48 protein-coding genes, 1 tRNA gene and 1 other RNA gene are annotated in these 45339 nt (G+C 66.0%); 29 read left to right on the forward strand and 21 right to left on the reverse strand.

Annotated features, from left to right (window positions below):
* Positions 1-19 precede the first annotated feature (19 nt).
* Positions 20-529, forward strand: coding sequence for an ankyrin repeat domain-containing protein (locus tag HTS88_RS18320; RefSeq protein ID WP_246256458.1), 510 nt, complete (start codon positions 20-22; stop codon positions 527-529).
* An 11-nt stretch (positions 530-540) separates the two neighbouring features.
* Here HTS88_RS18320 and HTS88_RS18325 read toward each other — a convergent pair whose 3' ends face one another.
* Genes HTS88_RS18325 through HTS88_RS18335 form a run of 3 tightly spaced genes read right to left on the reverse strand, consistent with a single transcriptional unit; the run spans position 541 to position 3165 of the window.
* On the reverse strand, positions 541-1731 hold the full coding sequence (locus HTS88_RS18325; RefSeq protein WP_174180910.1) for an acetyl-CoA acetyltransferase: 1191 nt from the start codon (positions 1729-1731) through the stop codon (positions 541-543).
* The gene (locus HTS88_RS18330) at positions 1728-2399 is read right to left on the reverse strand and encodes a CoA transferase subunit B (protein ID WP_174180912.1); all 672 of its coding nucleotides are present in this window, start codon (positions 2397-2399) and stop codon (positions 1728-1730) included. Before HTS88_RS18330 ends, HTS88_RS18325 begins: the two co-directional genes overlap by 4 nt.
* A 34-nt stretch (positions 2400-2433) precedes the next feature.
* On the reverse strand, positions 2434-3165 hold the full coding sequence (locus HTS88_RS18335) for a CoA transferase subunit A (protein ID WP_174180914.1): 732 nt from the start codon (positions 3163-3165) through the stop codon (positions 2434-2436).
* A gap of 176 nt (positions 3166-3341) precedes the next feature.
* Between HTS88_RS18335 and HTS88_RS18340 the strand changes: the two genes are divergently transcribed.
* Entirely contained in the window at positions 3342-4139 is a 798-nt protein-coding gene (locus HTS88_RS18340; RefSeq protein ID WP_174180916.1) for an IclR family transcriptional regulator, read from the forward strand.
* Between the two features lie 3 nt (positions 4140-4142).
* Here the strand turns inward: HTS88_RS18340 and nadE are convergent, their stop codons facing one another.
* Positions 4143-4997: an ammonia-dependent NAD(+) synthetase gene (gene nadE / locus HTS88_RS18345; RefSeq protein ID WP_174180925.1), complete on the reverse strand. Its 855-nt coding sequence runs from the start codon at positions 4995-4997 to the stop codon at positions 4143-4145.
* A 74-nt stretch (positions 4998-5071) separates the two neighbouring features.
* On the opposite strand from nadE, the gene pyrE reads away from it, so the two are divergent.
* From pyrE to HTS88_RS18365, 4 genes are all read left to right on the forward strand, one after another.
* Positions 5072-5656, forward strand: coding sequence for an orotate phosphoribosyltransferase (gene pyrE / locus HTS88_RS18350; RefSeq protein WP_174180927.1), 585 nt, complete (start codon positions 5072-5074; stop codon positions 5654-5656).
* Between the two features lie 128 nt (positions 5657-5784).
* Entirely contained in the window at positions 5785-6552 is a 768-nt protein-coding gene (locus HTS88_RS18355; RefSeq protein ID WP_174180929.1) for a GAF and ANTAR domain-containing protein, read from the forward strand.
* 111 nt (positions 6553-6663) lie between these two features.
* On the forward strand, positions 6664-7284 hold the full coding sequence (locus HTS88_RS18360; protein WP_174180931.1) for a hypothetical protein: 621 nt from the start codon (positions 6664-6666) through the stop codon (positions 7282-7284).
* Positions 7285-7367: 83 nt separating this feature from the next.
* Complete coding sequence (locus HTS88_RS18365; protein WP_174180933.1) at positions 7368-8408, forward strand: alpha/beta fold hydrolase; 1041 nt, start codon at positions 7368-7370, stop codon at positions 8406-8408.
* An 8-nt stretch (positions 8409-8416) separates the two neighbouring features.
* Here HTS88_RS18365 and HTS88_RS18370 read toward each other — a convergent pair whose 3' ends face one another.
* Positions 8417-9247 carry an HAD-IIA family hydrolase gene (locus HTS88_RS18370; protein ID WP_229666440.1) on the reverse strand — a complete coding sequence of 277 codons (831 nt, stop codon included), beginning with the start codon at positions 9245-9247 and terminating at the stop codon, positions 8417-8419.
* A 70-nt stretch (positions 9248-9317) separates the two neighbouring features.
* On the opposite strand from HTS88_RS18370, the gene HTS88_RS18375 reads away from it, so the two are divergent.
* The 3 genes from HTS88_RS18375 (at position 9318) to HTS88_RS18385 (ending at position 11549) form a co-directional block, all read left to right on the forward strand.
* Positions 9318-10037: a TrmH family RNA methyltransferase gene (locus tag HTS88_RS18375; RefSeq protein ID WP_217432724.1), complete on the forward strand. Its 720-nt coding sequence runs from the start codon at positions 9318-9320 to the stop codon at positions 10035-10037.
* Positions 10038-10106: 69 nt separating this feature from the next.
* Entirely contained in the window at positions 10107-11126 is a 1020-nt protein-coding gene (gene fbaA, locus HTS88_RS18380; RefSeq protein WP_028272257.1) for a class II fructose-bisphosphate aldolase, read from the forward strand.
* Positions 11127-11549, forward strand: coding sequence for a DUF3151 domain-containing protein (locus tag HTS88_RS18385; protein WP_104188186.1), 423 nt, complete (start codon positions 11127-11129; stop codon positions 11547-11549).
* 127 nt (positions 11550-11676) lie between these two features.
* Here the strand turns inward: HTS88_RS18385 and HTS88_RS18390 are convergent, their stop codons facing one another.
* Positions 11677-12318, reverse strand: a complete 642-nt coding sequence (locus HTS88_RS18390) for a uracil-DNA glycosylase family protein (RefSeq protein ID WP_174180939.1) — start codon at positions 12316-12318, stop codon at positions 11677-11679.
* A gap of 327 nt (positions 12319-12645) precedes the next feature.
* Here HTS88_RS18390 and HTS88_RS18395 point away from each other — a divergent pair, with 327 nt between their 5' ends.
* From HTS88_RS18395 to HTS88_RS18420, 6 genes are all read left to right on the forward strand, one after another.
* Positions 12646-13707, forward strand: a complete 1062-nt coding sequence (locus tag HTS88_RS18395) for a M14 family zinc carboxypeptidase (protein ID WP_174180941.1) — start codon at positions 12646-12648, stop codon at positions 13705-13707.
* Between the two features lie 257 nt (positions 13708-13964).
* Complete coding sequence (locus HTS88_RS18400) at positions 13965-15254, forward strand: adenylosuccinate synthase (RefSeq protein WP_174180943.1); 1290 nt, start codon at positions 13965-13967, stop codon at positions 15252-15254.
* Between the two features lie 197 nt (positions 15255-15451).
* Positions 15452-15817, forward strand: coding sequence for a YegP family protein (locus HTS88_RS18405; protein ID WP_174180945.1), 366 nt, complete (start codon positions 15452-15454; stop codon positions 15815-15817).
* A 286-nt stretch (positions 15818-16103) separates the two neighbouring features.
* Positions 16104-16652 (forward strand): RNA polymerase sigma factor, encoded by a 549-nt coding sequence (locus HTS88_RS18410; protein ID WP_174180947.1) that lies wholly within the window; start codon positions 16104-16106, stop codon positions 16650-16652.
* Entirely contained in the window at positions 16649-17506 is an 858-nt protein-coding gene (locus HTS88_RS18415; RefSeq protein WP_174180949.1) for a hypothetical protein, read from the forward strand. The genes HTS88_RS18410 and HTS88_RS18415 overlap by 4 nt, the downstream gene beginning before the upstream one ends.
* A gap of 79 nt (positions 17507-17585) precedes the next feature.
* Complete coding sequence (locus HTS88_RS18420) at positions 17586-18011, forward strand: CoA-binding protein (RefSeq protein ID WP_174180950.1); 426 nt, start codon at positions 17586-17588, stop codon at positions 18009-18011.
* 13 nt (positions 18012-18024) lie between these two features.
* Here HTS88_RS18420 and HTS88_RS18425 read toward each other — a convergent pair whose 3' ends face one another.
* The gene (locus tag HTS88_RS18425; RefSeq protein WP_174180952.1) at positions 18025-19053 is read right to left on the reverse strand and encodes an isopenicillin N synthase family dioxygenase; all 1029 of its coding nucleotides are present in this window, start codon (positions 19051-19053) and stop codon (positions 18025-18027) included.
* 45 nt (positions 19054-19098) lie between these two features.
* On the opposite strand from HTS88_RS18425, the gene HTS88_RS18430 reads away from it, so the two are divergent.
* From HTS88_RS18430 to HTS88_RS22250, 6 genes are all read left to right on the forward strand, one after another.
* A complete protein-coding gene (locus tag HTS88_RS18430; protein ID WP_174180954.1) occupies positions 19099-19515 on the forward strand; it encodes an MmcQ/YjbR family DNA-binding protein in 417 nt (138 codons plus the stop codon).
* A complete protein-coding gene (locus HTS88_RS18435) occupies positions 19508-20062 on the forward strand; it encodes a DUF1990 domain-containing protein (protein ID WP_174180956.1) in 555 nt (184 codons plus the stop codon). Before HTS88_RS18430 ends, HTS88_RS18435 begins: the two co-directional genes overlap by 8 nt.
* A complete protein-coding gene (locus tag HTS88_RS18440; protein ID WP_174180958.1) occupies positions 20059-20376 on the forward strand; it encodes an antibiotic biosynthesis monooxygenase in 318 nt (105 codons plus the stop codon). Before HTS88_RS18435 ends, HTS88_RS18440 begins: the two co-directional genes overlap by 4 nt.
* Before the next feature lie 75 nt (positions 20377-20451).
* Positions 20452-20745: a DUF503 domain-containing protein gene (locus HTS88_RS18445; RefSeq protein ID WP_174180960.1), complete on the forward strand. Its 294-nt coding sequence runs from the start codon at positions 20452-20454 to the stop codon at positions 20743-20745.
* Between the two features lie 128 nt (positions 20746-20873).
* A complete protein-coding gene (locus tag HTS88_RS22245; RefSeq protein WP_246256455.1) occupies positions 20874-21329 on the forward strand; it encodes a hypothetical protein in 456 nt (151 codons plus the stop codon).
* Positions 21330-21397: 68 nt separating this feature from the next.
* Entirely contained in the window at positions 21398-21682 is a 285-nt protein-coding gene (locus HTS88_RS22250; protein WP_246256456.1) for a hypothetical protein, read from the forward strand.
* A 130-nt stretch (positions 21683-21812) separates the two neighbouring features.
* Here HTS88_RS22250 and purL read toward each other — a convergent pair whose 3' ends face one another.
* Genes purL through purS form a run of 3 tightly spaced genes read right to left on the reverse strand, consistent with a single transcriptional unit; the run spans position 21813 to position 25160 of the window.
* Entirely contained in the window at positions 21813-24122 is a 2310-nt protein-coding gene (purL, locus tag HTS88_RS18455) for a phosphoribosylformylglycinamidine synthase subunit PurL (protein WP_174180962.1), read from the reverse strand.
* The gene (purQ, locus tag HTS88_RS18460; RefSeq protein ID WP_174180964.1) at positions 24119-24907 is read right to left on the reverse strand and encodes a phosphoribosylformylglycinamidine synthase subunit PurQ; all 789 of its coding nucleotides are present in this window, start codon (positions 24905-24907) and stop codon (positions 24119-24121) included. Before purQ ends, purL begins: the two co-directional genes overlap by 4 nt.
* A 1-nt stretch (position 24908) precedes the next feature.
* Entirely contained in the window at positions 24909-25160 is a 252-nt protein-coding gene (gene purS / locus HTS88_RS18465; RefSeq protein ID WP_015935902.1) for a phosphoribosylformylglycinamidine synthase subunit PurS, read from the reverse strand.
* A 295-nt stretch (positions 25161-25455) separates the two neighbouring features.
* Between purS and HTS88_RS18470 the strand changes: the two genes are divergently transcribed.
* Together HTS88_RS18470 and HTS88_RS18475 are read left to right on the forward strand one after the other, a co-directional pair.
* Positions 25456-25641 (forward strand): hypothetical protein, encoded by a 186-nt coding sequence (locus tag HTS88_RS18470; protein WP_174180966.1) that lies wholly within the window; start codon positions 25456-25458, stop codon positions 25639-25641.
* 288 nt (positions 25642-25929) lie between these two features.
* On the forward strand, positions 25930-29034 hold the full coding sequence (locus tag HTS88_RS18475) for a S8 family serine peptidase (protein WP_174180993.1): 3105 nt from the start codon (positions 25930-25932) through the stop codon (positions 29032-29034).
* Between the two features lie 87 nt (positions 29035-29121).
* Here the strand turns inward: HTS88_RS18475 and HTS88_RS18480 are convergent, their stop codons facing one another.
* From HTS88_RS18480 to HTS88_RS18495, 4 genes are read right to left on the reverse strand one after another with little or no spacing between them, the layout of a single operon-like run.
* Positions 29122-29457, reverse strand: a complete 336-nt coding sequence (locus HTS88_RS18480) for a serine protease inhibitor (RefSeq protein WP_104188222.1) — start codon at positions 29455-29457, stop codon at positions 29122-29124.
* On the reverse strand, positions 29454-30392 hold the full coding sequence (locus HTS88_RS18485) for a 3-methyladenine DNA glycosylase (RefSeq protein WP_174180968.1): 939 nt from the start codon (positions 30390-30392) through the stop codon (positions 29454-29456). The genes HTS88_RS18480 and HTS88_RS18485 overlap by 4 nt, the downstream gene beginning before the upstream one ends.
* Positions 30364-30942 (reverse strand): SSI family serine proteinase inhibitor, encoded by a 579-nt coding sequence (locus HTS88_RS18490; protein ID WP_246256457.1) that lies wholly within the window; start codon positions 30940-30942, stop codon positions 30364-30366. The genes HTS88_RS18485 and HTS88_RS18490 overlap by 29 nt, the downstream gene beginning before the upstream one ends.
* Before the next feature lie 4 nt (positions 30943-30946).
* The gene (locus HTS88_RS18495; protein ID WP_174180970.1) at positions 30947-31435 is read right to left on the reverse strand and encodes a MarR family winged helix-turn-helix transcriptional regulator; all 489 of its coding nucleotides are present in this window, start codon (positions 31433-31435) and stop codon (positions 30947-30949) included.
* Between the two features lie 76 nt (positions 31436-31511).
* On the opposite strand from HTS88_RS18495, the gene HTS88_RS18500 reads away from it, so the two are divergent.
* Both HTS88_RS18500 and HTS88_RS18505 read left to right on the forward strand, forming a co-directional pair.
* Positions 31512-31754 (forward strand): hypothetical protein, encoded by a 243-nt coding sequence (locus tag HTS88_RS18500; protein ID WP_066273642.1) that lies wholly within the window; start codon positions 31512-31514, stop codon positions 31752-31754.
* A 122-nt stretch (positions 31755-31876) separates the two neighbouring features.
* The gene (locus tag HTS88_RS18505) at positions 31877-32092 is read left to right on the forward strand and encodes a hypothetical protein (RefSeq protein ID WP_174180972.1); all 216 of its coding nucleotides are present in this window, start codon (positions 31877-31879) and stop codon (positions 32090-32092) included.
* A 100-nt stretch (positions 32093-32192) separates the two neighbouring features.
* On the opposite strand, the gene HTS88_RS18510 is transcribed toward HTS88_RS18505, so the two are convergent.
* From HTS88_RS18510 to HTS88_RS18530, 5 genes are all read right to left on the reverse strand, one after another.
* Entirely contained in the window at positions 32193-33551 is a 1359-nt protein-coding gene (locus HTS88_RS18510) for an aspartate kinase (RefSeq protein WP_174180974.1), read from the reverse strand.
* Positions 33552-33830: 279 nt separating this feature from the next.
* The gene (gene recR / locus HTS88_RS18515) at positions 33831-34430 is read right to left on the reverse strand and encodes a recombination mediator RecR (RefSeq protein WP_066273645.1); all 600 of its coding nucleotides are present in this window, start codon (positions 34428-34430) and stop codon (positions 33831-33833) included.
* A gap of 78 nt (positions 34431-34508) precedes the next feature.
* Complete coding sequence (locus tag HTS88_RS18520) at positions 34509-38174, reverse strand: DNA polymerase III subunit gamma and tau (protein WP_174180976.1); 3666 nt, start codon at positions 38172-38174, stop codon at positions 34509-34511.
* Between the two features lie 21 nt (positions 38175-38195).
* An RNA gene (gene ffs / locus HTS88_RS18525) (signal recognition particle sRNA small type) lies at positions 38196-38292 on the reverse strand.
* A 7-nt stretch (positions 38293-38299) separates the two neighbouring features.
* Complete coding sequence (locus tag HTS88_RS18530) at positions 38300-38662, reverse strand: YqfO family protein (protein WP_174180979.1); 363 nt, start codon at positions 38660-38662, stop codon at positions 38300-38302.
* A gap of 336 nt (positions 38663-38998) precedes the next feature.
* Here HTS88_RS18530 and HTS88_RS18535 point away from each other — a divergent pair.
* Positions 38999-39083, forward strand: a tRNA-Ser gene (locus HTS88_RS18535).
* Positions 39084-39153: 70 nt separating this feature from the next.
* Here HTS88_RS18535 and HTS88_RS18540 read toward each other — a convergent pair.
* Positions 39154-40074 carry an oxygenase MpaB family protein gene (locus HTS88_RS18540; RefSeq protein WP_174180981.1) on the reverse strand — a complete coding sequence of 307 codons (921 nt, stop codon included), beginning with the start codon at positions 40072-40074 and terminating at the stop codon, positions 39154-39156.
* Positions 40075-40298: 224 nt separating this feature from the next.
* On the opposite strand from HTS88_RS18540, the gene HTS88_RS18545 reads away from it, so the two are divergent.
* The 3 genes from HTS88_RS18545 to HTS88_RS18555 all read left to right on the forward strand — a co-directional run bounded on the left by HTS88_RS18545 (position 40299) and on the right by HTS88_RS18555 (position 43591).
* Complete coding sequence (locus HTS88_RS18545; protein WP_174180983.1) at positions 40299-41909, forward strand: peptidoglycan DD-metalloendopeptidase family protein; 1611 nt, start codon at positions 40299-40301, stop codon at positions 41907-41909.
* Positions 41910-42011: 102 nt separating this feature from the next.
* On the forward strand, positions 42012-42497 hold the full coding sequence (locus HTS88_RS18550) for a glutathione peroxidase (protein ID WP_343045020.1): 486 nt from the start codon (positions 42012-42014) through the stop codon (positions 42495-42497).
* 164 nt (positions 42498-42661) lie between these two features.
* Positions 42662-43591, forward strand: a complete 930-nt coding sequence (locus HTS88_RS18555; RefSeq protein WP_174180987.1) for a phosphodiesterase — start codon at positions 42662-42664, stop codon at positions 43589-43591.
* 51 nt (positions 43592-43642) lie between these two features.
* Here HTS88_RS18555 and HTS88_RS18560 read toward each other — a convergent pair whose 3' ends face one another.
* Complete coding sequence (locus tag HTS88_RS18560; RefSeq protein WP_174180989.1) at positions 43643-45280, reverse strand: stealth family protein; 1638 nt, start codon at positions 45278-45280, stop codon at positions 43643-43645.
* Positions 45281-45339: the final 59 nt, after the last annotated feature.

Raw genomic sequence — 45339 nt, forward strand, 5'->3', positions numbered from 1 at the left:
CCCGGCACCTCCACCGGCACTGTCCGCCACGGAACAGGCGCAGCTTGACCGGGAACTTATTGCCGCCGCCAAGGCAAACAACGCGCCACTGGTTGCCGGGCTGATCGGGCGGGGCGGCAACGTCAACGCCAGGGACGCCATCCAGGACTCCGCGTATCTCTTTGCCGGAGCCGAAGGCTTCAATGAGGTACTCCGGTTGACACTGGCGGCGGGTGCGGATGTTGCCAGCACCAACCGCTACGGCGGGACGGCCCTGATTCCCGCCAGCGAGCACGGCCACGTGGAGACGGTGCAGATCCTGATCGCGGCCGGGGTGCCCGTGAACCACGTCAACAACCTGGGCTGGACGGCAATGCAGGAGGCCATCCTGCTCAACAACGGCGGCCCGCGGCAGCTGGAGGTGGTGCGCCTGCTCCTGGAGGCCGGTGCCGACCCGGACATCCGCGATCCGAAGGGCCGAACCGCCCTCCAGAATTCGGAGCGGCTGGGTTTCGCGGAGATCGCGGCCCTGATCCGGTCCCGCAGCTAAAACTGCCCGGTCTAGACGGCCTCGAGGATGCTCACGTAGTTGGCGATGCCCACTCCGCCCATGTTCTGGACTGCGGCCCGGCGGGGGGTGGCAAGCTGCATGCCGCCGGCGGTTCCGGTGAGCTGCATCGCCGAGATGACGTGCTGTGACACTCCTGTAGCGCCCACCGGGTGGCCCTTGGCCTTCAGCCCGCCCGAGACATTGATGGGCAGCTTGCCGTCCTTGAAGACCCAGCCTTCGTCGATGGCCCGGGCTCCCTGGCCCGGCGCGGTCAGGCCCATGGCCTCGTACATGAGCAGTTCGGCGATGGTGAAGCAGTCGTGCACTTCGGCGAAGTCCAGGTCCGCCAGTTCGACGCCGGCCATCCCCAGCGCGCGCTGCCAGGACACGCGGGTGGCGGCGAAAGCGGTCGGGTCCCGGCGGGCCGCCGGAAAGAAGTCGTTGGCCTGGCCGAACCCGGCGAGGCGGACCGGGGCAGTGGCGCCTCCCGTAGGGGACACGGACAGCACGACGGCGGCGGCGCCGTCGGACACGGGGGAGCAGTCGGTGCGGCGCAGGGGATCGGCAACCATGGGGTTCTTGTCCGACACGGTGCGGCAGAACTCCTCGCCGAGGTCCTTGCGGAGCTGGGCATAGGGGTTGTCCACGCCGTTACGGTGGTTCTTCGCGGCGATGGAGCCCAGGACGTCACCCAGGTTCCCGTCGCCGTACCGCTTCCCGTAGTGCTTGGCCACCTCGGCGAAGAGCCCGGTGAAGCCGGTGGTGGATGCTTTGCCGGCCATGTCGTAGTCCGCACCCAGCAGCCCGGCCCCTACGACGTCGGCCCCGGCATGCGTCATCTTCTCGGCGCCGATCACCAGCACCGTCCTCGCCGTGCCCGCGAGCAGCGATTTCGTGCCCTGCTGGAACGCGGCGGACCCTGAGGCGCAGGCATTCTCCACCCGCGTGGCGGGAACGTTGGCCAGGTCCGGCGAGACCTGCAGCGCCAGCGAGGACGGGAAGGCGAGGGGCATCATGCCGGAGTTGAACTGGCCCACGTAGATTTCATCGATCTGCCCGGGCTCAATACCCGCGCCGGCAATGGCCTCGGTGGCCACCTGGACGATCAGTGACTCCAGGGTCTCGTCCGCCAGCTTGCCGAAGCGGCTGTGCCCCCAGCCGGTGAGCAGGACGTCCTTTCCGAACTGTTCCTGCAGGCTCATGCCGCCACTTCCTTGTTGTCCAGTTCCACGGTGAACCCTGTTCCGGTCTTCTCCCGGATCTCCTCCACGGTGACCCCGGGTGCCAGGCGGGTGAGGGTGAGTTGCCGCCTGCCGTCGTCGTCCTTGACCAGGTCAAACACCGCGAGGTCGCTGATGATCCGGTCCACGCAGTTCAGCCCGGTGAGCGGCAGGGTGCACTCCGTCACGATCTTGGCCGTGCCGTCCTTGGCATTGTGCTCGGTAAGGACCACCACGCGCGGGGTTCCGGCCACCAGGTCCATGGCCCCGCCCATGCCCTTGACCATCTTGCCGGGGATGGTCCAGTTGGCCAGGTCGCCCGCTCCGGACACCTGCATGGCGCCCAGGATGGCAACCTTCACGTGGCCGCCGCGGATCATGCCGAACGAGGTGGCGGAGTCGAAGATGCTGCCGCCCGGGAGTACGGTGACCGTCTGCTTGCCGGCGTTGATCAGGTCCGCGTCCTCCTCGCCCTCGTAAGGGAAGGGGCCCATACCCAGCAGCCCGTTCTCGCTTTGCAGGACCACGCGGACGCCGTCCGGCAGGTTGTTGGCCACCAGCGTTGGGATGCCGATGCCCAGGTTCACGTAGTCGCCGTCGTTCAGTTCCTCGGCCGCAATCGCGGCCATTTCATCCCTGGTCCAGGCCATGGGGTTCTCCTTTGTCGGTAAGTAGGGGGGAGGGTCAGGCCGGCACGGCTTCAGCCGCTGTACGGCGTGAAGCCGGACGCACCGTACGCTGCTCAATGTCCTTGACCCGGTCCCGGGCCTGCACCAGTCGCTGCACATACACGCCGGGGGTGACGATGTGGTTGGGATCCAGGTTGCCCGGTTCCACAATCACTTCGGCTTCGGCGATGGTCAGGAGACCGGCGGTGGCAACGACGGGATTGAAGTTCCGGGCGGTGTAGCGGTAGATAAGGTTTCCGTCCGTGTCTGCGGTGTGCGCATGGACAAGCGCGACGTCGGCGCGGATGGCGCGCTCGCGGACGTACGTTTCGCCGTCGAACACCTCGTGCGGCTTGCCTTCGGCAACGAGGGTGCCCACTCCGGTCCTGGTGTAGAAAGCGGGGATGCCGGCTCCGCCGGCGCGGAGCCGTTCTGCCAGGGTGCCCTGCGGGGTGAACTCCACCTCCAGCCGGCCGGCCAGGTACTGTTCGGCAAACAGTTTGTTCTCCCCAACATAGCTGGCGATGACCTTGCGCACCTGGCCCGCATCGATGAGGATGCCCAGGCCTTTGCCGTCCACGCCCATGTTGTTCGAGACCACCGTCAGGTCCTTCGCTCCGGAGTCCCGGACGGCCTCTATCAGATCCGCGGGGATCCCGCTGAGGCCGAACCCGCCCACAGCGAGTGTCATGCCGTCCCGCAGGACGTCCTCCAAGGCAGTAGCGGCAGTGGACTGAAGCTTTGTCATGACTCTCCTCATCGAGCATCCGGCCTTATCCACTTTGTGGACAAGGAGTCTGGAAGTGGACACTATGAGGGATTGAACGGGGTGTCAAGACGCATCAAATGACCCAAATAGGGGCCCTTTCACACTGTGGACGGTACGATAGGGCCCATCCATATTGTGGACATTAAAGGGGAAAAATGAACTCTATGCCAGTGCAGGGAGCCCAGGTGGTGAGCCGGATTGCAGCGTTGTTACGGCTCGTGGGCCGGAGCGCGGAAGGCATGGCGCTCGCCGGCCTGGTCAAGGAATCCGGCCTCACCCGGCCCACCGTGCACCGCCTCCTCTCCTCGCTAGCCTCGGAGGGGCTCCTGGACCACGACGCCGTCTCCGGCAACTGGGTGCTGGGTCCGGAGATCCTTTTGATGGGATCGGTGGCATCAGCGCGGTTTCCCCTCGAGGACATCGCCCGGCCCAGCCTCCGCCGGCTTGCCGAAGCCACCGGCGAGAGCGCCTTCTTTTCCATCCGCCGCGGCTCCGAAACCGTGTGCCTGCTGCGGGAGGAGGGCAGTTTCCCGGTGCGGTCCTTCGTCCTGCACGAGGGGGTGCGCTTCCCGCTCGGCATTGCCTCGGCGGGCGCGGCGATCATGGCCTTCCTACCGGAAGCCGAGCAGGAAGAGCTGCTCGCCCGCTGGGCGGAGCATGCCGGTTCCCTCGCCGTCTCCCACACTGTGGAGCGGGTCCGGGCCAACCTTGCCCAGGCCCGGCTGGCGGGCTACTCGGTTAATCCGGGCCTCGTCCTGGAAGGGAGCTGGGGAATGGGCGCAGCGGTGTTCGATACCTCCGGCAGGCCCGCCTGGGCGCTCTCGCTGACAGGCATCGAGCCGCGCTTCAAGCCCGAGCGGCAGGCGGAACTGGGCAGCCTCCTGATGGCCGAGGCGCACCGCATCACCCAGCAGCTGGGCGGAGCGGGGGAGAAGCGGCGCCCGGCCCGCTGAACCCTACAGCCCGGCGCGGGGCTCCGTGGAACCCTGGTGCTTCCACCAGGTATCAAAGATGGTGACCGGAACAGTGCGCTTGTGCCGCGTGCGCAGGTACTTTTCCTCGATGGACGCAGCCGCGGATTCAGGCACGTCCCGGCCTTCGAGGTAGTCGTCGATCTGGTCGTAGCTCAGGCCGAGTTCGTCCTCGTCGGTGCGGCCCGGCCTGTCGTCCAGCAGGTCCGCCGTGGGCACCTTTTCCCAGACCCGGGCGGGGGCGCCGAGCTCGGCCAGCAGGGCACGGTTCTGCCGCTTGTTAAGGCCGAACAGGGGAAGGATGTCCGCGCCGCCGTCGCCGTACTTGGTGAAGAAGCCTGTCACGGACTCTGCGCCGTGGTCCGTGCCGATGACCAGGTAGTTATGCTCTCCCGCCAGGGCATACTGGGCGATCATGCGGGTGCGTGCCTTGGTGTTCCCCTTGTGGAAGTCGGAGATTTCCGAGCCCACGGTCTTCTCGAACTCATCCTCGAACCCGTCCACGGCAGCCGAGATGTTGAACGTCCACTGGGTCTTGGGCTGGATGAAATCCAGGGCGGCCTGGGCATCCTCCTCGTCGTGCTGGACGCCATATGGCAGCCGTACCGCCACGAAGTTTGCCTCCACCCCTTCGGCCTCGAGCTCTTCCACCGCCAGCTGGGCCAGCTTCCCGGCCAAGGATGAGTCAAGTCCGCCGGAAATGCCCAGGACGAAGCCCCTGGTGTGGGTGGCCTTAAGGTAGTCCTTCAGGAATGTGACGCGTTTGCGCACCTCCCCGGCGGGGTCGATCCGGGGCTGGACGCCCATTTCCTCAATGATCTTTGCCTGGAGTTCGCGCATATGGTCCAGACTAGCCAGCAGCGGCGACGGGCCTCAAGCATCCACACCGGCTTGCCCGCACTAAACTGGAGACCATGACTTCCCCCAGTGACACTGCAGTGGATACTGCAGCCGCCCGCGCCCGACTGCTGGAACTGATCAAGGAACTCGCCGTGGTCCGCGGCAAGGTAATCCTGTCCAGCGGAGCCGAGGCTGACTACTACATCGACCTCCGCCGGATCACGCTGCACCACGAGGCCTCCAGGCTGGTGGGCCGCGTGATGCTTGCCCTGGCGGACGACGCCGGCATCGACTTTGAGTGCGCCGGCGGGCTCACCATGGGCGCGGACCCGGTTGGTACCGCGGTGATGCATGCCGCCGTGGACGCCGGGCGGACTGTCGATGCGTTTGTGGTCCGCAAGGCCCAGAAGTCCTACGGCATGGGCCGCCAGGTGGAGGGCCCGTCCGTGGAGGGCCGCAACGTCCTGGTGCTGGAGGACACGTCCACCACAGGCGGCTCCGCGCTGACGGCGGTGGAAGGCGTCCGGAAGGCCGGAGGCAACGTGGTGGCCGTGGCCGTCATTGTGGACCGGGACACCGGAGCCAAGGAAAAGATCGAGGCCGAGGCCGGCGTGCCCTACCTGTTCGCGTTCGGCAAGGACGAGCTCGGCCTGTCCTGAGCCGCGTTCGTCACCACGGTGCTTAGGTCCGACGGGCCGGCTGCGGCGGCCGCCGGCCCGTTGGACCGCAACGCGGGGCTGTTCTATCATTTGCGATAACCCCTCTTCCCGTACGGAGAACGTGCACCATGCTCCCCCCTGAACAGCCCCTGAGCACCACCGACCAGGTCCAGAACCTCATTTTGGAAAGTGCCGACTTCGAGGACTTCCTCAACGAACTGGCGCGTTTTTCCGCCCACCAGATGGCCGGCGACGGCGACGACGCACTGTGCGGCATCACGCTCCTTCGCGACCGGAAGGCCGCCACCATCGGCTGGAGCAGCGATTCGGCCAGGGAAGTGGATGAGATCCAGTACTCCCTCGCTCAGGGCCCCTGCCTCACGGCGGCCAAGGAGGAACGCGAAGTCAACGTTCCGGACCTGTTTGAAGAGAACCGCTGGGGCCCCGACTACGCTGCAGCCGTTGCCTCCCACGGGCTGCGCTCCGTGCTGTCCCTCCCTTTCAACCTCCACGGGGAGGCGAAGGCGGCGCTCAACCTGTACTCGGACGCCCCGCACAAATTCGATGAACGTGCCGTTAAGAGGGCGCGCGAGTTCACCCGCGAGATCTCCCAGGCGCTCCGCCTGGCTGTGCGGTTCTCCCTTCACACCGACAGCGCCGCCAACCTCCGCGCCACCCTGGAGTCCCGGACCATCATCGACCTCGCCATTGGCATCGTGATGGCCCAGAACAGGTGCAGCCAGGAAGCCGCAGTGGCCATCCTCACCGAAGCCTCCAGCAACACCAACACCAAACTCAGGGACATTGCCAAGTCCCTGGTTGACTCGGTGGGAGGCGTTGGAAGCCGCACCCACTTCCAGGAGCCCGGAAAGCGGCAGGCCGACCAAAGCGCATAGCCGGCAACCAGCCCACTTCCTTGTTACTGACGGGTTGTGCCGGGCTTCTGCGGGGGGTTACGCTTACCGAGGTTGAGCCGTCGGCCATAGACACCCTCTTTTGGAGTACCTATGGACCGCGCATTAAATGCATTCGTTAACCTTGATGTCCCCGCCGACGTCGTCCGTATCGATATCAGGGGCAGCCTGAACCAAAGCTCCCGCCCTGAACTCGTGCACATCATCCGTCGCGTCCGCCGGATGGGAATCCGCTCCCACGTCCGCGTTGACCTCTCCGCGGCCGAGAAGGTTGAGTCCTCCGCCCTTGCCGGCCTCCGGAGCGACCTGAACGCCATCGATAGCGATACGCTGCCGGGGATATACGGCAGCGGGGTTTCATTGGCTTTTTCCCCGGGCCCGGAAGAATGGGCCGCCCAGCCGGACCCGCAGCAGCCGCTGGCACTCATCGACATCCTCACCGACATAACGGAGGACGGAGAGGACTTCGCCGACGGGTATCCACTGGTGCCCACCGGCCGCCTGGAAGAGTTGTGCGGCCGGCCGCTGGAGGAGTACTCGGATGCGGAACTGCTGACTGCCAGCGACTGGATTTTCGCCCTGTTGGACACTCCCGGAGCCTTTGCCGGGCCGGACCTGCTGGGCCGGTATAACGACATCGGCCTGGAGTTCCGGCGGCGCCGGCAGGAGGACTCGGTTCCCCTGACTGCCTCGGAGGGCCAGGCGGCCAGTTGAGGGGTGCCGGCTGACCGGGCGTCACTCAATGGTTACACCCGGATTCTTGCGGCAGCGTCTTCGGGTATGCCTACGGTAGAGGCGTGCCGTATGAGGGGGAGGTAAGTCCGCAGGGCCGGCCCGGGATCCCTGGGGCCAGGCTGCTGGCAGAAGGTGCTGCCCTTAAACAGTTCTCACGGCGCGGATTCCTGGCGGGCACGGGTGCTGCCGGACTGCTCGCGGCAGACATGCTGCTGACCCGGCAGGTGCAGGCACAGCGCCGCACGGACCGGATCCTCACTGTTGCTGACGACTTCGCCGACACCTACTACCCGGACGCCAGCTGGTTCCTGTTCCCCGGATACAAGACCAGCTGGGAGGAATCGCAGTGGATCCTCAACTCGCTCCGCGGGGCCCTGAACAAGCGGGCACAGCTGGCTGCGGTGGGTTACTCCAACCAGGGCCTGGATATTGACGACATCGTCATTGCCGTCATCGAGCATGTCCGGGCGCGGAAACTCACGAAGCTGTTCTTCTACGGCCACAGTTTCGGCGGGATGGTGGCCACCCAGGTTGCTGCACGGCTCCTGGAAATCCACGGTGTGGAGGTTCAGTTCATCGTGCTGGACTCAAGTCCCTACAGCAAGCACGATGTCCTGGACCAGAGCTGGTTCGACGGCGTGGTGTTCCTGTACGAGCGGGGCTTCCGGTTCCCGTCGACCCTTCGTGGAGGGTATGAGCTTGGGGAGCGGGTCATCCACAAGGACGAGCGGAGCTGGCGGCAGATCCTGGACCAGACCCTCGAACAGCTGTCCCCGATTGCCCCCTCAAGCCTGCTGATCCAGTCCGAATCGGCCTACATCTACCACTTCGACGGCAGCAGGTTCGCCGGCAAGCTGGGCAGTGCCAAGATGGCGTACATCGGCAACCCCCGGGACCGCACAGTCCGCTACCAGACAGCGGTGGAGGCCTGGGCCGTGGCGTTCAAGGCGAACATGGTCTCGAGCAGCCTTCATACCGAAGGCGCCAGGCCGGCCCACGCAAGCCCCGGATGGAACCCCAACGTGTACCGGCCGGTCCTTGAACAGCTGCTGGACGAGCACTTCCCGCTGCCCCGCGGCGGATCCCGGGTGACAGTCTTCTAGCGCCCCTGCTAGATCTGGTTCTTCAGGTCGGCCACGGAGTTCAGGACCTGGTTGGGCCGGAACGGGTATGAACCGATGTCGTCGCGCTGGGTGATGCCGGTCAGGACCAGGACGGTGTGCAGGCCGGCTTCCATGCCCGCGATGATGTCCGTGTCCATCCGGTCCCCGATCATCGCCGTGGTTTCAGAGTGGGCATCGATCTGGTTCATGGCCGAGCGGAACATCATCGGGTTGGGCTTGCCCACAATGTAAGGCTCGCGTCCGGTTGCCTTGGTGATCAGCGCCGCGATGGCTCCGGTGGCCGGCATGGGGCCGTCCTTGGACGGCCCGGTGGCGTCCGGGTTGGTGGCAATGAAGCGGGCCCCGGCCAGGATGAGGCGGATGGCCATGGTGATTGCCTCAAAGGAATACGTGCGGGTTTCCCCGAGCACGACGAAGTCCGGGTCCTGGTCGGTGAGGATGAAGCCTGCCTCGTGCAGCGCCGTCGTAAGTCCTGCCTCACCGATGGTGTAGGCGCGGTTCCCTGATCCGGAACCCTCCACCTGGTTCTTCAGGAACTGGGCGGTGGCCAGGGCCGAGGTCCAGATGTTCTCTTCCGGGACCTCCAGGCCGGACGCGCGCAGCCTGGCGGCCAGGTCGCGGGGGGTGAAAATGGAGTTGTTGGTGAGCACCAGGAAGCGCTTGGACGTGTCCACCCAGCGCTGGATGAGCTCGGCGGCGCCGGGCACTGCCTGGTTCTCGTGGACCAGGACACCGTCCATGTCCGTGAGCCAGCACTCGATCTCCTGGCCGCTGCGGTATACCGCCGGGTTTCCTGCTACCTGGTCTGCTTCTGCCACGTCTACCTCCACGGGTGATGAATGCTCCAGTGGTCCAGTCTAGTGTTGAGGGGTGAACCAGACGCCCGGCATGACATCCGAACCGCAGGCAGAACCCGGGGAGACTCCCGCGGAGCCCGGGCCCGCGGAGACGCACGCTGAAAAGGCGGAGGTCGGCGTCGGGCCCTGGGAGGGTGAATTGCCGGAAGGGGACCACTGGGATCCCGATCTCCTTGCCGACGGCGACCGCCGCAACGTGCTGGACAAGTACCGGTACTGGAAGCACGAGGCGATCGTGGCGGAACTGGACTCGCGGCGCCACAACTTCCACGTCGCCATCGAGAACTGGCAGCACGACCTGAACATCGGCACGGTGGTGCGCACCGCCAACGCGTTCCTCGCGAAGGAAGTGCACATCATCGGACGACGGCGGTGGAACCGGCGGGGCGCCATGGTCACCGACCGCTACCAGCACGTCCGCCACCACCCCACGGTGGAGGACTTTGTGGCCTGGGCGCAGGCGGAAGGGCTGGCGATCATCGGGATCGACATCTTCCCCGATTCGGTTCCGCTCGAGACCTACGAACTGCCCCGGGACTGCGTCCTGGTGTTCGGCCAGGAAGGACCCGGGCTGACGCCGGAGGTCCACGAGGCCGCCGAAGCCACCCTGTCCATCGAGCAGTTCGGCTCCACCCGGTCCATCAACGCTGCTTCCGCCGCGGCCATCGCCATGCACGCCTGGGTGCGCCGGCACGTGTTCAACCAGCACGTGGGGCGTAATCCGGAACACTCTTTGGGCGTAAATGACTAGGATGGTGCTAGCCGTAAGCGGTACTCCAGGGTTACCAGCCCACAGACGAACCTCAGCATAGGAGTCAGCATGCCCATTGCAACCCCAGAGATCTACTCCGAGATGATCGACCGCGCAAAGGCGGGCGGCTTCGCATTCCCGGCCGTGAATGTGACGTCCTCGCAGACGCTGAACGCGGCCCTGCGCGGCTTCGCCGAAGCCGAGTCCGACGGCATCGTCCAGGTCTCCACCGGCGGTGCGGCCTACTGGTCCGGCGCCTCCACCAAGGATATGGTTGCCGGTTCCCTGGGCTTCGCGGCGTTCGCCCGCGAAGTCGCCAAGAACTACGGCGTCAACATCGCCCTGCACACGGACCACTGCCCCAAGGACAAGCTGGACGGCTTTGTCCTGCCCCTGCTCGCTGCCTCCGAGGCTGAGGTCAAGGCCGGCCGCAACCCGATCTTCAACTCGCACATGTGGGACGGCTCCGCCGAGACCCTGCAGGAAAACCTGCGCATCGCCCGTGAACTGCTGGAGCGCACCGCTGCCGCCAAGATGATCCTTGAGGTCGAAATCGGCACCGTGGGCGGCGAGGAAGACGGCGTTGAGAACGAGATCAACGAGAAGCTCTACACCACGGTGGAAGACGCCCTGGCCACCATCGAGGCACTGGGCGCCGGCGAGAACGGCCGCTACATCACGGCCCTCACCTTCGGCAACGTCCACGGCGTCTACAAGCCCGGCGGCGTCAAGCTCCGTCCGGAGATCCTGAAGGACATCCAGGCCCAGGTGGGTGCCAAGATCGGCAAGGACAGCCCGTTCGACCTCGTCTTCCACGGCGGCTCCGGCTCTTCGGACCAGGAGATCGCCGACGCAGTCTCCTACGGCACCATCAAGATGAACATCGACACCGACACCCAGTACGCCTACACGCGTCCGGTGGCCGACCACATGTTCAAGAACTACGACGGCGTCCTGAAGGTCGACGGCGAGGTCGGCAACAAGAAGACCTACGACCCGCGCGTCTGGGGCGCCTCCGCCGAAGCCGGCCTGGCAGCCCGCGTGGTGGAAGCCACCAAGCAGCTCGGTTCGGCCGGAAAGACCTTCTAGATGTCGGACGAGTTCCGCCGGAACCTGATGGGCCCGGAACCTACGCTCCTGCCTGCCGAGACCGAGGTCTACGAGCAGCTTGACGCGGGCCAGGAGGCCCTGGACCTCGTGGCCAAGCACCCCACATCCTCGCTGTTGTGGGCCGTGCTGGCCGAGGAGGCCTGGGCGGAAGGGCGCACCATCGATTCCTACGCTTACTCCCGGGTGGGCTACCACCGGGGACTGGACTCGCTGCGCCGCAACGGCTGGCGGGGCGTGGGGCCCATCCCGTGGGAGCACGAGCCCAACCGGGGGTTCCTGCGGGCCCTGTACTCGCTGGGCCGGGCCTCCGCCGCCATCGGCGAGGCGGAGGAGCCTGAGCGGATCGAGAAGTTCCTGAACGACTCCGACCCGTCGGCGAAGGCTGCCATCGAGGCGAAATAGCAAGCACTGAATAAAGTACGACGGCGGCAGGTCACCTTTTGGAGAAAGGGTGACCTGCCGCCGTCGTAAGCGGTGATTCTGGTGGCATGGGCCCACGTCCGCAGGGGGCCGGCGCTGACTTGCGGGGTTAGGGCGCGGATGGGGATTTCTGCAGGCCCGTACGTGCCATGGCGTCGGTGTAGGCCACGCGCATGTCCTCGAGGTACTCCTCCTGGCGGGCGGGCGAACCGGCGAACGCACGGCCGCTGAGGGAACGCACCTTGTAGGTCTTCAGGCCGCGGCGCCACAGCAGCGGAACTTCGGTCTTCAGCAGCAGGTTGGCGAGGCGGTTGGCCTCGGTGCCGTGCGCAACGATCACCGACGCGCGGGGAACCAGCGCCAGGAACTTCAGGAGCGGCTTGAGGCCGGCGGAGATCTGGTCCGGGGTGAACTTTCCGTTGGGCTCTCCCGGGAGGTGCCACGGGTGGACGTTCCACGGCATCACGAATTCGGGACGCAGGCCCAGCTTCCACTGGATGCCGAGCATCCGGGTCACGGCATCGTGGTCCCCGGGGGTGATGAACCCGGACTTGTCAGCCTCGCCGATGTTCGAGTACAGGCTGATGATGCGGCACTCGTCCACATCGTGCATGGGGTCAACGTAGGGCACTACGGTGCCGGGCTTGGCGTCCTGCAGGGAATCGCACAGTTCATTGACGGCCGCGACGTTGGGTTCGTAGCGGCGGCTCAGGAGTTGCTCATGGAAAGATTCGGGTGCCAGGGCTGTCATGTAGTGCTTGATCTCCTGCGGGGATTGTTGTTGCTTCCGCCGGTGAAAATGGGCGCACGACGGCACAGCTCATCAACGGCGGTTAGTTGGGGTGGGCCGATTCCTGGTCGGCCTTTCCCAGTTTAGCAAGCCCCGCGAAACGAAACGCCGGTCCAGGGCAACCAATAAACGCGGTCGGCAGGGTTTCGCAACGTAATAACTGACTGCAGATTCCTGTCACGTCCATTGACAGCATTCGTTCAGGTTGGTTGGCTTTTGTCACAGCCGGCATATGGGGGATCACCGCTGGCTGGACACACCCTATGCACTCGAAAGAGGTACCGCACCGTGAGAAAAACCCTGGCAACCTTCAGGACCCTGGCACTAACCGGAGCGCTGGCTTTGGCGGCAGTGACCGTCCCGGCGCCGGCCCTTGCCGTCGGCGAAGGCCCCAATTACGACGGCAACGGCCAGATCACCACATCGAAGCTTGCCACCTACGACCAGATGGTTGCGTTCCTCAAAGACCAGGACGCCCGCCAGCCCGCCATGGAGCTGGAAGTCATTGGCCAAACGGTCAAGGGCCGGGACATCCACCTGGTCAAGTACATTTCGGACCCCGCCAACCCCACCATCCTCTACCTGACTCAGCAGCACGGCAACGAACAGCTCACCACCGAGGGCGCCCTGGAATTCGTCAAGCACCTGGGCACCGGCAAGTCAGGGGACATCCTTGACGGCGTGAACATCCTCGTTGTTCCCATGCTTAACGCCGACGGTGCGATGGGGGACGTGAATTTCTCCCTGGACGACTACCTGGCCAAGGGCGACCGCAACATGACCCGCTACAACGCCGAGGAAGTGGACCTCAACAGGGACCACGTGGCCAAGGTCCAGCCTGAAACGCAGGCGCTGCACAACAACGTGATGCGCAAGTACCAGGTGGACTACATGATCGACCTCCACCACCAGGGCACGCGCAGTGAACGTGACGGAAAGCTGGTGTCCGGCTCGATCCTGTACCCCACCACGCCCAACGCCGATCCGGCAGTGGTGCAGAAGTCCAAGCAGCTGGGCGCGGTGGTCTTCGACAATGTCGACTCCACCGGCTGGGGCCACCTGGGCAAGTACGTGGGCGGCAGCGCCGAGACCATCAGCCGCAACGGCATCGCCGTGGAGTACGGCATTGCGACGCTGCTCTTCGAGATGCGCGGCATGTCCGACCACTACCTGGACGGCTACGCCCTGGGGCTGCGCAGTAACGGCTACCTGATCAAGCAGACCGTCACCACGCTGACCGCCACCGCCGCCGCCATCGCTGACGGTTCAATCGCCGACGCCGACACCTCCTTCTGGGACAGCCTCGCCACCCAGACCTCCCGCCCGGGTGAGGAAGCCGACGACGAATAGCGGCCCACGCTGACGCTCCGCCGCGGTCCCTTCCTGCAGCAGCCCGCGCTGCGGGAAGGGCCGCGGCGGACCAACGAGTGGACAAAGTCGCCCATCGGCTAAACTTGGGTGGTAAGGGCCCCGGAACTCTTGCGTCGCTGTGCCGCCATCGGACCAGTGACAGCCGGTACATTCGGGGCATTCTCATGAACGGCGCTGCGCAGGACCGCCACAGTGTGGCCGGAACCTGGCAGCCCGAACGAATGGGGGAGGATCCCATGCCAGCAATTGTGATCGTAGGAGCCCAGTGGGGCGACGAAGGAAAAGGCAAGGCCACCGACCTGCTCGGCGGCCGTGTTGACTACGTCGTCAAGCCGAACGGCGGCAACAACGCCGGGCACACCGTCGTCGTAGGCGGTGAAAAGTACGAACTCAAACTGCTGCCGGCAGGCATTCTCAGCCCCAACGCGGTCCCCATCATCGGCAACGGCTGCGTGGTCAACCTCGAGGCCCTCTTCCAGGAAATCGACGGCCTGCAGGCACGCGGCGCCGACACTTCAAAGCTCCGCGTTTCCGCCAACGCCCACCTGGTGGCCCCCTACCACCAGGTCCTGGACAAGGTCACCGAGCGCTTCCTCGGCAGCCGCGCCATCGGCACCACCGGCCGCGGCATCGGTCCGGCCTACATGGACAAAGTGGCCAGGCTGGGCATCCGCGTGCAGGACGTCTTTGACGAATCCATCCTCCGGCAGAAGGTGGAAGGCTCCCTCCGCCAAAAGAACGAACTCCTGGTCAAGGTCTACAACCGCCGCAGCGTCGTGGTGGATGAGATCGTGGAGTACTTCCTGTCCTTCGCCGAACGGCTCCGCCCGCTGGTCATCGACAGCACGCTTGTCCTGAACACCGCCCTGGACGAGGGCAAGGTGGTCCTGATGGAGGGCGGCCAGGCAACGTTCCTGGACGTGGACCACGGCACCTACCCGTTCGTGACCTCTTCCAACCCTACCGCCGGCGGCGCGTCCGTTGGGTCGGGGATCGGGCCTACCCGCATTTCACGCTCCATCGGCATCATCAAGGCCTACACCACCCGCGTTGGTGCCGGGCCGTTCCCCACGGAACTCTTTGACGAGATGGGCATGTACCTCCAGAAGACCGGCGGAGAGTTCGGCGTCAACACCGGACGCCCCCGCCGCTGCGGCTGGTATGACGCCGTCCTGGCCCGCCACGCATCGCGGGTCAACGGCTTCACGGACTACTTCGTCACCAAGCTGGACGTGCTCACCGGCATCGAGCAGATCCCTGTCTGCGTGGCCTACGACGTCGACGGCGTCCGGCACGATGAAATGCCCATGACGCAGACCGAGTTCCACCACGCCGTACCGATTTTCGAGTACTTCGAGGGCTGGACCGAGGACATCACCGGCGCCCGCACCCTCGCGGACCTCCCGGAAAACGCGCGCAACTACGTCCTGGCGCTCGAGAAGCTGTCCGGGACGCGCTTCTCCGCCATCGGCGTGGGCCCAGACCGGGACCAGACCATCGTGGTGAACGACCTCATCAACGACTGACCGGTCCGTGATCGGGTAGAAGCAGGAAATTACGACGGCGGCGGGGCACCTTTGCAAGGGTGTCCCGCCGCTTGCGTCCGCCCGGCGGGAGGGTCCTGCGGCAATTTACACAGGGTTAACGTGGTTGGTCTTGTGAGGCTGCCGGGAAGCCCGCGAGACTCGTTTGTACACCCTGTGACTGCGAGGAAGGACTTGCCATGGCCGGGAAATTCGAGGCATTTGTGGACTCTGATTCGTCTTTCAGGTTCCGGCTCCTGGCCCCTGACGGCGCAGTCATGGCCGTATCCGGCCCGTACCAGGACAAGGCCGCCCTCGCTGCCGGCATCGCCGCCGTCCGGGAGTGCGCCGGTACAGGTCTGGTCACCGATCTTTGTTCCACCCCCGGGGCCGCAACCCGCCAGGCACCCGCCCGCGTCCCTGCTCCGGCGGAGGAACCGGCCACGGCTGCACCACGGACCGAGTGCGACGACCAGCGCGTCCCCGCCGGAGGGCACACCTTTGTTCTCGCCAAGGGCCCGCGGCGGCAGGGCACCCGGCCCCGCTGGACCGCCTCGGTCCGCTGACCCGAAAAAGTTTTCAAAGTTTTTTCGGTGGCGCGTAACCCTTTACGTGCCTGCGGCGATTACCCCTATGTAGCGCCGGCCTGGAACTTGTCCCCCATCACGTTCCAGGCCGGCTCTTTCACTTTCCGACGGCAGGGGCAGCTGCCTTGTCGGACCGGCAGCATACGCGTGGCGGTCCTCGGCGGTGGTTACTCGGCGGTAAAGTGGGGCGGGGAAAAGGCGTTCCGCATGCCGGACGGCCTCTCCGCGCAATCACACCCCATCTTTGACCGAAAGCTCCGCGTCCGTGACTGATGCCCTGACAGACGAGGCCCTGGACGGCCCCGCCGGGACAGCGGTGTTCAGCGTTGTCTACCGGACGTATGCATCACAGGTCCTGGGCTATCTGACGGCCCGGGGAGTCGAGGATCCGGAGGCGGCCATGCAGGAAGTGTTCCTCTCCGTCCTGCCGCGCCTTGGCTCGGTGCACGGGGGAGCCGCCGGGCTGCGCACATTCATCTTTTCGGTGGCCCATGCCCGCATGGTGGACGACTACCGGCGCCAGAGCCGTACTCCCGCCAAGCTCCCGTTCGAACCTGAGCTGGACAGGCGCGAGGATTCGTCGGCGGAAACGGAAGCGCTGGAGCGGATAGCACCGCAGGAGGTCCTTGGCCTGCTGGATGCGCTGCCGCAGGACCAGCGCGAGGTACTGGCCCTCCGCCTCGTGGCTGGACTTACCGTGGAGCAGTCCGCGGAAGCCATGGGCAAGAGCGAGGGCGCCGTCAAACAGCTACAGCGCCGGGCGCTCCTCAAGCTCCGGGAACTTGCGGATGTGAAGGAATACCTTAAGCCATGACACCACAGGCGCCCCACACAGCGGACACTGTGGAGGAACTGCTCCTTGAGGCGGGCTTTGGGCAGGACGCAGGCCTGCGCCGGACCCTCCTGGCAGTCGGTTCCCTGGCGGACCTTCCCGTGCCGGCTCCCACGGGACAGCTGGCTGCCCTGCTGGCCGCCGGTCTCTGCGCACCCGGGACGGACGCGCAAGGCAGCGATACGGCGGAAGGCACCCCGAACGACGAACCCGGGCGGCGCCGCCGGCTGCGCGCGCACCGGCCCACCGTCGTCGGGCTGGCACTGGTGGCGGGCATGGGGATGGGAGTTGGCACCGTGGCAGCCAGCTCCGCCAATCCTGCCCATACCGGCAGCCCCTCAGTCCAGCAGCTGCTTGAGGACTGGTCCCCCTCCTGGACTATCCGGACACCCCAGGCCGCCGCGCCCGGACCGCTCCAGGATGGCAGCAACGACGCTGCGCAGGATAACGGCGGGCCGGCGGGCGGCACCGCCCCTGGCAGTGAACCGCCGGTGGAGACGCAGCCTGCGGAGGAGTCCGGGCAGGCCACAGCTGTCCCTTTGCCCGGCCAGGGCGGGCAGGAACCCGGCGAAGGTCCCGCGGCCGACGGACAGGACGGGACCACGGAACGGAAAGAGGCCGCAGAAGCCGACGCGGCAGCAGCGCCGGAACACACCCGTGGGCCTGATGCCGGGCACCGCAACGGGAGCCATCCGGACAACCCAGGACAACCGCCAGTGGATGCTCCCGGTGTGCCGGGAACAGCCGGACAGGGACCATCAGGCCAGGGAGCCGGCGCAGCCGCCGCAGATAACCCTGTCCCCGGGGCCAAGTGGCGGGACAAGTTCGTCCGCTAGCTTTACTGACGTGAGAGGTTGGGGACGCTGCGCAGCGGGGTGCACGCTTGCCGCCGCTGCCTCCGCGTAGGCTGAACCCATGGGCCACACGAACGATCCTGCAGTCATAGAACGCCTGATGCGCACCAAAGGACGCTGGGCCATTGTCGGCCTGAGCACCAACGAATGGCGGGCCGCGTTCGATACTTCGCTGTTCATCCGCGACCGGCTGGGCATGGAAATCATCCCCGTCAACCTGCCCGGCAACCCTGTCCACGGCGAACCCGGGTACCGCAGCCTCCTGGACATCCCGGCCGCCAAGCTGCCCATCGACGTCGTGGACTGCTTTGTGAATTCCCAGAAAGTTGGTGCCGTCGTGGACCAGGCGATCGCGGTAGGCGCGAAGGCGGTATGGATGCAGCTGGGGGTCGTCGATGAGGCGGCAGCCAAACGGGCCAAGGACGCGGGGCTGGACGTTGTGATGGACAGCTGTCCGGCGCAGCAGGCATGGAAGTTCAATCTCTGACAGGCTTTCAGCCTTAGCTCTTCAGCAGCTCCGGATAGTGCCGCTCCGTGACATCCGGGTGCGCCCGCATCCTGCCTTTCAACATGTTCATTCCAAACGAGGCCAGCAGGGGGTTCGCCGGATCATCCGTGATTCCCCTCGCTGCCGCCTTCAGCTCCGGCGGCAGCGGCACAGGGTGGATTACCGCGTCGAGCCGCGGAGACCAGAAAAACGGAACGGAGTACCGGTCCACCCCCGGCGGCGGTGCCTGTACCCGGTGGATGGTGGCCGCCAGGTAGCCTTCCGTGGCCACCTCAAGCATTTCGCCGAGGTTCACCACCAGCGCCCCCGGGAGGGGTTCCACCGGAACCCATGCTGCCGCACCTGGCGGCAGGACTTCCAGCCCGCCCACGTCGTCCTGGAGCAGCAGCGTGACGAATCCGTAGTCTGCGTGCGATCCCACGCCCTGGTCTCCAGCGGCCTCCACCACGCCGCCCACATAGTGCACCAGCTTGCCCATCCACGCCGGCGACCCCTGGAACGGTTCGTCGAAGTAGTCCTCAGGAAGCTGCAGGGAAACGGCGATCCCCCTGAGCAGCTCCATCCCCACCAATGACATCAGTTCAGCCCAGGCCATGGCCACGGGGCGAAGCTCGGGGAACGATTCATCGGGCCAGAGGTTGGGGCCCTGCAGCAGCCAGAACGGCTGGTCCTCCGGATAGTCCCTAACGGGCTGCCGCTCGGGCGAGTAGTCGATCTGCTCCCGCGCGTCTGCCTTTCCCTGGGTGACCTCGGTGCCCATGCGGGTGTAGCCGCGGAAGTGTGGTGAAAGCCGGTTGTCCAGTTTCAGGCGCTCCTCGAGCGGAAGGCTGAAGAAGCGCCTGATGGTGTCCAGAAGCTGTTCCGGTTGGCCGGGGGCCGCGCCATAGCCCGTGATCTGGAAGAAGCCCACATTGTGGGTGGCGTACCGCAGCTGCTCGATGAAATCCGCGCTGAAGGACCCGTCGGCCTGCCGCGCCGTGCCCAGGTCCAGAACAGGTATCAGCCCCTGATCGCGTGCCATCCTCGCAGACTAGCACCGGACGCGTTGGCTTTATAGGCTTCCTGGATGGACCCCGACGCACTGCGGAAAGTTTGCCTCTCATTCCCGGGCGCCTACGAGGATTACCCCTTCGGGCCGGAGACCGCTGTCTTCAAGGTGCGCGCCTCCAGTGCCGGCGGTTCCCCGACCCAGGGCAAGGTCTTTGCCTTGTCGTCGATGAGCCCGGACGGCTACGTGAACCTCAAGTGCGAGCCGGGCCTCGCGGTACAGCTCCGTGCCGCGCATCCTGAAATCACGGGGGCCTGGCACATGAACAAAACCCACTGGAACGGTGTGCGGCTGGATGGGGCGCTGCCTGACGACATGGTCAGGGACATGGTGGAGGACTCCTACGACCTTGTGGTGGCAGGCCTGAGCCGGAGGCAGCAGGAGCAGCTGGGATGGGCCCGGCTGAGCGGAGCGGCTGGTACGGAACGTGGCTGAGAAAAGGCCGGCCCGGGGCGGGCTCAACTATCCCGGGATCGGCAGCACCCAGCGCGCCACCGCCCCTGCGGGCTACCCGGAGGTCCTGGAGGAAGCCTTCCTGGGTTGCGGGATGGCGGTGTACCAGCGGGTAGCCGCCGGCATCCTGGGCTGGGAACTGCAGCGTCGGGCGGGGCTCCGCTTCCGTGCCGATTCACCCGTGGCGGCACCGGGGGTGCGGGTGGTCAGCGGCTTCGGTGCCGGGCCTTTCCGGCTGAACGCACCATGCCAGGTGGTGTGGGTTAGGAAACCTGCGCAGGAGCGGATTCCGCAGTCAGCCGGATTTGGCTACGGAACGTTGCCCGGGCATCCCGCCCGGGGCGAGGAATCCTTCGAAGTGGAGATCAACGGGCGCGGGGAGGTGTTCCTGCGGATCCGGGCCTTCAGCAAACCAGCCAACTGGTTCTACGCTGCCGGCGGACTGGTCACCCGTGCTGCACAGCGCCACGTGACGTCCCGGTACATTGAAGGGGCACGCACTCTCGCCTCGGAAGGAATGCCCCCGTGATCTTCATTGTCGTCAAGTTCAAGGTCAAGCCCGACTGGTCGGAGCGCTGGCTCGACCTGGTGGCCGGCTTTACCCAGGCCACGCGGCAGGAACCGGGAAACCTGTGGTTCGACTGGTCCCGCAGCGTGGACGACCCCAACGAGTTCGTCCTGGTGGAAGCTTTCAAGGACGACGCCGCCGGCGACCACGTCAACAGCCCCCACTTCAAGCAGGCCATGGCAGACATGCCGCAGGCCCTGGCAGAAACCCCCAGGATCATCAGCCGCCAGTTCGACGGCGAAGGCTGGGACCGGATGGGCGAACTCACCATCTGAGCCCATCGACTGCTCCGTATCTGGCGTTTTGGCCCTCCTAAACGGCAGTTAGGGAGCAGTCGATAGCATGAAGGCATGTGGATCGGCTGGATCGAATTCGACATCCTCTTGGGCGACGTCCAAAGCCTCAAGGAAAAGCGCTCGGTCATCAGGCCGCTGCTCGCAGAGCTCAGGCGGCGCTTCGATGTCTCCGTCGCCGAGGTGGGGGACCAAGACCAGTACCGGCGTTCGCAGGTGGGCGCCGGGCTGGTGGCGGCTGACCGCGCCCATCTCATTGAGGTGCTGGACGCCGTCGAACGCTTTGTGGCAGCCCGGCCGGAGTTCGAACTGCTCAGTGCGCGGCAGCGTGACCACCATAGCGAGGACTAATCCCCGCCCCCACCCATCGATTGCTGAGTAATTGTCGTTTTCAGGCGTCAAAACGACACCTGCTCAGCAATCGATGGGGGATGTGGATAACTTCTGCGTGTTCCGGTCCATTCTGGTGTCATGGACCGATGAAGACCCCACGCCCCCTGCCGGAGGAGCTCCGCGGCCGCCCGTTCACCCTCGTCGATGCCTCGCTGGCCGGAGTGTCCTCACGCCGCTGGCGGCACAGTTCGATGGAGCGTCTCGGCCGGGGCATCCGGATGGAAATCGCGACGGCGGCACTCCCCTTGAGCGTCCGGGTGCGGCCTTTCATCGAAGTCAACCCGCGATGCGCCGCATCGCATGCAACCGCCGCGGAGCTCCATGGTCTGCCGCAGCGGCGGCAGAACGAAGGGCTCGAGGTCTACCACCTCATCCGGCCCGAAGGCGCAGCGCATCTGGCGCGCCCGCACGTCATCGTCCACCGGATGAAGCTCTTTGAGGACGAGGTGATGATGGTGGACGGACTCCCCGTCACCACCCCTGCGCGCACCTGGCTGGACATGGTGGAGATGTTGGACTCCGCAAGGCCAAAGAAGCCATAGAGCTCATCCGGGCGGGCTCGGATTCGCCCCAGGAAACCCTGCTTCGGCTGGCGCTGATCCGGGCAGGCATGCCCGAACCTGAGCTGAACGTCGCCATCACCGACAACACCGGCCAACGGCACCATGAACCGGATCTGAGCTACCGCACATACCGGATCGGGATCGAATACGAGGGTGAACACCACGGCGAGGAAGGACAGATCGTGCGGGACATTGCCCGCTCGGAGCGCTACACAGCCCTGGGATGGACTGAAATCAGGATCTCCAAGCGCCACATGATGGACGACGGGAAACAGGCCGTCTCCAAGGTCCGCACAGCGCTGGTGCAGGCCGGCTGGCGACCGGGTCGTTAAGCATCGATTGCTCCCCACCGGGACCCGGCCTTCGCAAGCTCAGGCCGGGTCCCTCGCCGGTGTGGGCCCCCGCACCTGCCGTTCTGAGGGTTCAAAACGACAGGTACGGAGCAATCGATGGGTGGGGTGCCTAGCCGAAGTACTTTGGCAGGGTCCCTTCGTGGGCTTCGCGGAGGGCGTCCAGGGACAGGGACTCCACGCCGTTGATCTCCAGGGTGCCGCTGGCCGCATCCACCACGCCGATACGCGTGTGGGCGAAGCCGCGGGCGGTGCACATGTCCGTGAAGCGGACTTCCTCCGAACGGGGGACCCCAACAATGGCGCGGCCCTGGGATTCGGAGAACAGCGCCGTGAACAGGTCCACACCGTCGCGGTCCAGGACGTCCTGCAGGGCAATCCGGGCGCCGACGCCGTAGCGCAGCGAGGACTCCACCAGGGCTGCCGCAAGGCCGCCTTCGGACAGGTCGTGGGCCGAGTCGATCATGCCGTCGCGTGATGCGTTGATCAGGATCTCGCCCAGCGCGCGTTCGGCCTCAAGGTCAACCTTGGGCGGCTGCCCGCCCAGGTGGCCGCGCATGTTCGCCCACTCGGAGCCGTCCAGCTCGGCGCCCGTGGTGCCCAGCAGGTAGATGGCCTGGCCGTCTTCACGCCAGCCCGACGGCGTACGGCGGGCAACGTCGTCGAGCTTGCCCAGGACCGCCACCACGGGGGAGGGGTGGATGGGCGTGGTGCCCGTCTGGTTGTACAGGGACACGTTGCCGCCGGTGACCGGGATGCCCAGCACCATGCAGGCGTCGGACAGGCCGCGGATGGCCTCGGCGAGCTGCCACATGACGTCCGGGTCCTCGGGGGAACCGAAGTTCAGGCAGTCGCTGACGGCCATGGGTACGGCACCCGCGGTGGCCACGTTGCGGTACGCCTCGGCCAGGGCCAGCTGCGCGCCGTGGTACGGGTCGAGGTAGGTGTAGCGGCCGTTGGCGTCGGTGGCGAGGGCCACGCCCAGGCCGGTTTCCTCGTCGACGCGGACCACGCCGGCGTCATCGGGGAATGCCATGGCGGTGTTGCCGCCCACGTAGCGGTCGTACTGGTTGGTGATCCAGTCCTTGGAGCACATGTTCGGCGATGCCACCAGCTCGGTGACGGCCTTGGCCAGTTCTGCGGGGGCAGCGGGCCGGCCGGCGTCCTGGACAGAGCCGGTGAAGGTGTCAGCCTGCACGCGGTCCTGCCACTCGGGGCGGGCGTACGGGCGGTCGTAGACCGGTCCGTCGTGTGCCACGGTGCGGGGATCGACGTCGACGATCACCTCGCCTTCCCATGTGATGATGAGGCGGCCGGTATCGGTCACTTCACCGAGCCAGGAGTACTCCACGGCCCACTTGTCCATGACGGCCTCGAACGCTTCCACGTTCTCCGGGGTTACCACGGCCATCATGCGTTCCTGCGACTCGGACATCAGGATCTCGCCCGGGGTCAGGGTGGGGTCGCGGAGCAGGACGGAAGTCAGCTCAACCTGCATGCCGCCGTCGCCGTTGGAGGCCAGCTCCGACGTGGCGCAGGAGATACCTGCAGCGCCGAGGTCCTGGATGCCTTCAACGAGGGAACCCTTGAACAGTTCAAGGCAGCATTCGATGAGGACCTTCTCGGCGAAGGGGTCGCCCACCTGTACCGCGGGGCGCTTGGACGGCTTGGTGTCGTCGAAGGACTCGGAGGCCAGCACGGAGGCGCCGCCGATCCCGTCGCCGCCGGTGCGGGCACCAAACAGGACCACCTTGTTGCCCTTGCCGGAGGCGTTGGCCAGGCGGATATCCTCGTGCCGCATGACGCCGACAGCCAGTGCGTTCACCAGCGGGTTGCCCTGGTACACGGAGTCGAAGACCATTTCGCCGCCGATGTTGGGCAGGCCCAGGGAGTTGCCGTACCCGCCGATGCCTGCGACGGCGCCGTGCATGACGCGTGCAGTGTCCGGGTGGTCGATGGCGCCGAAGCGCAGCGGGTCCATCACGGCAACGGGGCGGGCGCCCATGGAGATGATGTCGCGGACAATGCCGCCGATGCCGGTGGCCGCGCCCTGGTAGGGCTCAACGAACGACGGCGAGTTGTGCGACTCGATCTTGAAGGTTACGGCCCAGCCGTCCCCAAGGTTGGTCACGCCGGCGTTTTCGCCGATGCCCACCAGCATGTCCTTCTTCATTTCCTCCGTGACCTTCTGGCCGAACTGGCGCAGGTGGTTCTTGGAGGACTTGTAGGAGCAGTGCTCGCTCCACATCACGGAGTACATTGCTAGCTCGGCGCCGGTGGGGCGGCGGCCCAGGACCTTGACGACCTCGTCGAACTCATTCTGCTTCAGGCCCAGTTCGGCCCAGGGGAGCTCGACGTCCGGGGTCTTGGCCGCGTTTTCGACCGTGTCGATGTTGAACTTCTTGGTGGTTTCCGTGGTCACTTGGCGCCTCCCACAATCTTGTTCAGGACGGAGGTGAAGAAACCGAGGCCGTCGGTGTCGGACCCGGCGATACCCGTCTCACGGGACACAACAGTCTCGGGGCCGAAGCCGACCTCCACGGCGTGCTCGGGGTGCGGCATGAGGCCCACCACGTTGCCGGCTGCGTTGGAAATGCCCGCGATATCCCGGCGGGAGCCGTTCGGGTTGAAGCCAACGTAGCGGAACACCACGCGGCCCTCGGCCTCAAGGGCGTCCAGGGTCTTGTCGTCGGCGATGTACTGGCCGTCCTGGTTCTTCAGCGGGATGGTGATCTCCTGGCCCGCTATGTAGTCCAGGGTCCAGGCGGTGTTGCTGTTCTCGACGCGCAGGACCTGGTCGCGGCACATGAACTTCAAGTGGTCGTTCTTGATCATCGAGCCGGGCAGCAGGTGGGATTCGGTGAGGATCTGGAAGCCGTTGCAGATACCGAGCACCGGCAGCTTGGCGTCGGAGTTGGCGGCGTCGATGATCCTGGACATCAGCGGCGCAAAGCGTGCAATGGCTCCGGCACGGAGGTAGTCACCGTAGGAGAACCCGCCGGGAATAACCACGGCGTCCACGTCACCGAGTTCGGTGTCGGCGTGCCAGAGTTCGACGGCGGTGCCGCCGGCTAGGCGGACGGCGCGGGCGGCGTCGCGGTCATCAAGGGTGCCGGGGAACGTGACGACGCCGATCCGGGCGCCGGCGAGCCTGCTGGCCACTGCAGCGTCGCCGGGGGCGTCTCCGATCAGGGGGAGTTCAGTCATGTCAGGCCTCGACGACCTCGACGTTGACGACGTCCTCGATCACGGGGTTGGACAGGAGGGTTTCCGCGGCGTCGCGGGCCTGGGCCAGGATTTCCTCGGTCACCTCGCCGTCGACCGTCAGTTCGAAACGCTTGCCCTGGCGGACAGAGCTGAAGCTGGTGAAGCCCAGGCGGGGGAGAGCGCCGACGATCGCCTTCCCCTGCGGGTCCAGAATCTCGGGCTTGGGCATGACGTCAACAACGATCCGGGGCATCCGGTAACTCCTGTGCGTGAGCTTGGGTAAGGGCGCAGCGGAGTGGTGCCGTCTCACGCCGTTCCGGGTCCGGGGCACGTTGTGTTAGACAGTGACGTCAGGCCGTGAGTTCAGACAATGAGGACGGGCGCTCCGCGAGCTTGCTCGTTCATTCTACCGGCCGAAGGGCCACAGCCTGTATTCGGCCGGTTGCGGCAGGAAGACGGCGGACAGCCTGCCTGCCGGACGGGTGGCGGCGGCGGTTTCCGGCCCCCGTGCTGTGGAGTTGGACGGGCGGCATCACTAGGATTGTTGGATGGCTGAAAATTCGAAATCCGTGCTGTTGCCCGTGGTCGCCGCAGCAGTGTTTGCAGGGCTGGGCCGGATGGTGTTCCAGAAGATTAAGGCCGACCGTTTTGCCCGGGAGAACCGGGTGGCGGGGCCGGTGGATGAGAAGACCCGGCAGTGGATCAGCGACGTGGTCCGTACGCCGCGCCAGTAGCGGCGGAGCGTATTCCGCTGGGTTCAAGGGCGTCCTTCAGGGCGCCCTTTTTCGTGCCCTTTCCCCCTGCGGCAGGAATCCGGCGGGCGGGCGTATGACTGGCGGAAAATTCAGTTTTGTGTCCTATGTCATATTCAGCTATCAGTCTGTACTCTGTGATCGGCGGGTCTCACGAAATGACAAGATCTGTAACTTCGCGTGCCATGCCGTGTCGTTTCGGGCCCCCAACCATGGCTGGGCCGGTACATCGTGAAAGGTTTGCACGTGAGATCTACTGGAAAGAGCCCCATGCGGGGCGGGGGATTCCGGAAGGCAGCGGCGCTTGCCGTGGGCTTGCCGCTACTCCTCACCTCGATGGCCATCACTCCCGCCACCGCGGCGCCGGCCGGGCAGGACAACGCAGTAACAGCCAAGGAGAATGCACCCGCCGACTTCAAGGACGGACGCTACATCGTTGTCCTGGCAGGCGCCGCAGCGGCCGCGTATGAGGGGGAGACGCCCGGACTTGGTGCAACCAAGCCCGAGAAGGGGCGGAAGCTGGACGCAGGCGGACCCAACTACCGGGCCTACGACGCACACCTCCGGAAGCAGCAGCGGGAGGTCGCTGCCAGCCAGGGGGTAACCCCGGGAAAGCAGTTCACCGCTGCCCTCAATGGTTTCACGGCAGAACTGACCGCCGCCCAGGCCATGGAGCTGTCCAAAGACGACCGCGTGCTGGTTGTGGCCCCGGACGTGGAGAACGCCCCGGACTACACCACCACCGACTTCCTCAAGCTGACCGGCCCCGATGGGGCCTGGGCAACCCAGTTCGGCGGCGAAGCGAACGCCGGCAAGGGAGTGGTTGTGGGCGTCATCGACTCCGGCTACGCCCCGGACAACCCCTTCCTGCAGGGGGAACCGGTCCAGCCGCTGACCGGACCTGCCCAGGTGGGCGTGCCCTACCGCACTGCTGAGGGCCGGATCGCCATGCTCAAGGCTGACGGCACCACCTTCGAAGGAGAATGCCAGAAAGGCGAGGGGACGGGAGCCTCCTTCGACGGCTCCCTGTGCAACTCCAAGGTCGTCGGGGCCAGGTACTTCGCCGACACCTTCATGCAGTACGTAGCCCCGGAGAACCGGGCGCCCGAGGAACTCATCTCGCCGGTCGACGTCGGAAGCCACGGAACCCATACCGCCACCACGGCCGCCGGCAACGCCAACGTGGAACAGGTGATCGACGGCGCAAGCTTCGGCAAGAGCTCCGGCGTTGCCCCCGCAGCCAAGGTCTCGGTGTACAAAGTCTGCTGGGAAGACACCAACCCTGACACCGGCGGCTGCTACTCCTCCGCCTCCGTCGAGGCAGTGGAAGCCGCCATCAAGGACGGCGTGGACGTCCTGAACTACTCCATCTCGGGCAATAACAACAACACCACCGACCCCGTGGCCCTGGCGTTCCTCAACGCCGCCGCCGCAGGCGTCTTCGTCTCCGCTTCAGCCGGCAACTCCGGTCCCACGGCGTCCACCGTCAACCACGCCTCGCCGTGGCTGACCACGGTCGCCGCGTCGACGTTCCCCAGCGACCTGCTGGGCACCGTCAAGGTCTCGGACGGATCGCTGTACCGCGGAGCCTCCATCATGAAGTCGGAAGTGGCTGACAAGCCCGTGATTGTTGCGGCGTCAGCGGCAGCGGCCGGGGTGGCCAACGCCAACCTTTGCGGCCCCGGCAGCCTGGATGCGGCCAAGGTGGCAGGCAAGGTTGTTGTCTGCGACCGCGGCGTGGTGGACAGGACTGCCAAGAGCCAGGAGGTGCAGGACAAGGGGGGCGTGGGCATGATCCTGGTGAACCTCACCAGCAGCTCCGAAGATGCCGATAACCACGTGCTGCCCACCGTCCACGTCAACGCGCCCAAGAGCCTTGAACTGAAATCAAAGCTGGAGGCAAACCCCGCGTTGACAGTCAGCCTTGTCAAGGGCGACCTCACGGGCCTGCCGCCGGCGCCTGCGCCCCAGATCGCCGGTTTCTCCTCCCGCGGACCCACCCTCGCCGCCGGCGGCGACCTGCTGAAGCCGGACATTGCGGCTCCGGGCGTGAACGTCCTGGCGGGCGTCTCCACCATCGGTAACGACGGCGACCAGTTCGGCTTCATGTCAGGCACCTCCATGGCTGCCCCGCACATCGCAGGGTTTGGCGCTCTGGTGCTCAGCAAGCAGCCCACCTGGTCTCCCGCCACGGTCAAGTCGGCCATGATGACCACGGCCTACCCGCTGGTCAACGCCGATGGTTCGCCGAACGCTGATCCCTTCCATGGCGGCGCAGGCCACATCGACTCAACCCGCGTCCTGGATCCGGGCCTTGTCTACAACTCGGGCATCAAGGATTGGCTCGGCTACCTCAATGGGCAGGGCGTGGACACCGGCGCACCGCAGGCCGGCACCATCGCCGCCCGGGACCTGAACCTGCCGTCCGTTGCGCTCGGCAGCCTGGTGGGGGAAGTGCAGGTCAAGCGCCAGCTGACCGCGCTCGTTCCGGGTATGTACCGGCCGGAGGTCAACATGCCCGGCTTCAACATCCAGGTGGAGCCGAAATCGCTGAACTTCGCCAAGGCAGGACAGACCCGCGAGGTCACCCTGACCATCAGGAACGCCAGCGCTCCGGTGGGCAAGTTCAGCACGGGCACCCTTACCTGGAAAGGCCCCCGCACGGTCAGTTCGCCCATCGCCATCCGGCCCGTTGATGCACAGATCGCTCCGTCCTTCTCCTTCAGCTCGGCCACGGGCAGCGGGAGCGGCACGATGGAACTGGTGTCAGGTTCGGACAACCCCATCAACGTGGGCGTGGAGGGCCTGGCACCCCTGAGCCAGACCGCCATCACCAAGACACCCGGTGAATACGCTCCCCGGAACGACGACCACAACGCGCTCCTCCGGGTGACGGTACCGCAAGGAGCATCCTTCGCCCGCCTCGGTGTCCAGGCGCAATCGGACGACGTCGACTGGGACATGGTGGTCTACGCACCCAATGGCTCGGGTGGACTGACAGCCACCCAGGTGGCGACGGCTTCCGCCAGTGAGTTCCTGGACCTGGAGTCTCCGCGCGCGGGAACGTACTACCTGGCAGTCAACCTGTACTCCACTCCGGACAACGGACCGGCCAGCGCCTCCGTCCAGGCTGTTACCTTCGCGGGTGACGCCGGCAACCTCACTGTGGAACCGAACCCGATCGTGGCTCCCAACGGAACTGCCACCTCGGCCACTGTGTCCTGGACGGGCCTCTCCGAAGGTGCCTACCTGTCCCGGCTCAGCCTGGGCGGCAACGGCATCAGGACCTGGGTCAACGTCCAGGTGGGAGCTGCGCCTGTTGCCCCTGCCGGGGCTCCGCAGGTGGCGTTCGCAGACGCCGTACCAGCGGTGTAGCGGCCTGACGCTAGAGAAGAAGACAGGATCCCGGGCGCTCAACCGCCCGGGATCCTGTCTTTTGTTTATCCGGCCTTAGCAGGGCCCTTAGGCTCCGCCCGCGCTCCCAAGCAACGCCGCCATGGCATTCCAGCGCGAGATTTCGCAGCCATCCGTGCGCGTGAACACAGAATCAACGGTGCGCCCATGAAAGATGCCCGTGACCACGGCTACCTGGGGCCCGCCGTACTGCTGGGTGCACAGCCGGGGTGGGCCGGGCTTGGGAAAGAAGATGCCCTCGCCGTACTTTTCCACCGCTGCCAGGGCCGCATCAGGGTCCGGCAGGGTGGTGGCCGGCTGGGCGCGGCCGCCGTCGGCCACCAGCCGGAAGACATGTTCGACGGCGGCAGGATCTTCCCGGAGCCTGACGGTCAGGTCGATCACGCCGGAACCGTCCTGGACAGTGCCTCCAGTTCCACGGCCAGCTTCTCCCGGAGGGCAGCCGCTTCCGCAGCGAAGGAGCGCTGGTGCTCCACGTACTCGGCCTTGCCCTGCGGCGTCTCGATGGGAATTGCGGGGTAGCCCCACTCCGCAAGATCGTAAGGGGAAGCCTGCATGTCCATGGCGCGGATCCGCCAGGACAACTCAAAACAGTCCATCACCAGCTCGCTGGGCAGGGCCGGCAGCAGCTTGTACGCCCACTTGTACAGATCCATGTTGGCGTGGAGGCAGCCGGGCTGTTCGAGGTGGCGCTGGGTCTCGCGGCTCGGCGCCAACTCATTCAGCGGGACGGCGTCCGGAGTGTAGAAGCGGAACGCGTCGAAGTGGGTGCAGCGGATCCGGTTGTCCTCCACCACCTTGTCCGTGCCGGCCGGCCCCAACCGCAGCTGCAGGTACTCGTGGCGCAGGTCGAACCTGTCCTGGTGGTACACCATGGCCCATTCGTGCAGCCCGAAGCAGCCGAACTGGGCGGGGCGTGCTGCGGTTCCGCGCAGGATGACGCCCGCAAAGGCGATTGCCTCGCTGCGGTCGGCAAGAAAGGCGTCCCGGTCAAAGGTGACCGCGGTACTCCCTTCCGGCAGCCCCAGGAAGGCAAGCTCGCCGTCGTCGAGCCGGCGGTAGTGCTTCCAGTCAAGGCGCCCAGCCGCTTCCCGGCCCAGCAGGACGTGCCCTGCGCCGGGGTGCCAGCGGCGCAGCTGGCCGGGTTTCTGGGTGTAGTAGGTGAAGAGGAAGTCTTCCACCGGGTGCTTTTTGCCTGCCGACCTGCGGGCCAGGTAGGGGTCCGCGTAGCGGCTGACGCGCAGTTGGTGTGCCTTCTCCAGCGCCTGCCATTCGTCCGCCGCGAGGAGCCTAGGCTCCACCGGCAACACCAAGGACATCCCTTGCAGCATCCCAGCTGCCGATCTCACAGCCATTGGTGCGCGAGAAGGCAGTGTCTACGGGGACACCGTCCACAACTCCCGTCACGGTGGCTTTCTGGGGGCCGCCCCACTGCTGCGTGCAGGCCTGCGCGGTTCCCGGGACGCTGGGGCTCAGCAGCCCCGCGTTTTCTTTCAAGGCGGAGCAGGCTGCATCCGCGGCGGGATGCACGCTCTCGGCAGCGGGGACTCCGTCTGTGCACACCAGGGTGTAGCTGGTCTCGGGTTCTCCCTCTGCGGTGGTCACGATGATGGACAGTTCGGCATTGCCCTGCCCGGGTCCGGAAGGCGCCGCTGAAGGTACCGGGGCGGGGGCGGGGACGGAGGTCTCAGTGTCGGCGGACGGGCTGGCGGATGGGCTCTCCGACGCGGTGGCGGAGGCCGTGGGAGTTGCGGAAGGTTCGCCGGAAGGGCTGCCGCCCCCCTGGTCCGGGGAGCACGCCGGGAGCAGCGTTGCTGCCAGCAGCAGGGCGAGCGCCGTTTTCCTCATGGACCGTGGCCTGTCCGTCATCCCCTTATTCTACTGCCGGTTCTGGTTCTGTCTCCTGGCCGGAGGTAGCCGCAATCAGCCCCATCATGGAGGTGTGCAGTTCCGTGACCTGGGCTCGGGTCAATCCCAGGCGTTCCATCATTGTTCCCGGGACCTTGAGGGCCTCCTGGCGCAGCGCGGCGCCCTTCGTGGTCAGTTCGACGGCGAGGGCGCGCTCGTTGCCGTCCACCCGCCGTCGCGTGATCAGTCCCGCAGCCTCAAGCCGGCGGAGCAGGGGTGAGATGGTGGCCGGTTCCTGGGCAAGGGCGTCGCTGATGTTCCGGACAGTGCGCGGACTCGCCTCCCACAGGCAGAGCATCACCAGGTACTGCGGGTGGGTCAGGTTCAGCCTTTCGAGGACGGGCTTGTAGGCACCCACAACGCTGCGCGCAGCCACCGTCAGGGCGAAGCACAACTGGTGCTCCAGGAGCAGGTCCTCGTCCTGCCCCGGTTCGGTGCCGGTCGCCGTCTCCATGCTCCTCCAATTGTTAGTGCACTAACTGTTAGCGTACACTTCCAGTAGCTATCATGTCAGGTAAGGAGCCGGGTTCATGGGCAAGGGCAACTCTGAAGGCAAGGAAAACGCGTCGCAGCGTTTCATGCGGGCCACAGGAAGGCTGCGGGCCATCTTTGGTCCGGCCAACCGTTCATCCCTTGTCCACGACATGACGGAGGAAAACCGGAGGCTGCTGGCCCAGCGTGAGGCGGAGACCCAGCAGTGGGAGACCGTCACCAGGCCCGATGGCAGCACCTACGTTGTACCCAGGAACCCGGAAGACAAGTCACTCCGCTGAGCGTGCCAATTTGGGGTCCGGGCGGGAGCCTTTTCCGGTCCGCAGGCATAAAATAAGGGCACTGGCTCCAGCATGGAGGCATGGACTCTTTCCCCCGGATAGTCGGGAAGGGGGTGGAAACAGTGGCACATGTAGTCAACAGGTTCATGGGCCTGACCGACAGGCTCCGGTTCTTCTTTGGGCCGGCCGCGCGGCTGGACCCCGATACGCCGGTGGTGCACAGGCACGATGCCTTCGAACAGGCCTCGGAAGAGGAACTCTCGCACTTTGTTGTGGAGACCGATGCTGCCGGCCATCACTACGCCGTACGCCGCGAAGACCTCGAGAAGCAGGGCTGAACCGGTCCCGGTCGCTCCGGCCACCCCCGACAGCAGGACATAAAAAAGCCGGGCCCCTTTCCGAATCGACGGAAAAAGGAGCCCGGCTTTTCGTTGCCGGCTAGCGGCCGGTGCCGCCGTACACGGTGGCTTCGCTTTCGCTGTCCAGGTCAAAGGCCTTGTGGATGACACGGACAGCCTCATCCAGCAGGTCCGCGTGCGTCACCACGGAGATGCGGATCTCGGAGGTGGAGATCATGTTGATGTTGATGCCGGCGTCGGACAGCGCTTTGAAGAACGTTGCTGACACGCCCGGGTGGGAGCGCATGCCCGCCCCGATCAGGGACAGCTTGCCGATCTGCTCGTTGTACTCGATGCTCTCGAACCCGATCTGGTCCTGCGCCGCATGAAGGGCTGCCAGCGCGTCGGCGCCCTCCACGATGGGAAGCGTGAAGGAAATGTCCGTCCGCCCCGTGCCGTGGGTGGAGACGTTCTGCACGATCATGTCGATGTTCGAGTGGGCGTCGGCGATGACCTGGAAGATCGCTGCGGCCTTGCCGGGGATGTCCGGAACGCCAACAACGGTGACCTTGGCTTCGGAACGGTCGTGCGCAACGCCGGAGATGATTGGCTGCTCCAAGGCAACTCCCTCTTGTGTGGTGATCTTGTCTTCGGCGCTGGGGATGACCCACGTGCCTTCGTGCTGGCTGAATGAGGAACGGACATGCAGGGGGACGCCGAACCTGCGGGCGTATTCCACGCAGCGCAGGTGCAGGATCTTGGCTCCGGACGCCGCGAGCTCGAGCATTTCCTCGCTGGAAATCCGCTCGATCTTCTGGGCGGAGGGAGCAACGCGGGGATCAGCCGTGTATATGCCGTCCACGTCCGTGTAGATCTCGCAGACGTCCGCTTCCAGTGCGGCAGCCAGTGCCACGGCAGTGGTGTCTGAACCGCCCCGGCCCAGGGTGGTGATCTCGTTGGTGGCCCGGCTCATGCCCTGGAAGCCGGCCACGATTGCGATATTGCCCTTGTCCAGGGCGGTGCGGATCCGGTGGGGGTCGACGTCGATGATCCGGGCCTTGCCGTGGATGCCATCGGTGATCATGCCGGCCTGGGAACCGGTGAAGGACTGGGCGGAGGCGCCCAGTTTGTTGATGGCCATGGCCAGAAGTGCCATGGAGATGCGCTCACCCGCGGACAGCAGCATGTCCATCTCGCGGGCCGGCGCGGAATCCGTCACCTGCGCGGCAAGGTCGAGGAGCTCGTCAGTGGTATCGCCCATGGCCGAGACGACCACCACAACTTCGTTGCCGGCAATCTGTGCGTCCACCACGCGTTTGGCTACCCGCTTGATGCCGTCCGCGTCCGCCACGGAGGATCCGCCGAACTTCTGCACGATGAGCTGCTTTGTCACCGCACGGCCGGCGGGCGGCTCCTGCTGCTGCGTTGCGTTGTGCACTTCGGTAGTGGGCGTACTCATGCGCGTACCTTCACTGAATCAATTGGAGTCCGGCCAGACAGCCGTAACGCTGTGCTGGCCCTGACGCTGGGAACTAACGCCATCCATGGCGCGACTTCTTTTCCCAGTTTATCGCCGCCCGCAGCCCGGGGTTGAATTGTGACCATTTTCAGGCCCGCGATGCGCCGTTGCGGGGCGTGTTTGCTTGCGACAGGTGCAGCCAGGAGTCCCCTGGCAGGGCGCCGGAACCTGTTGTGTTGTGGTATGCCGGTTTGTTGCGCCGTGTCAGGTGGCGCCCGGTCAGGTCAGGGCGTTGCGGCGGCCCTCGAAGGCGCGTCCCAGGGTGACCTCGTCCGCGTATTCCAGGTCTCCGCCCACCGGAAGCCCGGAGGCGAGGCGGGTCACCGTGATCCCGATCGTCTTCAGCATGCGTGCCAGGTACGTGGCGGTGGCCTCACCCTCAAGATTGGGGTCCGTGGCGATGATGACTTCCTGGATGGCGCCGTCGTTAAGCCGGGTCAGCAGCTCGCGGATCCGGAGCTGTTCTGGTCCCACTCCCGCGATGGGATTGATGGCGCCGCCCAGCACGTGGTAGCGGCCCCGGAACGACCGTGTCCGCTCCACGGCCAGAACATCCTTCGATTCCTCGACCACGCAGATCACGGCCGGATCCCGGCGGGGATCCCGGCAAATATTGCAGAGTTCCTGCTCGGTGACGTTGCCGCAGACCGAGCAGAATTTGACCCGTTCCTTGACAGTGGTGATCGCCTCAACCAGCCGCTTCATGTCCTGCGGGTCCGCCTCGAGGATGTGGAACGCGAGCCGTTGGGCGGACTTGGGGCCCACCCCCGGAAGGCGTCCGAGCTCGTCGATCAGCTCCTGGACAGCACCTTCGTACACGTTTCCCTCTTCAGCTTGGTGTGGTTTGCGGGTAAAGCCATGACTTGCAGGTGCGCCCCCGGCATGCCGGGGCCGCGGTCAGTACCGCGGCGCGATGGGGCTTCCGTCCGGGGAACGCTCCTCAATCAGCTTCCCGCCCAGAATACGCTCCACGGCGGCACGTCCGAACACTCCCGACTCTTCGATCGTCTCATCGTCGGCGCTGGGGATGTCCTGGACGTAGGTGGCGGCGGCTGCCACCGCCCTGGCCGGAGCCTTGGCCCGCCCGGCCTCTGCTTCGGGGCTGTTGGACAGGCGCTGGTACAGGCTCTGCCGTGCTTCTGCTGCGGCAGCAGACGACGCCTGCGGAGACTTTGCCGGGGCCGCCTTCGCCGGAGCGGCCGGCGCAGCAGCAGCGGTCACCGAAGCCGCCGGGGCAGATGGTGCCGGGGACGACACTGCCGGCGACGGTGCTGCTGGAGATGGTGCCGCCGGGGCATGAGTGGCGTGTGCCGGCGTGGCAGCAGCGGGGGAGGCTGATGCCATGGCGTACTCGGGCGCGCGCATGTGCTCCGGTGATGAAGGCGCCTGTCCGTAAGGGTCGGCTCCGGGTTGTCCGCTGCCGGGAGACGGGGCAGGTGCCAGGCCCCAGTCGGGTTCAGGACTGGAGCCGGCCTGAGTGACCGGGATGGAGGGCGGCACCTGGGCGGCAGCTGGTTCGTAGTGCGGCGTTGGAGCAGGCGGGTTTGCCGCCTCTTCGGGCCCATCCGCTGAGGCACTCCTGCCCACGTTGCTTTCCTCGCCGACCACCCAGACACCGGGTGCCTGTTCGACTGCGCGGGTCCAGGGATCGTGGGGACTTCCGGAGGCCGACGCCGGATCAGCGCCAGGCCGGCCATTGCCCTGGGCGGTGGTGCCGGAAGCGGAACCCGCCGGAGCGGAACCGACCACTGAGGAACCGGACCTGCTTGGAACACCACCCGTACCCGCACTGCCTGATACCGCACTGCCTGATACCGCACTGCCTGATGCTGCACTGCCTGATACCGCACTTCCTGAACCGGTGCTGTTCGAAGTGGTGCCGGCCGTTGCCGGCGGCCGGGAGTGGGCAGAAGGGTCCCAGTCCATGGGAGGTTCTTCGTCCAGCGGGGGAGCGTCCTCGTCCCTGGCCGGTCCCCAGTCGTCATCAGAATATGAGTAGTCGCCTGCCGGGGCAGCCGCAACGGGAGCCGGGGAGGCATGTGCAGGGGTGGGGACGCGTCCGGGCGCCTGCCCGGGGGCGGACCCGGCACCGCCCTCCGCAAACGGGCTGGCAGGGTTGGCCGAGACGGCCGCCTGATCCGCAGCGGGCTCCGGTGTGGCGGCCCCGGTACGGCCGGCGTTGTCCCTTGCAGCCGCGCCTTCCGTGCGCTGTTGTGCGTCCCGCCCAGGGGTGTGCAGGGCCGCACTGTCCGCGCCGTCCCGACCCGGCAATCCGCCCTGCTGGTTCCCACCACTGGCGCGGCCAGGGGTGCCGGGCTGCTGGACTGAGTCGTCGGGTGACGATGACGGCGCGGGGGCCAGGCCCCACGCGACGTCAGCCGACGTTGCCTGGGCCACCCGGGTGGCGGGCACTTTTGGGTTTGGGTCAGAGCTCGCCTGCGCGCCGCCACCGGCCGACGCAGTGATCTGGCAGTCGATGCCCACGGTTTTGTGGATGGCCTGCCGCAAATTGTCTGAATGGTCTGCCCGGCCGAAGGCGCCGGCAAGCCCGGGCGTGGTGAAGGCGAGGGTCAGGAGGTGGCCGTCGAACGCGGCAACCTGCGCGTTGGGTTCGACGAGCGCCCATGTGCTGCGCTTGATTTTGGACAGCGTTTGCAGGACATCCGGCCAGGCACGGCGCAGGACCTCAACATCGCCCATGGATCCAGCCGCTGCGGCAGCCGCCGGGGCAGGCCTATCCTGCTGGGCAGGGGAGGGCTGTGGCGTGGAAACCGGCGCCGGCCGGTCCGCCGGCTCCTGCCTTGTACCCTGTACCGGGCCCGGGGCTGCCCCGGAAGGGCCACCCTGTGCCTGGCCGGGAGCAGCGGACGCCGGCTCCGCCGTGGCGGGGCGGGGCACGTCGCCGCCGCGGCCGGCGGGAGGGGTGGATGAGGACCTGTTCGCCGCCGGATCCTCTACGGGCCAGTCATTGGTGCTGACGCGCGGTGCGGTCAGCGGGCCGCGGGGTGCACCAGCAGGGGAGGAAACATCCTCTGCCCGGCTGGCAGCATGCGTTGCCGGAGCGGCTGGTGCTGCCGACGCCGAATCAGGAGCCGGCGCGGAAGGCGAAGCCGCTGACGCGCCCGCAGGCGTGCTCGAAGCCCCTGACACTGCAGGCGGTTGCGAGGCGGCGGGCGCGACAGGCGCCGCAGCAGCTGGCGGAGCGGCAGGAACAGCTTGGCCGCCGCCAGAAACCGCCGGGGCAGCAGGAGATTCAGGAACTGCAGCGGCGGGAGCCGGAAGTGCCCCCGCTTGAGGCGCAGGGGAAACATCCGCCGCGGTGCGGGGCGCACCTGGGGCGGCGGGAGCGCCGACGTCGTTCCCGGCGTAGTTCAGCCGGCGTTCCACACGGTCTATCCGGGCGGCCATGCCGCGCTCGTTCTGCTCGGAGCTGGGCAGCAGGATCCTGGCGCACAGCAGCTCAAGGTGCAGCCGCGGGGAGGTGGCGCCGGTCATCTCGGTCAGCGCCGTGTTGGTGACATCTGCTGCCCGCGACAGCTCGGCCGCGCCCAGGTTGTGGGCCTGGTTCTTCAGCCGGGCAATCTGGTCCGCGGGCATGCCGCGAAGTATGGTCTGGGCGCTTTCGGGCATGGCCTGGACAATGATGAGGTCGCGGAAGCGCTCCAGGAGGTCCTCCACGAACCGGCGGGGATCGTGGCCGGTTTGGATGACCCGGTCTACGGCCCGGAAAACGGTGGCGGCGTCGGAAGCGGCCACGGCTTCAACCACGTCATCGAGCAGCGAAGCGTGGGTGTAGCCCAGGAGGGCGACCGCGAGTTCGTAGTCCAGGCCGTTCGGGCCTGCACCCGCCATCAGCTGGTCCAGGACGGAAAGTGAGTCGCGGACGGAACCGCCGCCGGCGCGGATCACCAGTGACAGGACGCCCGGGGCCACCGGAACATTCTCCTGGTTACACAGCAGCTCAAGGTAGGCCATCAGCGGCTCCGGCGGCACAAGCCGGAAGGGGTAGTGGTGCGTGCGGGAGCGGATGGTCCCGATGACCTTGTCCGGTTCCGTGGTGGCGAAGATGAACTTGATGTGTTCCGGTGGTTCTTCAACGATCTTCAGCAGGGCGTTGAAGCCGGCTGACGTGACCATGTGGGCCTCGTCGATGATGAAGATCTTGTAGCGGTCACGCACCGGGGCGTAGGTGGCGCGCTCGCGGAGGTCCCGGGCATCGTCCACACCACCGTGGCTTGCGGCGTCGATCTCGATGACGTCCAGGGAGCCTGAGCCGCCGCGGGCCAGCTCAACGCAGCTGGGGCACGTGCCGCAGGGGGTGTCCGTGGGGCCCTGGGCGCAGTTGAGGCAGCGCGCCAGGATCCGTGCGGACGTGGTTTTGCCGCAGCCCCTTGGCCCCGAGAAAAGGTAGGCGTGGTTGACCCGGTTTTTCCGCAAAGCGGTCATCAACGGCTCGGTGACATGTTCCTGCCCGATAACGTCTGCAAAGGAGTCCGGACGGTACCTGCGGTAGAGGGCGGTAGTAACTGTCACAGAGAAAACCCTACCAATCCGGGCCGACATCCTGCCGCCCTGTGGGGGAATAGTAAAGACCCCCCATGCACCCGCCAGAGCCCATTTACCCTTGCTACCTTCCGGTCCTGGGGGAGTTCAACAGGATGACGCCACATGAGGGGCCGTCAGACACTTTACCCGAACTTGCTGCCCGACTCGAATCGGCCTTCCGTCCGGCGCCAGCCTTCCACCGGCCAGCTCATGAAGGCAGGCTCCTCATACGGATGCGTTGCCCGCACGGCGGCGATGACCCCTTCCAGCAGAGGCGCTTCAACCACGCATTCGATCCTGTCCTCGGCGGCTTCTTCCGGCATGCCGACCCGTCCCAGGTACGGCTCCGCGCCGTCCAGGGGAGTAAAGCGGCCTGTCCCCGCCGTGACGAAGGAACAGTGCGAGTACTTGCCGATTCTGCCTGCTCCGGCATCGCCGATGGCCGCGAGGAGCGCCTCAGTGTGAGTACGGGGGACGTAAACCACCAGTGCATGCAGCTCGTTCATGGCTTCATCCTGCCGGAACCGGGCGGGGGTGGTGGACGAAAATCGTTGCTTATCCCGCCGGCGCCCTTGATCATGGGTATATACACCGATTGGGGCAATCTCAAGGTTGTGAGCTGCGTGGCCTGGCTGAACGGGGCCGGACCCGGCAGCTCAACGGTGTCCGGGGAATGGACGCGTTGGGGGCGTCCATTTCGTGGTTAAAATCGTCCGGGCCGGCGTGAACCCGGCCGGCCGGGAGTCCTCCGTCCGGACCTTACGGCCGTGCAGCCGGGGGTCAATTGGGCGATGCGGAAAAGATCAGGTAATCTAGTATCTGCTTTTGATTCAGAAGCAGCTGGAGAATTCGCCTAGCGGCCTATGGCGCACGCCTGGAACGCGTGTTGGGTTAACGCCCTCGGGGGTTCAAATCCCCCATTCTCCGCCGGTTAAGAACCCGGCTCCGGCACCTGCCGGGGCCGGGTTCTTTTGTTTGTTAGGGTTGCGGACGCCGGTCACGCGTCTGCGCCCGGCACGCCCAGCCTGCTGAGTCGTTCCCTGGCGGCGAGTTCGCTGGGGCCCCTGCGTCCCAACGCCAGGCGTACGACGCCGAGAACCAGCTTGGTAGCGAGCCTCACCGGCAGCGTCACAGGACCCAGCCGTGGTACAGCCAGTCCGAGCATCTGGCGGTACCTTGGCTCCAGGCTGTACACCGCACCGGCAAACAGGATCCGATAGCCCGGCCGGAGCACCCGGTTCAACGGCGGGTTCCGGATGAACTCCACCGTCTCCGCCACCCGGGCGTCGACGCGAAGCTCACCGCTCTGGTACCAGCGGTCCAGTTGCCTGTGCATGTCCGCTTCGCTCAGCGGTGGGTCCTCCACTCCCATCAGCCGCCCCGCCTGTGCCCATTCCCGGACATAGGCGTCGGGGCCGCCGGGTATGGCGCCGCCCCAGATTTTGTGGGCTGTCAGGAACGCGTCCGTGAACGCAAGGTGGATCCAGCCGGCCAGTTCCGGGTCGTTCGCACTGTAGCCGCGCTGCGTTCCGAGGTTGTCGCTGTAACTGCCCTGGACGGCCTCGTGCAGCCGGCGCACCCGGCGTGAGGCATTCTCCGCGGCTTCGGTGGAACCGTAGGTCACGGTGAAAATCCAGCGGATCGTGTTGGCCAGCCTGCCCAGCGGATCCTCGCGGAAGTTTGAATGTTCGTGGACGCCCGCAAGCGCGCCGGGGTGAAGGGCCTGCATCAACAGTGTGCGGATCCCGGCCACGATGGGCGACATGGAACCATGCACCGCCCACACCGCCGAACCGGGCAGGTGGTAGCCAGGGTCGTCCCCCTTCGCGAGATCGAGCTGCCACTGCGGAACACCGTCGGAGCCGTTACTAAACGTGTGGACAAGGCGTTTCTTGATAGGACTCAGGATGTTCTTCATTGTGCACGCCCTCCTGCGGCATACCCCGCTGTTGGGCTAATCGTAAGCACAACCCGGGCTCTCGAGGTGCCTGCCCGGACAACCTGGTTTCAGCCACCGGACAGCGGGCAACCACAAAAAAACCGCAGTGTCCCGCTGCAGGGTTCCCAGGGTCCCCGCCCGTATGTTCCCATGGGAGATACCGTCATGACAGGGGCGGCCAGCCACGTCCTGGAGTCAGTCTCATGGGCAATCACGCGGTATCCGGGAAGGACGCCACAGGCCCCAAAAGTTTGTGCCTGACCGCTGTGCGTGCCGTGGCGGCCAGCGGGGTGCTGGCCATGGCCGTCTGGGCGGTGAACCCCTCCGGCAGTGCACCTGAAGCGGGGACCTTGACGGCCTCCGTTATCCGCCCCGGCGCAGGCATGGGTGCCGTGGGGATTCCGGCTGGTTCCAGTACCGGCACCAGTTCAGACCGGCACGGCAGCAGGGAGTCGGGCGCACCGACGCTGGACGGTCTCGTTGCCGGGCCCCTGACCGCGGCCATCCTGAGCGACCCCCAGGTGGAGATCGCCTTTCCCCGTCCGCTGGTGAGTGGCCACGGGGAGGAGACCCCGTCTGCCCTCGCCGTGGAGCTGACAGCGGTGGGCAGGCCGCCGGCGGGGTATCTGATGGCTCCCCTCAAGCAGCTGGCTCCGTCGTCGCCCTTCGGTTTCCGAGTCAGTCCGTTGTCCGGAGCAGCAGGCGATTTCCACCTCGGCCAGGACTATGCGGCTCCCTGCGGCACCCAGGTCCATGCGGCTGACGCGGGAGAGGTCCGCGCGGCGGGCTGGCATCCCTGGGGCGGCGGCAACCGGGTTGAGATTGACCACGGCAACGGGCTGATCACCACGTACAACCACCTGGAGTCCATCGCCGTCCGCAGCGGGGATTCCGTCAGCGCCGGGCAGGCCATTGCGCGGGTGGGCTCCACCGGATGGTCGACGGGATGCCACCTGCACTTCGAAACGATCCTCGACGGGCACCACGTGAGCCCACAGAAGTGGCGCCTGATCGCGCTTAGGCCCTTCGGCGGTGGACCTGCTGACCTGCGGTCCTACCTGCCGGGCACTGACGCTCCGTCCACCGGGCCCATACGCTGGACCATCCCCGTGGGCCAGGGCAGCGAGCCTCCGCCGGCTCCCCGCTGGGTCAAAGCGACGACGACGACGGCCGGGTCTCCGTCTTCGCCAGCGTCCTGGCTGTCGACTCTGAGGCCCGCGGACTCCGGAACGCCGTCACCGACTGCATGGGCCGGGTATGGCACGCCGACGCCATCCGCGACGGAGACTGGGACTGGTACGCCGTCGCCGTCCCCGACGGAGACTGGGACTGGTACGCCGTCGCCGTCCCCGACGGAGAGTGAGACTGGCACGCCGTCGCCGTCCCCGACGGAGACGGGCACACCGACCCCGTCCCCGACGGAGACGGGCACACCGACCCCGACGCCGACGGAGACGGGCACACCGACCCCGACGGATCCGGGAACGGGAACACCGACACCGGTTGAGCCGGCACCCGCGCCGGTTGAGCCCGCGCCGGTTGAGCCCGCGCCCGTCGAGCCTGTACCCGTGCCGGTTGAGCCTGTACCGGTCGAGCCTGCACCCACGCCGGTTGAGCCTGTACCGGTCGAGCCTGCACCCACGCCGGTCGACCCTGTACCGGTCGAACCCGCACCCACGCCGGTTGAGCCCGTCCCGGTCGAACCCGCGCCGGCACCCACAGCGACTTTTTCCGTCGAACCGGTTCCGGCACCGAGTGAGACCACCGAACCGGTGCCGCTGCCAACCGGCACGACCGCGACCCAGGAGCCCTAGGACCCACCCGGAGGTTCACCCAGGAAACTCCAAGCCCGGACCAGTACACTGGTTCGCCGGTAACGAATTCCAGGCATGAACAATTCTCCGAGGACGCAACCTGTGACATCCCTGTACCCGATCCCCCTGACCCTGAACGACGGCACCACCACTGACTTTGGCATGTTCAAGGGAAAAGTGGTGATGGTGGTGAACGTCGCCTCCAACTGCGGGTTCACGCCCCAGTACGCCGGTCTGGAGACGCTCTACGAAAAGTTCAGGGACCGCGGGTTCGAGATCCTTGGCGTCCCGTGCAACCAGTTCGCCGGGCAGGAACCTGGCAGTGACAGCGAGATCGCCGAGTTCTGCCAGCGGAACTTCGGGGTGACATTCCCCTTGACCGTTAAGGCGGACGTCCGCGGCAGGAGCCAGCACCCGCTGTACGCGGAACTCACCAACTTCAAGACAGGACTTCTGCCCGGACTGGTGAAGTGGAACTTCGAGAAGTTCCTCGTCAACCGGGAAGGGGAAGTAGTGGGACGCTTTGCGCCCACAGTGGAACCCGACTCGGCAGAGGTGATCGACGCCATCGAGGGCGCCCTTGGTTAAAAAACCGCCGCTGCGCCGAACGCAGCCACGCAAAAGCGCAGTTCTTTCATCTTTTTCCACATCAGCCACGGCGATTTACCCAAAGTTTGCCAAATGTCTGATTGGATAAACCTTACTGAAGGGTACAAGGGAAGCGCCGTTTCCCACCGACCACAGAGGCAGCAATGGAGCACATCGAGGCCGAACATCCCCGGCCACGCCACTTCCTTCTCCACCTGAGCGATCCCCACTTGATGGGAGGTCCGGACCCCCTTTACGGCGTCGTTGACAGCGAAGCCAGGCTCATTCAGCTCTTTGAAGAGGTCAAGGCCTCCGGTGCACGGCCCGAGGCCGTCATCTTCACGGGAGACCTCGCCGACAAAGGCGATCCTGAGGCCTACGTCAAACTCCGGGCGATCGTCGACCCCGCCTGCGAAGAGCTTGGCGCCAAGGTCATCTGGGCGATGGGCAACCACGACAACCGCGCCAACTTCAGGACGGGCCTGCTGGACGAACCCGCCCATGACGGGCCCGTGGACAAGAGCTACTTCATCAACGGGCTCCGCGTCATCACCATGGATACCACCGTGCCCGGATGCCACCATGGTGAACTGAGCGCCTCCCAGCTTGAGTGGCTCACACGGCAACTGGACACTCCGGCCCCCGACGGCACCATCCTGGCGCTGCACCACCCGCCTGTTCCATCAGTCCTGGATCTCTCCGTCCTGGTGGAGCTGCGGGACCAGGCCTCGCTGGAGGCTGTGGTCCGGAACTCGGACGTCCGCACCATCCTTGCCGGGCACCTGCACTATTCGACCACGGCAAGCTTTGCCGGCATCCCCGTCTCCGTGGCCTCAGCCAGCTGCTACACCCAGGACCTGAACGTCCCCGCTGGGGGCACCAGGGGCCAGGACAGCGGCCAGTCCTTCAACCTGGTCCACGTCTACGAGCACACGATCGTTCACTCCGTGGTTCCCATGGGACGTTCGACGACGGTAGGCGAGTACGTCTCCCCGGAAGAGACAAAGCGGCGCCTGGACGCCGCCGGGGTCCGGATTCCGGAAAGCGCCAAGCAACGGAGCAGCCCAAAGCTCGGGCTGCCCAGCAGCCGCTAGGAGTAAAGACAAAGGTCCGTGCCGCCAGCGGCACGGACCTTTGTCTTCCGGCTATTTTTCCCAGGGCGCCTTGATAGGGAAGTACTTGTCCAGGAAATCGGTGACCTGTGCAGCGCGCTCGTCGGCAGGCACTTCCGGGAAACTGCCGTCGTTCAGGCAGAAGAAGTCCATGTTCCGCTTGGCCAGGAGCTTGGGCAGGTACTTCAGTCCCGACTTCATGGTGGTATCAACGTAGCGGACCTTCGCCGCCGTCTGGGTTACTGCCCGGCCGGTGAGCAGTGCGTAGTAGTGGTAGAACGAGTTGGTAACGGAAATGTTGTCCGCTGCCCGGAAACGGCTGGCAGCCGTTTTCCGGAACTCCTCCGGGAACTCCCGCTCCATCTTCGACACAACGCTGCGGCGCAACGGTGCAGCACAGTGCTCCAGGTGTCGGGTGGTGATCCGCCCGAACCGGTTCCACAGCAGCTTCCGGTTGACGCGGGCTGCGTTCTCGAACCCGCTCCGCTCAACGGCGTTCTCACCCAGGCCGATCCGGGTTTCCGCCTCGACAAACTTCGTGATGCCGCCGGGCGTGAAAAACAGGTCCGGGCTGACCGGCCGGCCGAAGAACATGTCGTCGTTCGAGTACAGGAAGTGCTCCGAGAGGCCTTCGATGTTGTGGAGCTGGCACTCCACCGCCTGCGAATTATGCGTGGGAAGCACCGAGGGGTCCGAGAAGAACTCTTCACTGCGGACAATGGTCACCGAGGGATGGTCCGCCAGCCACTCAGGGGCCGGTGAGTCCGTGGCGATGAAGATGCGGCGGATCCACGGGGCGAACATGTACACGGACCGGAGTGCGTATTTGAGTTCGTTGATCTGCCGGAAACGGGCCTCGTGGTCGTCGCCCTCGCCCAGGACAACGTCCTTCTGCTGGGCGCGCCGGGCGGCAATGTACTCGGGGGAGCTTCCGTCCACCCAGGAGAACACCAGATCGATGTCGAAGCTGATGTCGCTGGCGTGGTCGGCGAACATGTTCTCGATGGTGGGCCAGGTGTGGCCGTAACGCTCCACGGTGCCGCGGACGGCATCCTGGCGGAGCAGGGTCCTGCGCGTGAGGGAGTTCTCGATCGGCAGGGTGATTTCATTGGCCTTGAAGGACCACAGCTCAATCTGCACACCTGCTGACGAGCCGAACTCGAAGCCGCCGTTGGGTTCCACGCGGGGCCGGTACAGGCGGAAGATGCGCGCCTGGCGGTTGGTGGAAAGCTCGCCGTCCGCAACCAGCAGCGAGGTCTTCTTCTTGGCATCCACCGTCATGGAGTAGAAAGGCTCGTCCCGGCAGGCTTCCACCAGGGCCGCCCGCAGTTTCTTCCGGTCTTTCCAGTCCAGGGCAATGACCGGCCGGTCGTTGTTGCCCCTGACCAGCAGGTACGCCAGGTCCGCGTTGGCTAGCACGTTGCGCACGAACAGGAGGTCCTCCACCATGGCCTGGTAAGGGGTCCTGGTCTGGTTGATCAGCGCGATGCGGCCCTTATGCGTGATGACATCAGGGCGGGGGTTAAGCCGCTGCTCAGCTTCGGGGGAAGTGATCTCCGCGTGGAATTGTTCCTCTACGGAGGCCTGGCCTCCGTAGTAGACCTCGTCTTGAACCGGTGCTTCTGTAATGGTCGTCTCCGTGCTCGTCAAAGTATGCGTTCCTACCTGCATGATAGCCGGGCGGCCTAAACAGCAGGTTTCGGGCAGGATGCCCGGGGCCGGGGAACCGG

Source organism: Pseudarthrobacter oxydans (assembly GCF_013314975.1).
Lineage (GTDB): Bacteria > Actinomycetota > Actinomycetes > Actinomycetales > Micrococcaceae > Arthrobacter > Arthrobacter oxydans.

What these genes read in the sequence shown, in the direction of transcription:
- HTS88_RS18540 (WP_174180981.1), bottom strand. Translation starts at nt 40,074, where the DNA reads ATGAAGAACATCCTGAGTCCTATCAAGAAACGCCTTGTCCACACGTTT.
- HTS88_RS18405 (WP_174180945.1), top strand. Translation starts at nt 15,452, where the DNA reads ATGGCCGGGAAATTCGAGGCATTTGTGGACTCTGATTCGTCTTTCAGG.
- HTS88_RS18510 (WP_174180974.1), bottom strand. Translation starts at nt 33,551, where the DNA reads ATGAGTACGCCCACTACCGAAGTGCACAACGCAACGCAGCAGCAGGAG.
- pyrE (WP_174180927.1), top strand. Translation starts at nt 5,072, where the DNA reads ATGACTTCCCCCAGTGACACTGCAGTGGATACTGCAGCCGCCCGCGCC.
- HTS88_RS18400 (WP_174180943.1), top strand. Translation starts at nt 13,965, where the DNA reads ATGCCAGCAATTGTGATCGTAGGAGCCCAGTGGGGCGACGAAGGAAAA.
- HTS88_RS18330 (WP_174180912.1), bottom strand. Translation starts at nt 2,399, where the DNA reads ATGGCCTGGACCAGGGATGAAATGGCCGCGATTGCGGCCGAGGAACTG.
- HTS88_RS18500 (WP_066273642.1), top strand. Translation starts at nt 31,512, where the DNA reads ATGGGCAAGGGCAACTCTGAAGGCAAGGAAAACGCGTCGCAGCGTTTC.
- HTS88_RS18470 (WP_174180966.1), top strand. Translation starts at nt 25,456, where the DNA reads ATGGCTGAAAATTCGAAATCCGTGCTGTTGCCCGTGGTCGCCGCAGCA.
- HTS88_RS22245 (WP_246256455.1), top strand. Translation starts at nt 20,874, where the DNA reads ATGAAGACCCCACGCCCCCTGCCGGAGGAGCTCCGCGGCCGCCCGTTC.
- fbaA (WP_028272257.1), top strand. Translation starts at nt 10,107, where the DNA reads ATGCCCATTGCAACCCCAGAGATCTACTCCGAGATGATCGACCGCGCA.
- HTS88_RS18375 (WP_217432724.1), top strand. Translation starts at nt 9,318, where the DNA reads ATGACATCCGAACCGCAGGCAGAACCCGGGGAGACTCCCGCGGAGCCC.
- HTS88_RS18475 (WP_174180993.1), top strand. Translation starts at nt 25,930, where the DNA reads ATGCGGGGCGGGGGATTCCGGAAGGCAGCGGCGCTTGCCGTGGGCTTG.
- HTS88_RS18555 (WP_174180987.1), top strand. Translation starts at nt 42,662, where the DNA reads ATGGAGCACATCGAGGCCGAACATCCCCGGCCACGCCACTTCCTTCTC.
- HTS88_RS18545 (WP_174180983.1), top strand. Translation starts at nt 40,299, where the DNA reads ATGGGCAATCACGCGGTATCCGGGAAGGACGCCACAGGCCCCAAAAGT.
- purQ (WP_174180964.1), bottom strand. Translation starts at nt 24,907, where the DNA reads ATGACTGAACTCCCCCTGATCGGAGACGCCCCCGGCGACGCTGCAGTG.
- HTS88_RS18335 (WP_174180914.1), bottom strand. Translation starts at nt 3,165, where the DNA reads ATGACAAAGCTTCAGTCCACTGCCGCTACTGCCTTGGAGGACGTCCTG.
- HTS88_RS18425 (WP_174180952.1), bottom strand. Translation starts at nt 19,053, where the DNA reads ATGGCACGCGATCAGGGGCTGATACCTGTTCTGGACCTGGGCACGGCG.
- HTS88_RS18355 (WP_174180929.1), top strand. Translation starts at nt 5,785, where the DNA reads ATGCTCCCCCCTGAACAGCCCCTGAGCACCACCGACCAGGTCCAGAAC.
- HTS88_RS18560 (WP_174180989.1), bottom strand. Translation starts at nt 45,280, where the DNA reads ATGCAGGTAGGAACGCATACTTTGACGAGCACGGAGACGACCATTACA.
- HTS88_RS18360 (WP_174180931.1), top strand. Translation starts at nt 6,664, where the DNA reads ATGGACCGCGCATTAAATGCATTCGTTAACCTTGATGTCCCCGCCGAC.
- HTS88_RS22250 (WP_246256456.1), top strand. Translation starts at nt 21,398, where the DNA reads ATGCCCGAACCTGAGCTGAACGTCGCCATCACCGACAACACCGGCCAA.
- HTS88_RS18490 (WP_246256457.1), bottom strand. Translation starts at nt 30,942, where the DNA reads ATGACGGACAGGCCACGGTCCATGAGGAAAACGGCGCTCGCCCTGCTG.
- HTS88_RS18385 (WP_104188186.1), top strand. Translation starts at nt 11,127, where the DNA reads ATGTCGGACGAGTTCCGCCGGAACCTGATGGGCCCGGAACCTACGCTC.
- purS (WP_015935902.1), bottom strand. Translation starts at nt 25,160, where the DNA reads ATGCCCCGGATCGTTGTTGACGTCATGCCCAAGCCCGAGATTCTGGAC.
- HTS88_RS18520 (WP_174180976.1), bottom strand. Translation starts at nt 38,174, where the DNA reads ATGTCGGCCCGGATTGGTAGGGTTTTCTCTGTGACAGTTACTACCGCC.
- HTS88_RS18445 (WP_174180960.1), top strand. Translation starts at nt 20,452, where the DNA reads ATGTGGATCGGCTGGATCGAATTCGACATCCTCTTGGGCGACGTCCAA.
- HTS88_RS18390 (WP_174180939.1), bottom strand. Translation starts at nt 12,318, where the DNA reads ATGACAGCCCTGGCACCCGAATCTTTCCATGAGCAACTCCTGAGCCGC.
- HTS88_RS18420 (WP_174180950.1), top strand. Translation starts at nt 17,586, where the DNA reads ATGGGCCACACGAACGATCCTGCAGTCATAGAACGCCTGATGCGCACC.
- HTS88_RS18430 (WP_174180954.1), top strand. Translation starts at nt 19,099, where the DNA reads ATGGACCCCGACGCACTGCGGAAAGTTTGCCTCTCATTCCCGGGCGCC.
- HTS88_RS18485 (WP_174180968.1), bottom strand. Translation starts at nt 30,392, where the DNA reads ATGTCCTTGGTGTTGCCGGTGGAGCCTAGGCTCCTCGCGGCGGACGAA.
- HTS88_RS18495 (WP_174180970.1), bottom strand. Translation starts at nt 31,435, where the DNA reads ATGGAGACGGCGACCGGCACCGAACCGGGGCAGGACGAGGACCTGCTC.
- HTS88_RS18325 (WP_174180910.1), bottom strand. Translation starts at nt 1,731, where the DNA reads ATGAGCCTGCAGGAACAGTTCGGAAAGGACGTCCTGCTCACCGGCTGG.
- HTS88_RS18530 (WP_174180979.1), bottom strand. Translation starts at nt 38,662, where the DNA reads ATGAACGAGCTGCATGCACTGGTGGTTTACGTCCCCCGTACTCACACT.
- nadE (WP_174180925.1), bottom strand. Translation starts at nt 4,997, where the DNA reads ATGCGCGAACTCCAGGCAAAGATCATTGAGGAAATGGGCGTCCAGCCC.
- HTS88_RS18340 (WP_174180916.1), top strand. Translation starts at nt 3,342, where the DNA reads ATGAACTCTATGCCAGTGCAGGGAGCCCAGGTGGTGAGCCGGATTGCA.
- HTS88_RS18415 (WP_174180949.1), top strand. Translation starts at nt 16,649, where the DNA reads ATGACACCACAGGCGCCCCACACAGCGGACACTGTGGAGGAACTGCTC.